This is a genomic window from Chlorobium phaeovibrioides (assembly GCF_003968655.1).
In the GTDB taxonomy this organism is placed as follows: domain Bacteria; phylum Bacteroidota; class Chlorobiia; order Chlorobiales; family Chlorobiaceae; genus Chlorobium; species Chlorobium phaeovibrioides.
The window spans coordinates 1-57,671 of sequence record NZ_RXYK01000003.1 but is presented as its reverse complement, the minus strand read 5'-3'; the positions used below and the strand labels follow the sequence as shown (position 1 = coordinate 57,671).

Below are 57,671 nucleotides of genomic sequence, written 5' to 3'. Positions count from 1 at the left end.
AGAAGATTTCGGTCAATCAGGTGGATAAGAAGGCCCGCTATACCCGTCGGAACATAGGGAAGACCAATACGGAGCATATCGCGGAGCTGGGGAAACGAAAACGACAGACGAAGCTGGCGGAGCACAGGAGTGAGCATGAGAAGGCTCAAAGCGGAACCAAGTATATTTGCCAGAAAGGCCCCCGAAAGACCGGCCTTGAACGGGCCAAGAAGAATGAATGCGCTCAGCACAACCGCCACCACACCCGCAATGCGCGCTACGGCAAACTGTACAGCCTTTCGTTTGAGACGCAGTTCAGCAAACGGAATCACCAGAAGGGTGTCAATCCAGAGAATGACTGCGGCGTAACGGATAAAAGGCTGCTCGGCAGGAGTCAGCCCGATAAGAGAAGAGACTCCCGGAGCAAAAAAGAAGAGAATGGCGGTAAAAAGCGTAGCCGTCGTCAGCAGGGAGAAAAAAGCAGTCGAAAAAAATCCACCCCCATCCCGCTCCTCATGCAGGGCATCGGAAGCACACTTCAGATAGGAGGTTTCAAGGCCATAGGAAAACAGCACATTGGCGATGGCGATGTTTGCATACACCAGCGTCTGAATACCATTGTCGAATGTGGTCAGCTGGTTGGCATAGAGCGGCACCAGCAGATAGTTCAGGCTTCGGGCCAGTATGGTGCTGGTCCCGTAGATCACCGTATCCTTGAAGAGGAGCTTGAGTTTTGAAAAAAGCATGGAAAAGAAGAATAGTCAGAATGCCATTGCGGCCTAAGCGCCATCATCCCTGACCGACCCGTCAGCAGCCTGCTCCTCACGGCGCTTCTTGAGCTGCTCATCGTCAATCTGGAACCGGCCGTCTTTCTTGACAACGGGAAGTTTGGCGATAACCTCCTTCAGATGATCCTGAGCCTCTTTCTGCCGGTTCTTGAGCTTCTGCAGTTCATCACCCGAAAGTCCGATCGGATTGTCGCGATCGATAAGGGTTTCCTGCAGCGACTCAATGTGGAGGTTCTGCTCCTTTTTCATATATCCCACAAAACGGGTAAACAGAAAAACAAACAGCACAAAAATAAGCAGCGAAAAAATCATTATGGGAATCCAGCTCATGAACTGCGGCTTTAATATTGACAATCAAAATAGTTATTATAATGTATGCCATATTACGGTTTTAAAAAAACGAGAACCCCGATAACCCGAAGCCCCCTCATCAAGAAAACTACTCATGGACAGCAGCACCATCATTGAAAAAGGCAGAACGGTCCTCCTGAAGGAAGCAGCAGCAATCAGCCGGATGGCAGAACGGCTTGACGGAAACTTCGCTGAAGCGGTTGCCGCACTCGGCGCATGCAAAGGCAAAGTCATTATTTCCGGTATGGGGAAATCAGGTATCGTCGGCCAGAAAATGGCGGCAACAATGTCGTCCACCGGCACCACAGCAGTCTTCCTCCACCCGGCAGAAGCAGCCCATGGCGACCTTGGCATGGTACAGCAAAACGATGTTGTCATCGGCCTCTCCAAAAGCGGCACCACCGAAGAGCTCAACTTCATCATTCCCCCGCTCCGCCAGATAGGGGTAACAATCATCGCCATGACCGGCAGCGTCCGCTCCTATCTGGGAGAAAACGCCGACATCACACTCGACACAGGCATAGAGCAGGAGGCCTGTCCCTATGACCTGGCGCCAACCACCTCCACAACAGCCATGCTTGCCATGGGAGATGCTCTTTCCATAGCCCTCATGGAAGAAAAATCCTTCACCCAGCGAGACTTTGCCCTCAGCCACCCCAAAGGGGCGCTTGGCCGGAGACTCACTATCAAACTCAAAGAAATCATGGCCACAGGGGAAGCAGTCCCCATAGTCCGCGAAAGCGACTCCATGTCCGAGATGATTCTTGAAATGACCTCAAAACGATACGGCGTCAGCGCTGTCGTCGACAGCGCAGGGCGGCTCACCGGCATTTTCACTGACGGAGACCTTCGCCGTCTGGTACAGCAGGGAGAGGAGTTCCTCTCACTCACAGCCGGCGAAGTGATGACCCCGAACCCCAAAACCGCCGATGACGACATGTTGGCAAAAGAGTGCCTCGACACCCTTGAAACATACCGCATCACCCAGCTCATGGTTTGTAACAACCAGCACCAACCAGTAGGGCTCATACACCTGCACGACCTTCTCGCCCTCGGACTGTAAACACAAAACCCCCGTCAGGCAACGGGGGTTTGAGCGCATCCACGAAAAGTCTTTCTCAGCTGCGCCCAAGCGCTTTCATCATTGCCTCGCCGATATCGGCAGGACTCTCAACAACATGGATGCCGGCAGCCTCCATCGCCTTGATTTTCTCCTCAGCAGTTCCTTTGCCTCCCGACACAATTGCACCGGCATGGCCCATCCGGCGGCCCGGAGGCGCTGTACGGCCTGCAATAAAGCCGACAACGGGCTTTTTGAAATGCTTTTTGATATACTCGGCAGCCTCTTCCTCAGCGCTTCCGCCGATTTCACCGATCATCACCAGCCCTTCTGTTTCATCATCCTTTGCAAACATCTTCACAGCATCAAGAAAACGGGTACCGATAACCGGATCACCACCAATACCAATGCAGGTTGACTGGCCAAGCCCAACATGGGTCAGCTGATGCACTGCCTCATAGGTCAGGGTGCCGCTTCGTGAAACAACACCGATTGAACCCTTCTTATGGATGAAGCCCGGCATGATGCCGATTTTCGCCTCACCGGGGGTAATGACGCCCGGACAGTTCGGCCCTACAAGCACCGCGCCTTTCGACTTCACAAACGCATAGGCTTTCATCATATCGTTGACAGGAATTCCCTCGGTAATGCAGATGATCACCTTCAGCCCCGCATCTGCGGCCTCCATGATCGCATCAGCCGCAAAAGCTGCAGGAACAAAAATGACTGTCGTATTGGCTTCCGCTTTCTCCACAGCCTCCTTGACGGTATTGAACACCGGCACCGGACGGCAGAAACTGTCGCGATCATTGCCGTTATAGAGCACTCCGCCCTTACCCGGCGTCACGCCAGCAACCACATTGGTGCCGTACTCAAGAATCTGCGAAGTATGAAAGGTACCCTCTCCGCCCGTAATGCCCTGCACGCACAGGCGGGTATCCTTGTTGACCAAAACACTCATAATGACAATGATTTAATGGTTGCTATAGAGCTGGATTCAATCGGGAAACCGGGCGCTGCATGTGGCGTGCAATGCCAAGCAGTTTCCCCTCTTCAAAGAAATTGCAGATAAGGTGCATGCCGACCGGCAGGTTCTCCCCATCGTAGCCGACAGGCACGGAGAGAGCCGGCATTCCCACAATGCTTGCCGGCACCGTAAAGACATCGGCAAGATACATTTCCAGCGGATCGGCCGTCTTTGCACCAATACCGAAAGGAGGAAACGGCGAAGTCGGACCGGCAATGACATCAACCTTGGAAAGCGCCTCGCGGTAGCGGTCCTGAAACACCCGGCGGACCTGCTGCGCCTTCTTGTAATAGGTATCATAGTAACCGCTTGAGAGTACATAGGTTCCAAGCATGATTCTGCGCTTCACCTCAGGACCAAACCCCTCTGTGCGCGACTCCACATACATGGAGGAAAGATCGGTAGCCCCCGCGGAACGATAACCGTAACGGGCGCCGTCATAACGGGCAAGATTCGAAGAGGCCTCGGCCGTCACCAGAACATAATAAGCCGCAATGGCATGATCGCTTTTGGGCAGGGTAATATCAACCAGCTCCGCCCCCTGCAGCCGAAGCTCCTCAAGCCTGGCCAGCACAACGCGTGAAACATCCGGATTGAGCCCCTCATTGAAAAACTCTTTTGGAACACCTATTTTCAGCCCCTTCACTGACACCCCGGAAACCTCGGAACAATAATCGCTCACAGCGTGTGAAGACGAAGTTGCGTCATGAGGATCACTGCCCGCCATAACCCCCAGCACAAGGGCAGCATCCATGGATGAGTGCGAGAGCACGCCAATCTGGTCAAACGAAGAGGCAAATGCCACCAGACCATAACGGGAAATACGGCCATAGGTCGGTTTAAGCCCTACAACATCGCAGAACCCGGCCGGCTGACGGACTGAACCTCCCGTATCCGAACCAAGCGCCACCATGCAGAGACCTGCCGCAACCGCAGCGGCCGAACCACCAGAGCTTCCACCCGGAACGCGCGATGGGTCAAAAGGGTTCTGTACCGGCCCGAAAGCAGAGTTTTCATTCGAGCTGCCCATGGCGAACTCGTCCATATTCGTTTTGCCAAGGAAAATCGCATCCTCATCAAAAAGCCGGCGGATAACTGTAGCGTCGTAGACGCTCCGATACCCCTCAAGCATTTTCGAGGCACAGGTAAGCGGAGCCCCGTCCATTGAAATATTGTCCTTAATTGCCATAGGCAAGCCAAAAAGCCGGCCCGGTTCGCCGCCTTCACGAAGCTTCCGGTCCAGCGCCGCTGCACGCTCGATCGCCTCATCACGAAACACCGTGAGATAAATATTGTCATCACCATGGCGCTCTATGCGCTCAAGATACACACGCACCACCTCTTCGCACGACACCTCTCCAGCCAGCAGCCGGGGGCGCAGATCTTCATAACTACTGAATTGCACGGTCTCTATCAGAATTATTTTAGGGAAACCCGCCTATACGGAACACCAGGAAACGATTCCGGACGGAAAAAAACAGCAATCCCGCAGGATTGCCTTCCACTGTAAGGTTTGTATAATAAGAAATAACTGTCTATAATTCAATTTACACCGGAATTGGGCCACGACAATTGCGAGCGCATCCATACCCGACAGCAACAACAATGGCAATGAGTAAAACCGACCTATGGCCCTGATACAAAAACCGGACCTGACAGCAACAAAGAAAGGCCACTGGTTCTCATCAGGCGGGCGCAGCAACGACAGCCTGCTGCAGGCCGAGCTCAAAGCCTCATGCGAACTCCCCTCACATATCGCCATCATCATGGATGGCAACGGCAGATGGGCACGCCTGAAAGGCAAGACCCGCGTTGAAGGACATGCGGCCGGAGTCAACTCCGTCAGAGATATTGTGGAAGCCTCTGCCGAGCTTGGCATAGAGCATCTCACACTCTTCACATTCTCCACGGAAAACTGGAAGCGACCGGAAAAAGAGGTAGCCGCCCTCATGCAGCTGATTGTCAGGATCCTCGGCCGGGAAACCCGCGCACTGCAAGACAACAACATCCGGCTCCAAGTCATCGGAAACAGGGAGCTTCTCCCCCTGAAAGTCCGCGAAACACTTGAAAATACAATTGAGCTCACCAAGAACAACAGCAGCCTCACCCTGACGATTGCGCTCAGCTACAGTGGCAAATGGGACATTGTTCAGGCCTGCCGCACGGTAGCCGAAGCTGTCGAGGCTGGACGCATCACGGCTGACGAAGTCAACGAACAACTGATTGAAAGCCATCTCTCAACTGCCGGAATACCAGACCCTGAGCTCATCATCCGGACCAGCGGAGAGTTCAGGATCAGCAACTTCATGATCTGGCAGAGCGCCTATTCGGAAATCTACTTCACCAACACCTACTGGCCCGATTTCCGCCGCGCGAACCTCTACGAAGCAATCCGCGACTTTCAGGGCCGTGAACGCCGTTTTGGCAAGACCAGCGACCAGATACAATCCACAGCATCATCACTCACGAAATAACACGACCGACCTCGAAGTGCAATGAAAAGAACCGAGAAACACATCATACCCTTCCTTCTTGCCGCCGTAATAGCAATAGGTGGAACAGTTCCCGCTCCCCGGGCGACAGCCTCTGCCGCCCCGGTGGCACAGTCACCCGAAGCTGGAACCACAACGGTTGTCTCCATTTCGATAAAGGGCCTGCAAACCCTTGACCAGGGAGAGCTGAAAGCAAGTCTGCCGATCAAAGAGGGGGACACTGTCCGCATACCTGGACCGGAACTCTCCGGCACCATGCAATACCTGTGGAATCTCGGCCATTTCAGCGACATCTCACTGGACACAGCCCGTCCCGGAGCAAATCGCACATCCCTCACCTTCACGGTAGTCGAGCTCCCGATTCTGGACAACATAACCTTCAAGGGAAACAAGAAAGTCAAGGTCGCCGAACTTGAAAAAACCGCAGCCCTCATCACGGGAAAAACACTCACCCAGCAGGAATTGGTCACTGCCGCAAACAAAATCGAAAAACTCTATGCCACAAAAGGCTACCTGACTGCCGGAGCTGAATTCAAACTCCAGAAAACCTCCCGCACGAACCACTATCAGGCCATCTTTACCATCAGTGAAGGGCCGAAAGTCTCCATTGATAAAATCACCTTTCACGGCAACACAGCCTTTGATCAGGGTAAACTGCGCGGAGTCCTCAAGGAAACCTCCCAGAACTCATGGTGGAGAAGCATTTTCGGTTCGCCAAAACTCGACCGCGACAAACTCGCCGAAGACAAAAACCTTCTGGTGGAATTCTATAGAAACAACGGCTACCGTGACGCACGGGTACTGCGCGATGAAGTAAGCTACACCAAAAACAAAAAAGGGCTCTATCTGGACATCTACCTCAGCGAGGGACCAAAATACTCCATCAGAACCGTCACATGGATTGGCAACACCAAAGATTTTGCCACTACAGAGACTCTCAACACCACCTTTGCCATTCAAAAAGGGGACCTCTACAACGCAAAGAAAATTGAAGAGAGGCTGAACTACTCACAGGACAACACCGATGTCAGCTCACTTTACCTCGATCGCGGCTACCTCTCCTTCCGGGCCAAACTTGAAGAGCGGGTCGTCAAGCCCGACTCGGTTGACCTGACTGTCTACCTGACGGAAGGAGAACAGTACCAGCTCAACTCCATCAATATCAAAGGCAACACCAAAACCAAAGACCATGTCATCCGCCGTGAACTCCACACCGTTCCGGGCGACATGTTCAGCCGGAAAAATGTAGTCCGCAGCATCCGTGAGCTCAACATGCTCAACTACTTCAACCCGGAAACCCTGACCCCGGATGTCAACCCGAACGAAAAAGACAATACGGTTGACCTCACCTATAATGTTGAAGAAAAACAGACCGACACCTTCAACGCATCGGTCGGATACAGCGGCATCGGCTTTACCGGTGCGCTCGGTGTCACATTCAACAACTTCTCACTCAAAGACATATTCAAATCGGAAGCCTACAAACCGATTCCCCACGGAGACGGTCAGAAACTCTCCTTCCAGTGGCAGTTCGGCGACGATGACTACAGCACACTTGCGGTCTCCGTCACTGAACCATGGGCGTTCGGCACTCCAACTTCAGTTGGCTTCTCGGCATTCACCTCCCACCGCTCATACGACTACACCGATGACGGCAACGACAACCCCGACACCATTGACCAGTATGGAGCCACCCTTTCAGTCGGGAAACGGCTGACCTGGCCCGACGACTACTTCTCCATCAACTGGAAGCTCAAGTTCCTACACAGCGAAGGCGGCTTCCTCAGTTTTGTTGACGATACCAACGCCCCGGAACAGGCCGATGAGATTTCCATCACCCAGACCATCAGCCGGAACAGTATAGACAACCCTATCTACCCCCGGCGTGGAAGCAACAACTCCATATCAGCCCAGCTCGCAGGCGGCGTACTTCCCGGCACCGTGGACTTCTACAAATTCACAGGAAGCTCCAGCTGGTTCATCCCCGTCACAAAAAAATTCGTCTGGAACCTTTCCACACAGCACGGCTACATGTCAACCTTCAACGATGACGATTATGTCCCCTACACCGAATATTTCTACATGGGAGGCAGCGGCATGTCGTCACTGCAGACAGTTCCGCTAAGGGGTTACGACGACCGCAGCCTTGGAACTCAGATAGGCTCAGACGAAACTTCCGAACTCTACGGCGGTACCGTCTATTCGAAATTCACAACCGAACTCCGCTACCCGCTGACCCTTTCATCATCAGCCAGCGTCTATGCCCTCACCTTCCTGGAAGCAGGAGGACTCTGGGAAAACTCCAGTGATGTCAACTTCTCCGACCTGAAAAAATCAGCCGGCGTCGGCATGCGGCTCTACCTCCCCATCATCGGTCAGGTAGGAATTGATTACGGCTACGGATTTGACGCCATTGCAAAAGAGCCGGAAAAGAGCAAACAGGGATGGGTCTTTCTCTTCAGCTTCGGCACAAGCTTCTACTGATCCACAACAGGGCGCTTTGAGACTACCGCACTTCGCGGAACAGCACGAAAGAAACCGGCACATTCAGCCGGTTTTTTTCGTTTAAACCGCCATTGAAAAAAAAGTTGCCACTAACTCAAAAAACATATACATTTTATATATAGTAGCAGTTAAGAGCGTGCATATTTATATACACGGACGACCCGAAGACAACACACAACGATTAAACGATTACTGCCATGAAAAAGAAACTTGCACTTTTGACAGCCGGTCTCGCACTTGCAGGATTCAGTGCAGCACCGGCATCAGCCGCAGATCATTATGTAAGCGGCAATGCTGGAATCACCTGGATGAATGATGTTGATTATGCCGGCCACAAAGCCGAAATGGATGCAGGATTCGCTCTCTTCGGAGCGATTGGATGCGATTACGGCGATACGCGGCTTGAGGGCGAACTGGGGTATATGCAGAACGATGTTGACAAGGTTGATGGGGCCAGCGCAAGCGGTGACATTTCAGTGATTTCGCTGATGGCAAACGGCTACTACGACATCGACACCGGAGGCGGCATTGAGCCCTATATCACTGCAGGCGTAGGATTCGCCCAGGGACATGCTGAAGATGTCACAAATTTCGGCACATGGAACGAAACAACTTTGGCATGGCAGGTAGGAGCCGGAGTGGCCGTACCAGTGGGAAACAATGTCATGGTTGACCTTCGTTACCGCTACTTCGACACCACAGACATGCTTGACGACACCAACATCGGCAGCAACAATCTGCTGGTCGGCATGCGGGTAGGGTTCTGAAGCAGACACACTTGTCATTCAATCAATAAAAAAGGAGGCCTTTGGCCTCCTTTTTTATTGAAACAAAACTCATTGAACGAATCATGAACTGCTCTTGAGCCGGGAAATTTCATCTCGCAGACGGGCCGCCTCCTCATAGTTTTCACTCTGGACAGCCTCGGAAAGAGCAGCCTGCAAAGACTCAAACCGGTTCTCAGCACCTTTCGGCTTTTCCTCCGCCCCTGCTGCACCGGCACTCTCTCCTATCGCAGGAACCGACGGTTCAGCTCCCTCTTCCTCCTTCTGCTCCTCCCGGATACCCGCCTCCGCCATAATATCCTCGCTCACAAATACAGGGGCGCCGAAACGCACAGCAATGGCAATGGCGTCGCTCGGCCGGGCATCAATCTCATGAATTTCGCCATTCACCTCACACACCACCTTCGCATAAAAGGTTTCGCTATGCAACTCATCAATGACAATCTCATTGACATGAAGACTGAAAGCATCTGCAATATTCTTGAAAAGATCATGTGTGAACGGCCGGGGAGGCTTGATGTTCTCAAGCTTCAGCGCTATTGCCTGAGCCTCAAACCCACCGATAATGATAGGAAGCCTTCTGTCTCCCTCAAGTTCGTAAAGAATGAGAGCATAGGCCCCATTAGCATGGGGGCTGGTTGAAAGCCCCAGAATGTCAACCTGAACTTTGTGCATAGGTCTCACGAATGTTTCATTTCCATAGCCAACAGCAAAGTACCCTTAATCATTGCATCTTCAAAAATTCCTTGAGAGCCGCAACAAACTCCGGAAGCACTTCACCCACATCTCCCACCAGCCCGAAATCAGCAACCTCAAAAATTGGAGCATGACTATCGCGATTGATGGCAACAACCGTTCCAGCGCCGCTGATACCCGAAAGATGCTGCACCGCCCCCGAAATACCGCAGGCAATATAGAGCCGTGGAGCTATTGACTTACCTGTCTGCCCTATCTGCTCCCCATGCGGCCTCCACCCTTCGTCAACAACTGTTCGGCTTGCGCCGACTGCCCCGCCAAAGAGAGACGCAAGCTCCTCAAGAAGAGCAAACCCTTCCGCACTACCCATGCCCCGCCCACCGGCAACAACAACCCCGGCCTCAGCAACATCAACCATGCCCTCCCGCCTCACCACCTGCCTGACTATTGAAGGAAGATCATCATGCGCTGCCGCAGGAACGGCAAGCGGCAGTATATCCGGCAGGAATTCCGTGGCCGGCTGAAGAAGAATTGAGGAAGGGGAAACGGTAACTATGGCACGGGGAGAGGAGGCCACGAAGGTTCCCTCCGCCGCACCCGAATAGAGCCGGCGATGGCACCGCCCGGCCTCGGGCAGTGCACTGCACCGGCTGAGCAGCGAAGCCCCAAGGCGTACAGAAAGAGCAGGAGCAAGATCGCGGGAAAGAGCTGTATCGGCAAACAACAGCTCGCTGAAACCACCCTCCTCAAACAACTCACCGATTATGCGCCGATACAGACGGGGATCATAGCGCCTCAGCCGCTCGTCACAAGCATGATGAATCACCCCCGGTCCCGAAAGCTGCAGGGAAGGATTCTCTTTATCAACCGGCCCCAAAAGCACGGCAGAAAGCCCGGACCCCTTACACTGCATCTGCATACGATGCCAGAGATCAACCGAGGTGCTCTTCAACACCCCTTCGCGCTGCTCAAGAACAATCAGCCGGCGGCTGCACCCTTGCCCTTCAGCCCCATGAGTATTGTTGCTCATTGCAGCAGCCCCCTTTCATGAAGCATGCCGGCCAGCGCTCTGGCATCAGACGCAAAGTGACAGTTTTTTTTGTTTGAAACCGGCAGAAGTGCACCAAGGCCGACACGCGCACACTCAACCGGTGAACCCTCAACTATCTCCACAGGCTTTTTCCGCCCCTCCATCACCCCCCTCATGCTTGTTTTTCGGGGAACATTCAGCCCCTTTTCCGCACTGATTACAACAGGAACTGAAACCTCCAGCACCTCAGCGCCTCCCTCAATTTCCCGTTCAAGACGAAACACGCCATCCTCCCCGCCCTCAAGCGAACTCACAGCACATACCGAAGGCAGGCCAAGCCGTTCAGCCAGCATTCCCGGCACCTCGGCGCTTCCGAAATCAGTGGACTGACGACCGCAGAGAATCACTTCCGGCAATGCAGCAGAATACCATGAAGTAAGTGTATGAGCCAGAATGGAAGCAGTTTGCCATGAATCGGAACCCTCGCCCTCAGCAATAACCACCCGATCGGCACCCATGGCAAGGGTCTTGCGAAGTGCCTCTGAGCCCGAACGGGGCGCATGACTAAAGACAGTGACCTCACCACCGCCAAACTGCTCTTTCAGCTGCAAGGCAGCCTCAAGGGCATATTCATCATAGGGATTGATTACTTCGGTAATCCTTGAGCGATCAAGGGTTCCATCCGAAAACCCGAACACCGAGGCGGTATCGGGCACCAGGCAGACACAGACAGCAATGTGCATCATAGGCGGGTTCTCCTCTTTCGTTCTGACAACAAAAAAGCCGCTTGACAGCGGCTTTTTCATCAGTATAAGTGCCCGAGAGGAGATTCGAACTCCTACACCTTGCGGCGCTACCCCCTCAAGATAGTGTGTCTACCAATTCCACCACTCGGGCCTTACTTCACAATCCAACAATCTGCAATGAACAGAGTGAGAATAGAAGGGCTCGAACCTTCGACCCTCTGCTTAAAAGGCAGATGCTCTACCAACTGAGCTATATTCTCAACCAATCCGCATGACTGGAAACCAACACAAAGCAAGCTGACGATACCTCACCAAAGGTGAGAATCACTTACTTGTTCTGGTAACGCAGACGCTTCTTATGACGATTCTTCCGACGCATTTTTTTGCGTTTGTGAACCGCCATCTTATGTCTTTTTCTCTTTTTTCCGCAGGGCATGTTTTCTGTGTCCTTACTCTTGTTTTAAAGGCAGATAATATAGGAAAAGTTTCTAAAAGCGCAAATCTATCCATTCATGTATTTGAAAAACTCTTTATTGTCTTTTGTATCGGCAAGCTTTTCGCGCATAAACTCCATGCACTCAACAGGGTTCTTCTCGGCAAGATACTTCCGAAGAAGCCAGGTCCGCGACAACTCCTCCTGACTGAACAGCAGCTCCTCCTTCCTTGTGCCTGAGCGAAGGATATCAATGGCAGGGAAGATTCTCCTTTCGGAAAGCCTGCGATCAAGCAGCAGCTCCATATTACCCGTTCCCTTGAACTCTTCAAAAATAACATCATCCATCCGAGATCCGGTATCAACCAGCGCGGTGGCGATAATGGTCAAACTGCCCCCCTCCTCAATATTTCGTGCCGCACCAAAAAAGCGCTTCGGCTTGGTCAGCGCGTTAGCGTCAATACCGCCAGAAAGAATCTTACCTGAATGAGGGATAATGGTATTGTGGGCACGGGCCAAACGGGTAATGGAGTCAAGCAGCACCACCACATCGCGACCAACTTCAACAAGCCTCTTGGCCTTCTCCATCACCATGTCGGCAACCTGAACATGGCGCTCGGGATCCTCATCAAAAGTCGAACTCACCACTTCAGCCTTCACACTGCGGGCCATATCAGTCACCTCTTCAGGCCGCTCATCAATCAGCAGCACAATCAGATAGACCTCAGGGTGATTCTGGATGATGGCATTTGCCACCATCTGCAGCAGCATGGTTTTACCGGTTTTCGGCTGTGCGACAATAAGTCCGCGCTGTCCTTTACCAATCGGGGTAAAAATATCCATAATCCGGCCGCAATGCTCATTCGTCTTCGTTTCAAGGCGAAGCCGCTCATGAGGAAACAGCGGAGTCAGATTCTCAAAAAACGGCCGTTCGCGGGTGATTTCAGGTTCAGCCCCGTCAATCGTATCAATCTTCAGGAGTGCGAAAAACCGCTCACCCTCTTTAGGTGCACGCACCTGTCCCGAAACCGTATCACCGGTCCGCATACTGAACCGCTTGATCTGGGAAGGGGAGACATAAATGTCATCGGGAGAGGACAGATAGTTATAGTTGGCAGAACGAAGAAAGCCGTACCCTTCAGGAATAACCTGGAGAACGCCGGTATTCACCATCACTGCGCCACCCTCCTCGCCGCTGTTCTTCTGCGACTGGGCCTCGATAATCTTAAAAATCAGCTCTTCCTTGCGAAGACCTGCGGAAAGCACGCCAAGCTCTCTGGCCATGGCATTCAGCTCAAAAACCTTTTTTGTCTGGAGCAAATTGATGTCCAGACCTTTTGACGCGGGAGTTTTCGACATTGTACTTGTATTCAGCGCTTGTTAATGAAAAAACGGAAGGGAAACGCCCTGCAACGGGCGAAATGGAAGCAGCTCAACCCTGGTCATGGCCTCCGGTAAAGGAAAGGATAGTACCCGACACGGCGGAAGGAAAGCCATTGAAAAAATCCGGGAAGTGGTATGGGTAGGGAAAAGTGTCTTGATGACAAAGGAAATTGGTAGTAGAAAAGATGGCGCTGTAGAGCGGAGAATCCTTTGAATGAATATAAACTTTTTCCATAAAAAAATCACGCTCCTTCACCAATCCGTCAAATGTTCCACTAACGCCCCTGCAAGATAAAACGAACCGGTTGCTAGCACCAGCGATGTGGGGGAACTCTCCTGAAGCAGCCTGTCCATCCCCTCACCCACAGAATTCGCCACAGAAACCTCACCACCCTCACGGCGGCACAGCTCCAGAAGCTCTTCAGCAGGCACGCTTCTCCCGGAAGGAATATCAACCACCACAAATCGGCACCCAAGGCGAAGCAGCTCACGAATAATGGAGGGCGCATCCTTGTCGGAAGCAAGCCCAAGCAGAACAGAAATCCTGTCGTAGCTACCAATAAAAGGCAGAAGTGCATCAACCGTAGCCCTCACCCCATCCGCATTGTGCGACACATCAAGCAGAACGGCGGGAGTGCTGCCAATCAACTCCAGCCTGCCACGGTAACCAGTGTCACGCAGCCCAAGAAGCCCGCTTCGCACTGCCGCTTCGCTGAGCCCTCTATCAACTGCCACCATGACGGCAAGAGCCATATTCGAGGAATGGAACCCGCCTGTCAAGGGAGCCTCAAGCCCCGCAAAACGCTTTGAACCAATCTGAAGGTCAACCACCAGCCGCCCAATCGCCGATTCAACAACCCTGACTCTGCTCTCTCTTCCCACCAGGTGCAGCGGGGCATCACACTCTTCAGCTGCCCGCCGAATCGGAGCGAGGCTCTCTTCGCCCGAAACCGACGAAAACACCCGTGAGCAGGGCTTGATGATGGCCGCCTTCTCCCCGGCAATAGCGCCGAGGGTCGTACCAAGCCAATCAGTATGATCAAAGCCTATACCGGTAATGACTGCGTAGTTGGATTGAACCACATTGGTTGCATCCAGCCGCCCCCCCATTCCGGTTTCAATCACCGACACATCAACCCCCTCATCAGCAAACCAGGCAAAAGCAATAGCTGTCGCAACCTCAAAAAAAGTAGCGCTTTTCTCCAAAACAGGCTCTTTCAAAAGGGAAGCATAGTACGCTACCCGCTCTTCGGGAATAGGGAGGCCATCAAGACGCATCCGCTCGGTAAAATCAACAAGATGCGGCGAAGTATAGAGCGCCGTTTTGAGCCCCGCCGCACGGAACATTGCCGCAATGAGCGATGCCACAGTCCCCTTGCCGTTGGTCCCGGCCACATGCACCACAATGCCGAGACGCTTCTCAGGAGAACCAACTACCTGCAGGAGCTCGCGCACCCTCTCAAGGCCGGGCTTTATGCCGAACCGGTGCAGGGGATAAAGAAAATCAAGAGTTTCCTGATAGGTCACAAGAGTAAAGGCTACCTGTTATGCATGGTGGCAAGCGCCCGTTTGATGACAACCTCCAAAGAGGCGTCCGGATCCGGCTCCAGCGCGCATCCCACAGCTTGATTGGCCACAGGACGGGGGAAACCGAGCGTCATGAGAGCGTTGACCGCATCCTCCCTGAACCCTCCCCTGTCCGCAGCCACTGAAGCTACAGCACTACCCACAGGAGCAAGCTTGAGAATTTTGTCGCGAAGTTCAAGAATGATACGCGCAGCAGTCTTTCGTCCAACACCGGTAATGCCGAAAAGCCGTTCCGGTGCATTGGCTAAAATGGCCTCATGCACCTCTGGCACAGCCATGCCGGAAAGTACCGCCAGGGCGAGCTTTGGCCCAACGCCGGAAGTAAGGAGAAGAAGACGGAAGAGCTGTTTCTCCTCTTCGGTCGCAAAACCGTAGAGCTGAAGAGCATCCTCACGGACAGAAAGATGGGTATAAAGAATGGTTTCAGTTCCAACCTCAGGCAGCTGCCGGGCAGTACCTGCGGAAACAAGGAACCGGTAGGCTATACCGGAAACCTCGAGAACCGCCTCTTCAGGCAGGCACGAGACGAGCCTGCCGCGAAAATATGCATACATGAAAAGAAATGGTAAGAGGTCCAGCCCTTACTCAGCCTTGCCGTACTCGTTCAGGATGCGGGCAAGCTGCGACTTCTTTCGCGAAGCTTTGTTGGCATGGATGTAGTTCTTGACGCCAAGACGGTCAAGTTTCTGAACCGCTGAACGGTATGCAACCTCAACCTCGGGCTTGGGAGCACCAGCGTCAACAAGCTTCTGCATGTTCTTTACCAGAACCTTCAGCTCCTTTTTGCGGGCCCTGTTACGAGCATTTTTTCTGTCGGACTGCCGAAGTCGTTTTTCGGCGGATTTGTGTAAAGGCATAAACGATAGCTCTTTATGGGAATTGAATCAACGAAAACCCCGATTTTCAATAAGAAAAGGCATGTAATATAGCAGAAGGAACCAGAAATTCAAAAAGCCCTCCCCTCTTTTTTCTTATATTGGACCAAAACAAAAAAGAACACCTGTATGAGCCTGATGATCAGCGTTTCCGGCATCCGGGGCATTGTCGGAGAAAGCCTTACCCCAACCAACCTCACCGCATTTGCCACTGCCTTCGCATCCTGGGCAGAAACCAGAAAAAAAGAGCGGGAACCCGGAGCCATCAGCCAGAAGCCACATATCATCATTGGCCGCGACACCCGGCCCACCGGAGAGGCAATCACCGGACTGGTCCAGAGTGCTCTTGTGCTCTCGGGCTGCAATGTTACCGACATAGGCATTGCCACCACTCCCACCGTTGAATTGGCCGTCACAGAAGAAAAAGCCGACGGCGGACTCATCATCACCGCATCGCACAACCCCGTCCAGTGGAACGCACTGAAAATGCTCAACCACCGCGGAGAATTTCTCGACAAAGAGGATGTTGACGAGTTGACGCGCATTGCATCTGCTCCCAACCCCAAAAGCGCCCGATGGGACAACATCGGAACCGCGACCAAAACAAGCCGGCACGACGCGCTCCACATTGAAAAAATTCTCGCACTCCCCTTCATCCATACTGAAGAGATCAAAAAAGCAAAGTTCCGCGTTCTCGTCGACTGTGTAGAAGGGGCAGGCTACGCAATAGTCCCCGACCTCTGCCGCGAACTCGGCATTGCCGAAGTCATCCCGTTCGCCTGCGGCGGCACCGGCATATTCCCGCGGACCCCTGAACCCATTGAAGAGAACCTCCAGGACACCATCGCCGCCCTCAAAAAATCAGGAGCTGACTTCGCCCTTGTCGTCGACCCCGATGTTGACCGCCTCGCCCTTATCTCGGAAGACGGCAGCCTTTTCGGCGAAGAGTACACTCTTGTGGCGTGCGCCGACTATTATCTCAAAGTGAGGCCCGGCACCGTAGCCAACAACCTTTCCAGCAGCCGGGCGCTCAAAGACATTGCCAGCCGTTACGGTCAGGAGTGTTTCAGCGCGGAAGTCGGCGAAGCCAATGTCACCCGGCTCATGAAAAAGCACCATGCCGTCATTGGCGGAGAAGGCAACGGCGGAGTCATTCTCCCCGAACTCCACTACGGCCGAGACGCACTTGCAGCCATAGCCATGGCGGTGCAGGCGTTTGCATACTGGCAGAAATCGCACCCCGAAGAGCCGCTCTCCCGGTTCCGCCTCGAGTTCCCCAACTATGAAATGTCGAAACAGAAAATCGACCTGACACCCGAAGGCAAAGAGCGCCTCCCGGAAATCTTTGAAGCAATCGCCCGAAGCTACCCCGCAGCACAGAGCGACACGCGTGACGGACTGAAGCTTGACTTCCCGGAGAGCTGGGTGCACCTGCGCCCCTCGAACACAGAACCAATCGTGCGCATTTACTCCGAAGCCCAAACACGGGAAAAGGCCGAAACGCTTGCTGACGACATCCGTCAGGCAATTGAACAGCACGCAACCGGAGCATAGCAACACCCCATGGGCAACACCAAAGGAAGCTTCAGAACCCAGCAGGACGACACCCTCCGCAACAAGAAAAAAGGCTCGGTAGACCGCTACATTGTCTCCCGCCTTCTCAGCTATGTCAAGCCCCTCAAAGGACTGGTAGCCACAGCCGTCGCCATCACCATTGCAGGATCCTTCCTCGGTCCCCTTCGCCCCTGGCTCACTAAAGTTGCAATAGACGACTATATCGCAGCCCATGATCTCCACGGCCTCGCCATTGTCAGCCTGATTCTTGCCGCCGTCATCCTGCTCGACGGCATAAAACAGTTCATCACCACCTGGCTCACCCAGGTCATCGGCCAGAAAGCTGTCTTCAACATCCGCATGGATGTGTTCCGACACCTCCAGAAACTCCCCGCCCGCTTTTTCGACCGCAACCCTATAGGCCGGCTTATCACCCGGGCCACCAACGATATTGAATCACTCAACGAGATGCTCTCCAGCGGCATCATCACCATACTGGGCGACATTCTCCAGCTCCTCTTCATTGTCGTCCTCATGTTTCTCATCGACTGGCAGCTCACCCTCATTGTCCTCGCCGTCCTTCCCCTCATGCTCTACGCCACAGTTTTCTTCAAGAACCGCGTCCGCATAGCATTCCAGGATGTACGAACCCATCTTGCCCGCCTCAACACCTTCTTCCAGGAACACATCACAGGCATGTCGATAGTACAGCTCTTCAACCGCGAAGAGCGCGAAGCCCATCACTACGCCACCATCAACCGCGACCACCGCGACGCCAACATCCGCACAGTATTCTACTTCTCCATCTACTTCCCCATCATTGAAATTCTCAGTGCCACCGCCGCCGGCCTTGTTATCTGGTACAGTGGAGTGCGGGTCCTCAAGGCCGACCTCACCATCGGCATTGTCATCTCCTTCGTCCAGTACATCTGGCTCTTCTTCCGCCCGCTCCAGCACCTCTCCGACCGGTTCAACACCATACAGACAGCAATAGCAGGATCCGACCGCATTTTCCGCCTGCTCGACGAAGAACCTGGAATTGAAACCCGGGAAGGCCCTTCCCCGCTCACCACATTCAGGGAAACAATTGAATTCCGAAATGTCTGGTTCGCCTACGACGACGAAAACTGGGTACTCAAAGACATCTCCTTCACCATCCGCCACGGAGAAAAAATTGCCATCGTTGGCGCCACCGGAAGCGGGAAAACCACAATCATCAACATTCTCTCGCGCCTCTATCCCTACACCAAAGGGCAGGTTCTCATCGACGGAATACCGCTTGAAACAATCCCCGCCGCCTCCCTCCGCAGAATTGTAGGCGTTGTCATGCAAGATGTATTCCTCTTCTCCGGCACCATCCACGAAAACCTCGCCTTCGGCAACCCCGAAGCCACCCTTGAAGAAATCAGCACCGCAGCCCGCAAAGTAGGTGCCGACCGGTTCATTGACCGCCTCCCCGGACAATACGACTACCGCGTCCTTGAAAACGGCACAGGCCTCTCCAGCGGCCAGAAACAGCTCATCGCCTTCGTCCGCGCCCTCCTCTACAACCCCGAAATTCTCATACTCGACGAAGCAACCAGCTCCGTAGACACCACCACAGAAACCCTCATAGACCAAGCGACCGCAAAACTCACAACCGGCCGCACATCAATCATCATAGCCCACCGCCTCTCCAGCGTCCAGAAAGCCGACCGCATCATCGTCATCCATAAAGGGGTCATCCACGAAACCGGTACCCACCAGCAGCTCCTCAAAGAGCGTGGCCTCTACTACAAACTCTACCTCCTCCAGGGCAAAAATAACCCGTAAGAGCAGCTCTGCACTTTGCACAGCAATAGTGCCTGCAAAGCGTACGGAAATGCGTACCTTATTTCTCTCGTCAGGACTGAAACCCAAGGCACAGAAGTTGCCGGCTCTACCGGGAAAAGATCCGTTTAAAAAAACCGCCACCATTTGAACAGCTGGCAGGAGACCTTGCCGGCGTTTACTCCCGAAGAATCAACATACAGCATAGACTGGTCTATAAGGTTGATGACGAGAAACGCACAGTACAAGTCATTCGCCTCTGGACCCACTACGAGTAGCCCCCGGCTCTTACCTCTACAGCAAACCATCTCCTACAGGCTGCTGTCGCGAAGTACCTGAACAGGATCGAGCTTTGCTGCCCTTGCTGAAGGAAAGTAGGCCGCAAAAGTGCTGATGAACACCGTCGTGCCGATGACATAGAAGAAATAGAGCGGATTGGTCGACATGCTGAACCCGCTTTTAGTAAGCGGCCCCTGCGAGCTCTCAATGGGAATGCTTGCAAAAATATGGATACTGCCGATAGCCAGAAGACCTCCCAAAAGAGCGCCGATAAGCCCCACAATAAACCCCTCAAGCACAAACATGGCAACAAGCTGGGAAGCAGAAAAGCCGAACGACTTCATAATTGCAATGTCGCGGCTCTTCTCAAACACCGTCGTCACCAGAATATTTGCCACACCAAACCCCGACACCACCCCAACAAAAGCCACCAGCGAAAACACAATGGTGCCAATTCGCCTGAACAGCGACAGCACTCCCGCATTCTCCTCCTGCCAGGTCACGCACCGATAACCTGTCACCTCCTGCAGTTCACGATTAAGATCACCATTTTCAAGCGGATAACGCACTTTGAGCGCAATGCCGCTCACCCTGTCGGCTGCCATTCCCTCCACAATCTGGCCAAGTTTCAAGGAAGCATAAACACTATTGTCAATAGCATTGACCCCCGAAAAGAAAATCCCCGACACCTTACACTGCCGGCTCTTTCCCGAAGCGGGAATAAGGGTAACCTCATCGTTCAGCTGCAGGTTCATCTCGCGAGCCACCGTTCGGCCCACCAGAAGCCCGTTGGCCGTTTTGGCAAACAGCCCAACATCGCCAGAAGTCAACTTCCCGCTGATACCGGTAATCACATTCTCCCGATCAATATCAACCCCCTTAAGAAGAATCGGCTCATTGCGGTTCCCCTTCACGGCCATCACCTGCGAAGCCACAAAAGGCGAAGCGGCAAGAACCTCACCCTTATAGACAGGAGACGCAAGCAGCGAAAGCACCTGGCGATAGTTGCGCACCTCCTCCCGCTCCAGTTTTTCAATATTATCCACTACAAACGAAGCCGTCTCAGGCTGCGAAAGGGCAAGCACATTAACCGGCACAGGGTCGGTCTTCTCCCCCTTCAGCGTACTATGGGGAGCCACATTGACAATGGTTTCAATAAACGAATCAAGCAGACCGCGCGTCAGCGAAATAGTAGTAATGAGCACCATTGTACTGACAGCAACACCGATAACGGTTGTCAGCGTCTGGCGACGGCGGCCGATCAGATGGCGACGGGCAATGGTGAACAATGTTTGCAGCATGGCGGCCTACCGGATGAGGGAGCGGAAAAGTTGTGGTATATTTTATTAAGTTATATTTTTCAAGGCAAGTTATAAAAAACAACAGCGGCAGGCGAGACTCAATCCGGGCGGCATGAGCACCACAATCACCAACAGCACCGCAGAGCGGAAACACAGCCATGTCGACATCTGCCTGAGGGGAGATGTCGCCTTCAGCACCATCACTACCGGACTGGAACGCTACAGGCTGCGCCACAACGCCCTTCCTGAACTCAACTACGACAACTTAAGTACAGAAACCGACTTTCTCGGAAAGAGAATCGGAGCCCCTCTCATGATCTCCTCCATGACCGGAGGATACAGCGAAGCCGCCGAGCTCAACGGGAAACTCGCAGAAGCCGCCGAGCGGTTCCAACTGCCACTCGGAGTTGGCAGCATGCGCCAGGCGCTCGAAGAGAGTTCTCACCGCGATAGCTTCGCCGTCGTACGCCGCCACGCCCCTACAACCCAGATATTCGCCAACATCGGCGCCCCTGAAATTGCAAAAGGTCTCTCAAGCGATGACCTTCAAACCATGATTGAGATGATACGGGCCGACGGCCTCATCATTCATCTCAACGCCGCCCAGGAGCTCTTCCAGCCGGAAGGGGGAACAGACTTCAGGCGAGTGCTCGACGAAGTGGCCGCCATCACAGCAAAACTTTCCGTACCTGTCATCGCAAAAGAGGTTGGGTGCGGCATCTCCGCCCCGGTTGCCCGCCAGCTCCTCAACGCGGGAGTGAGGGTAATTGATGTTGCCGGAGCAGGCGGCATCAGCTGGCAGAAAGTAGAAGAGGCCCGCTACACCCGAAGGTTCGGCACTGACGACCGCTTCAGTACACGGGGGCTTGAAGAGCTCCTGAACTGGGGAACCCCCACAGCAGAATGCCTTGTTGCAGTCAACGCCCTCAGAGAGAACCCAACCCCGCCCTTTTCCCTCATCGCCTCTGGAGGCATCCAGAGCGGCATTGACATTGCAAAATCAATCGCCCTCGGAGCCGATCTGGCCGCCTCGGCCGGAGCCCTCCTCAGATCTCTCCATTCAGGGACTCTCGAAGAAACCCTGACCACATGGATGAACGACCTCCGGGCAGCCATGTTTCTCACCGGATCAGCCACCATAGCGGAACTGCAGAATAACAGACCCATCAGCAAACAATGACCCAGAAAGCCATGACCGTAACACAGGAGCTCGTAGAAAAAAAATACAGGGAATACCACACCAGAATCAACGACGCTCTCGGCCAGTGCTTCAGCGCCACAACCCCTGAAACCCTCTACGCCCCGGCCCGCTACATTCTTGAAGGCAAAGGCAAACGCATCCGTCCTTTCCTCACCCTGCTGGCCTCAGAAGCGGTCTCGGGATCATCAGACAATACCATGAAAGTTGCGCTTGCCGTTGAGGTCCTGCACAACTTCACCCTCATGCACGACGACATCATGGACGAGGCCGACCTCCGCCACAACCGCCCGACCGTCCACCGGAAATGGGACGACAATGTAGCCATCCTCTCCGGCGACATGATGATAGCGTACTCATACGAACTCGCCCTCCAGGCAGAAAGTCACCGCCACTGCGAGCTGATCCACATTCTCAACCACGCAAACATCACCATCTGCGAAGGCCAGGCGCTCGACATGGAGCTTGAAGACAAAACCGACGCCACCATAGCCGATTACCTCGACATGATCTCCAAAAAAACCGGACGGCTCATCTCCGCAGCACTTGAAGCCGGCGGTGTGGCCGCTGACGCCACCAAAGAGCAGTTGATGAGCCTGGTCACCTTCGGTGAAAAAATCGGCAGAGCATTCCAGATTCAGGACGACTACCTCGACATTATGGCCGAAAACGGGAAATCAGGCAAAATGACGGGCGGAGATGTCATCAACGGAAAGAAAACCTACCTCCTGCTCCGCTCACTCGAACTGACCAGTGGCGAAGATCACGACCTCCTGCATTCCATTTACATGAACAAAGGAATTGAGAAAGAACGGGTTCCTGAAATCAAAGCCATCTTCGAGCGCTGCGGTGTACTTGAAGAAACCGCCCGCCTCATCAATACCGATACCGAAGAGGCCCTCTCCGTACTTGAGAACCTCCCCCACCCGGAAGGGCGCGACTACCTCAGGGGCTTTGCCAACATTCTGATGAAAAGGGACTTCTGAAAGAACCCCTGCCACATAACGGGAACACACTCCTGCTCGCCCTCACCCTCATCCCCGGGGTCGGCTCTGCCCGCCTCAAAACCCTTGCCGAAGCCCACCCCGACCTCCCCTCAATTCTCCACCAAGCGCCCTCAAGTCTGGCACGCCTGCCGGGTATAGGAGAAAAGCTTGCCACCATCGTCCACAGATTTCTTCATCAGGCAAACTCACTTCAGGCAGCAATAGAGAAGGCCGAACAGCAGCTCACCCTGCTCCACCGTCTTGGGGGAACAATGGTGACCATTCTTGACCCCCTCTACCCGCCTCTGCTCCGGGAAATCTACGATCCACCATCATGCCTCTTCATCCGCGGCACCCTACCCCCTCCCGAAGCGTTGGGGCTTGCCGTCGTAGGCACCCGCTACGCATCCCAATACGGGAAAAAATGCGCCGACCTTTTCTGTAAAGCTTTCGCCCAAAGAGGAATAGCCGTTTACAGCGGCCTCGCCTATGGCATTGACACAGCAGCTCACAGCGCCACACTGCAGCACGGAGGGCAAACCATCGCAGTCCTTGCCGGAGGCGTTGACTCCGCCTACACCGACCCGCAAGGAAAACTCTGGCCCCAAATCATTGAAAACGGTGCGCTGATTTCAGAAGAGTGGATAGGATCGGAACTCACCCCGGCAAAGTTCCCCAAACGAAACCGCATTATCTCCGGCATCACAAGCGGCACCCTTGTCATTGAATCCGACATCAAAGGAGGCTCTCTCATCACTGCCCGCAGCGCGCTTGAGCAGAACCGCGAGGTCTTCGCCGTCCCCGGCCCCATCTTCTCCCGTGGCTCGCGCGGAACAAACAGCCTCATTGCAGAAGGAGCTGCAAAAGCCGTTACCAGCGTGGAAGAACTCATCAACGAACTCGGTCCCCGCTTCACCCTCACAAGACCGGGCGCCACAGCCGAAACCCGTCGCCCTGCAGCCCCGTTCTCAGCAGAAGAGAGCGCTCTACTCAAAGCCATGGGTGAAGAACCGATCCATATCGACGAACTCGCCCAAAAGAGCGGCATTGACTACGCCGGACTTCTCCTCCTGCTCTTTGACCTTGAAATGAAATCCGCCATAGAACAGCAACCCGGTCAATTCTTTCAGAGAACAGCCCGCTTTTGAATCCTTTCAAGCATCCTCTTTACAGAATCTTTCACATCACAAGCAGGCAGCGCATCAATCCGCGGCCCGGGCGACACAACCATATCGCTCTGGGGGCTGAGCGGCGGAAACCGGCTCATGCTCTCCCGATCATTACGGAAAAGCGCCACCACAGGCACATCATAACAAGCCGCAATATGAACCAGCGATGTGTCAAGAGTTACCAGCAGCTTGAGACGCCGGATAATCTCCCCGGCCTCAAACACATTCCCCGTTACAGGAGTAGCTGCCACATTCGAATGAGCAGCCTCAAGTACATTTTTTTTATTTCGGTCTTTCGGATCTGCAAGCACAACAAACCGCTCCCCTCTGAACGCCTCCAGCAACTCCCCCCACTTCTCCTGCTGCCAGAACCGTTCAGCCATGGATGCACTGATATTGATGCCAATCAGGCCGCCGCACTCCATTCCCCCCAGAAAATTCCTCATCATTTCCGAGACCGGCATCGGCGGCAGATACGGTCGGCACTCAGTACCGGGCACATGGAGCACATCAAGCAACGCACAGTTCCTCTCCACCACCGGACTGAAATACTCCATAGCAATCAAGTGGTCAAACAACCCCTCATGATTGGGATGGGCATGGCCTACCTTGAAACCAGCATGAATGAGTGAAGAGTGAAGCAGAAAATTGAACGACGGCGCATCCTTCGGATTAAACAGCACATCGAACCGACGAAGGAGAACATCACGGGCGTATACAAGGTAATCCCCCTTCGCAAAATGCACCCTGGTAATATTGCTATCCTCAGTAAGAAACCGTACGATATGGCGTTTGAACGCTACTGCATGGATCTCGAGATCAGGAAAGGCCAACTTCAAACGCCTGAAGACAGGCGTCAGAAGAATCACATCACCATAGCGTTCCGACACAAGGAACACAATGGAACGAAGCGGTCCCCGAAAATTCTTTCCGGACTTTCTTTTCCAGACAAATTTCCGTAAAAGGTGCACCGACAACTGCCGGTAATATTTCTTCTTCTCTTCTTTATTCACTGTTTACAGGGGAAATAGGAATGGGAAAAACAAGCAAATCAATATAAAGCCATCATGAGAATTACTTATCCCCTTCGTTCCCTGGATATAGTTTTTAATGGCGGAATTATTACCTTTGAAAAGATATTTGCCAATGGCATGCAACAGCCATTTCACAACATTCAAACATAACAACGACCACGATGAATCACTTCAGCGCCATGATGCACAAATCTCGCCATATTCTTATGGCAACAGTACTCACCATCCTTTTCGCCGTTCCCTCACTGCAGGCTGCTCCTGGTGCCGCAGGCAGAACCGGCGTCGTTGACTTCGCCAGAATCCTCCAGCAGATGCCCGAAGCAAAAAAGGCAGAATCAACCCTTAACGCAACAGCCGAACCATTCAAAAAGGAACTGCAGCGCATGAACCAGGATCTGCAGAAATCCCTGGAAGCATACAGTCAGGCACGGGCCGGCATGAGTCAACAGGCTCGTGAGCTCAAGGAAAAAGATTTGAACCTCAAGGCGCAGGGCATGAAGAAATACGAGCAGGAAAAATTCGGGCGCGGCGGCATCGTTCAGAAAAAAGAGCAGGAGCTGATAACCCCAATCCGACAGAAACTGCTGACCGCCATACAGTCGGTTGCCCAGAAAGAAGGGTTCAGTCTGGTGCTTGACAAACAGGCAATGGTATACGGCGCAGCCGATACGGACATCACATTCAAGGTCATGAACCAGCTCAACATCAAATAACACCGCCCCCAAGCAGAACAGCAAGAGAAAAAAGGCAATGGGCATCCCCCTCCTCCACTTTGAAAAGAATATCAGGCGTAATGCCCTTGCCGCTCTTATACTCTACGCCCTCCTGCTCATCCCCCAAGGCTGCACCCCGCCACAGCCACCAGCTCAAGACTCAGACATGCCCAAAATAACTGCCGATACCCCCGTGCAGGAAAGCTGGGAGATTTCTTTTCTTGTTACAGAAGAAGGGCAGCACAAATCAGAAATCAAAGCCGGGCATGTAGCAGAATACCGCACAAAAGGCAAAACCGAACAGCACCTCGACAAGGATGTGAGCGTCGTATTTTTTGACGAAACAGGAGCCGTCTCCTCAAGCATCTCCGCCGAAAAGGCCATCATGTACGAAAACAAAGATATTGAAGCCATCGGCAATGTGGTCATCACCACCAGCAATGGCACCATCATCAAAACTGAATACGCAAAACGCTCCGGCGTAGACCGTAAAATCCGCTCCAACCGCTTCGTCACCATCGACCGCCCAAACCAGACAGTAAGCGGATATGGATTTGAAAGCGACCAGGAGCTTAAACATTATCGTATATTCCGGGCCACCGGAAAAGGCAATCTCAAACAATAACTACCGCAAGTCCGCAATTCACATGAAACTCCACCTACTGAAATCTAAAATCCACAACGCAATTGTCACCAGTGGCGACCTCGAATACGAAGGAAGCATCACCGTCGACAGTGAACTGCTCAAGAAAGCGGACATGATTCCCAACGAAAAAGTCCTCGTCGTGAACAACAACAATGGGGAGCGCTTTGAAACCTACATCATCAAAGGCGATCACGGTTCACGCGTCATCCAGCTCAACGGAGCAGCTGCCCGCTGTGCCCTTCCCGGTGACGAAATCATCATCATGACTTTCTGTGAAATTGAAGCTGAAGAGGCCCCCGATTTCAAACCAATGGTTCTTATTGTCGACAAAAACAACAACCCCAAACGGCGCCACCGCATAGGGGAAGAAGACGAACAGCTCGGCTGACAATAACCACTCAACACGCTACCACATGCCGCTCGCAATTGTCATCATGGCCGGAGGGAAAGGAACGCGGATGCAGTCCGACCTCCCAAAAGTGCTTCACAAAGCCGCTGGCCGTGCGCTTATTGAACATGTCATTGATAAATCACAAGCCCTCGACCCCGAAAAAATCATACTTATCGTAGGTCATCAGGCGGAACTGGTAAAAGACTCCGTAAAGCACTACCCGGTCGCATGCGCCCTGCAGGAACCCCAGCTTGGCACAGGTCACGCGGTCATGCAGGCAGAAGAGCCACTACAAAACTTCCAGGGCGAAGTACTGATCCTCTCCGGCGACGCCCCTCTCTTCACCCTTGAATCGCTGCAGAACCTCATAAGGTTCCACAGAGAAAGCGATGCCCAGGCAACAGTCCTCACCGCCGAAATGGAAAACCCCACCGGCTACGGCCGCGTTATCCGAAAACCCGGCACAGACAGCGTAGAAAAGATTGTTGAACAAAAAGACGCAACAGAAGAAGAAAAAACCGTCAAAGAAATCAACTCCGGCGTCTATGTCTTCAACGCCGAAACCCTCTTCAGCTCCCTCAAGGAAATCACCACAAACAACGCCCAGAACGAATACTACCTCACCGATGTCTTTGGAGTCTGCTTCCGCAAAGGCAGCCGGGTTGCAGCCTGGAAAACCCCCAACCCAGACGAAATCCACGGCATCAACACCCCCCAGCAACTCGCACACGCAGAACGCCTCCTCAAAAAGTAGGGGACACTCATGACTGAGTGTACTTACGCACAAAGAAACACCCCGGGAATAGGGGCGCATGCTCACGATTCGTAAACAAACGCCAGTTAATACACTCAGTCATGAGTGTCCCCAAGATTACTTGCGGGAGCGGCGGGGCTTTTCTTCTTTTGAGAGCGAGGGGAGAGTTGCGTCAGGGGAAGCGGTGTCGAGGCCTGTGGCCTCTTTCTGAATGCCACCGTCCTGCATGGAGTAGAATTCAACGAGGTTGCCGTCGGGGTCCATCACAAAGAAAGCGCGGCCTTCACGGCGATTCGAGGGACGGGTCACAATGTGGACACCGCAATCATCAAGATAAGCAGCTGCTTCATCAACATCCCTGTCTGAAGGGAGCCTGAAACCGAAGTGGTCAACGCGGATATCGCGAGCCTCGCGGGTTCCGGCTGTTTCAGCTTTTACCAGCACCAGCATATCTGAGTTGATTCGCAGATATGTAATATTAGCCCCCACCCTGTGATCGAGGCCAAGTCCGAGAATATTGATGTAGAATGCCTCTGCGTCAGCAAGGTCGTTGACGCGAAGCGTAATCTGGTTAATTCCCGTCAGCTTCATCATCTGTTCCAGCTTTGGCAGCCTTTGGCTCAGCCGCTTTTTCAAGAATGTAGTCGTACTTGTGGTCGAAAAACTCTGCTACAGCTCGGTGAGAAGCCTTTTCGCGGGTCTCATACTCAAGACTGATGGCAATCTGCTCGGGAAACACCCTGTCAGATTCCGACTCACTGCTTGGATTACGGATCATCTCCTTATAGGGAAGAAGCTTCTCTTCAAGCTCAACCCTCTCTTCCTCGTGGATTCTTTTTGCCTTTTTTGAAATAGCGACCACAGTTTCGTAGAGATTGCTATGGGCACTTCTCAGTTTGTTCAGATCTATGGGTTTAACAGGCATCGCTCTGGTAATTTACTTGTTTGAAAGAAAACTTCTGATGGCGTCAGTGACGGCCTCAACCGTCTCATCAAGTAAGTCATTGACAAAAACAACATCGAACCGGTCAGCATATTCAAGCTCAAGGGCCGCACGCTCCAGGCGCAGCTTCAGGCCTGCCTCGTCTTCGCTCCCCCTTCCCTGTAAGCGCTCTTTGAGAACCTCCATGCTCGGAGGACGAATAAATACAAGCAGCGAGTTCGCAGGGAAAAGCTTTTTCAGGTTCAGCGCCCCCTTCACATCAAGATCAAGCAGAAGATGGCGTCCATCTCTTACAGCCTCACTGGTTTTCTCCAGAAGAGTTCCGTAATGGTTGCCGAAAAAGAACTCGTGTTCAATAAAACCACCATTACTCACCAGCCCGTCAAAAGCCTCGGAGGAAAGAAAATGGTAATTCACCCCATCCACCTCTCCGGGCCGCATACTGCGGGTTGTAGCTGAAACGGAAAACTGCAGTTCGGGCAGCTTCCGCATCACATGCCGGGCTATGGTGGACTTCCCTGTTCCTGAAGGAGCTGAAAAAACCACCAGCTTTCCCTGCTGTTTCTGCTCTTCAGTCATAACGATTCTACTCTATATTCTGTAGCTGCTCCCGTATCTTCTCAAGCTCTTCCTTGATATGGACGACCTTCTGGGAGATTTCAGCACTCTGTGATTTTGATGCAATCGTATTGGCCTCGCGAAGCTGCTCCTGCAGGAGAAAGTTCAGTTTTCTTCCAGTCCCGCTCTCCTCATTATGCATCTCCTCAAGAAAAAACTTGTTATGGCTGGCGAACCGGGTCATCTCCTCGGTAATATCAAGCCGCTCTGCAGCCATCACCAGTTCCATTTCAAGCCGATCTCTGCTGTAGGCAATGTCTTTTCCGGCAACAGCCTCAACTTTGGATGTGAGTTTTTTGCGTACAACTTCAAAATTGTCGCCAGCAAGTGAGCGAATCAGCGCAAGCGTCTTCTCTATCTCGGCAAGGCGCGTCGCAAAATCCTGAAGGAGCTCCTCACCCTCACGCCGGCGCATCTGCTTGAGTTGTTCAACCGCTTCAAGCGCAACGGCTTTCACCTGGTCCCAAAGCTCCGAAGCATGTTCAAGAGCGCTGGAGCCACTGTCGAAAACATCGGAAAAACGGAGGAGATTGTCGAGAGTCAACGGGGCCTCAATGCCGGCAGCATCACGAAGCTGGTTAAGAAGATCACGATAGGCCGCAGTCTTTTCAGCATTGAGTGTTGTTGTAATGGGCTGCTCATCATCAGCCTGCAGCTGGACAAATGCAGATATTTTCCCGCGCTGGAACCGCGAACGGATCAGCTCACGGACCTCAATCTCATAGGGAAGCAGCTGGCGGGGAAGCTTGACGCTGATTTCAGCAAACCGGTTGTTCACCGAGCGTAGCTCCACCAGAATTTTCACCCCCGAGGCCACCGATTCGGCACTGCCATATCCTGTCATACTTTCCAACATAGTCGCACCCTGCTCGTTTCGTTTGTATTGCAACGGCTGCAGACCACAAGGGCCGGCAAGTTTCCGGCATCAACCGGTAAGCCGCCTTACTTGCGAAGGTCGAGATCGGCAATTACCTGACGGTAACGGTCGATGGCAACATTCTGGAGGTATTTCAGGGCTTTTTTACGCTTACTCACAAGCATCAGCAGACCACGGCGGGAGTGCTTGTCTTTCGGGTGCTTCTGAAGGTGCCCGGTAAGATCGGAAATCCTGTTGCTGAACAGAGCGACCTGAACTTCGGCCTTGCCGGTGTTCTTGTCGGTACCCCCGAACTTTGTGATGATCTCCTCTTTAAACTCTTTTGAAAGGCTCATGTTCTCTCAGTGTTGTTAATGGTAAAACGGTTGACCTGCAATATAATATTCTTAGCCTTACAACTCCACCCCTTTTTTATCTTTTTCAATCTGCTCCCGCAAAGCATCCAGAGAGTCGAATTTTTTCTCATCCCGGAGAAACCTCAAGAGACTGAACCGCAGCTCCCTGCCGTACAGACTCCCCGACCATCCAAGAATATGAGCTTCAACCGTTGTCACCCCAAGTGACGAAACAGTCGGTCGAACGCCAACATTCATCATAGCCCTATAGGCATTGCCATCAATAACCGTTGTGGCAGCGTAAACTCCGGCCTTGGGCAGCAGCTTATGCGGATCAGGCGGAAGGATGTTGGCGGTCGGAAAGCCGATTTTCCTACCGTTCCCCTCGCCCTCAACAACGGTTCCGCTGATCATGTAGGGGGCACCAAGAAAACTGTTTGCCTCCTCCATCCGCCCTTCTGCAAGCAGGGAACGGATGCGCGTACTGGAAAAATGCTCGTGTTCTATACGAACCTCGTCCACTTCCACCACATCAAACCCCAACTCATTACCCAGCTGGCGAAGTTCATCCCCGCCTCCGCTCCTGTTTCTGCCGAATCCATGATCATAACCTACCACCACACACTCTGCGCCAATCTCCCCCACAAGGAGGGAACGAATGAAGTTGTCAGAACTCCGGACAGCAAATTCAGGTGTAAACCGCACAACACAGAGCATATCCACCAACTCCGCCTGGAGCAGCTCCACCTTTTCATCAAGCGTCGTAAGCAGCCCCAGCGGCCCGCTCACCCCACCCTTCAGCACCCTGCGCGGATGCGGTTCAAAAGTTACGACCACGCTTCTCAACCCCCGTTGACGCGCAATCGAGACCATACGGGAAATGATTTTACGGTGGCCACGATGCACCCCGTCAAACGAACCGACCGTCACCGCTGATGGCTCTCTGGGGAACCGGGCTTGGCCATCATACTCAACAATGCGCATACTTCCTTTCCGCTTTGTTCATGGTCAATTACTGGTCGGTTACCTGCATCTGCCCGAGAACCCTCGCAACCGCATCCTCCACCCTCATCGCCGACTCTACCTGGTAAGAACCGATGGCAATGCGCCTGAGGCCAGCAAGATAACCCCCAACACCGAGCGCCTCGCCAAGCTCATCGGCCAGTACGCGGATATATGCACCCTTTGAAACATGAATCCGGCAGTATACCAACGGCAGTTCCACACGAAGAACATCAAAACTGTGAACCACAATTTCCTTGCTCTTCCGATCCGTCACCACCGTACCCTTTCGGGCCAGCTCATACAGCCGCTTTCCCTTATGCCATGTTGCAGAATGCATCGGAGCCTGCTGCATTCGCTTTCCCTCCAGCTCCGAGGCGGCACGCTTCACCGCCCCCTCATCCAGATGAGTTACATCCCTCAAACCGTACTCCTCCGACTCACTGTCGTGACTGAGGGTGCGGGCACCAAGGCGAATGACTGCATCGTACACCTTGTCAAGCCCCTCCAGAGTTGAAAGTTCGCGTGTTTTTTTTCCTGTAGCGAGAATAAGCAGACCCGTAGCCTTCGGGTCAAGCGTGCCGGAGTGGCCCACCTTTCGCTTCAGTCCACCCCGTTTGTAGGCGTTGCGAACCTTGGCCACAACATCAAACGAGGTCCAGTCAAGCGGCTTGTCAAGCAGCAGAAACTCCCCATCCTCCGGAAGCCCAGCCCCTTCGTGCATCTCAACCATAACTATCCCCATGCCCGGACGGGCTATTCGTTTTCTCCTGACTCTTTCCTTACGCCACGCAGAAGTTCCTCAATCCGGCTTGCTTTTTCATACAGCAGATCCTCACGGAATTCAAGTTCAGGAATACGGCGGAACTGATGACGGATTTTTGAGGAAAGGATTCTCCGGATGTTCTTTGTTTCATCATTCAGAAACTCCATGGTCTCCGCCCGCTCCTCCTCGTTTCCAATAATGGAAACAAAGGCACGGGCAAGACCCAGATCAGCAGTAATTTTAACCTCCACAACTGTCAGCAACGGACCGCCGCGAGGATACTCTTTTTCAAGAATCGCCCCGAGCTCCTGCTGCAGGAGCGAAGCAACTTTCTCCATTCGTCTCGACATAACTCAAGCTGGCGTTCAGAGTTTGCGTTTCGTTTCAACAATGCGGTAAGCCTCCACCACATCGCCAACCTTTATATCATCATAGTTCTTCAGCCCCACGCCGCACTCATAGCCGGCATCGACCTCCTTCACATCATCCTTGAAGCGTCGCAGGGTAACAAGCATCCCGTCATAAATCTGCACACCATCTCTCAGCAGGCGAACCTTTGCATCGCGCAGAATCTTGCCATCAAGCACATAGCAGCCACCAACATTCCCGATTTTGGGGACCTTGAACACCTGGCGGATTTCCAGCGAACCAAGGCTCTCCTCGTGGAGTTCAGGCGAAAGCATACCCTCAAGCGCTTTTTCAACATCCTCAAGCACATGGTAAATGACGCTGTAGAAACGGACATCAAGATCCTCCTTCTCAGCAAGGCGTTTGGCGTTCACATTCGGCCGTACCCGGAACCCGATAATAATGGCGTCGGACGCAGCCGCAAGCAACACATCGGTTTCAGTAATCTGACCCACGCCCTGGTGGATGATCTGCACCTTGACCTCATCGTTCTGAATCTTCATCAAGCCATCAGCAAGCGCCTGGATTGAACCATCAGTATCGGCCTTGATAATAACGCTCAACTCTTTCATCAGCCCCTCCTTGATCTGGCGGGAAATGCTGTCGAGCTTGACACGGGTACTGCGGCGGAACTCATGCTCACGACGGATAACCTGTCGCTTCTGCGCAAGATCGCGAGCTTCACGATCGGAAGCCATAACCGTAAGCACATCTCCCGACTGCGGAAGGTCCTCAAAACCAAGCACCGACACCGGCCGCGAAGGCCCTGCCGACTGTATTCTCTTTCCTCTCTCGTCCATAATGGCGCGAACCTTGCCCATTGTATTGCCGGCAACAAACGGGTCGCCAACCTTCAGGAAACCGCGCTGCACAAGTACCGTAGAAATAACCCCCTTGCCCTTGTCGAGCTCCGATTCCACAATAACGCCACTGGCCAGTACCTCTTTTGAATAGTTGCCCTTCAGCTCGCGAACCTCGGCCTCAGTCAGCACCTTCTCCATCAGCTCGACAATACCGGTACCCTTCTTTGCCGAAATCTCCTGGCACTGGTTCTCACCACCCCACTCTTCAACAAGCACGCCAGCCTCAGAAAGCTGGGTCTTGATTTTCTCGGGATTGGCCTCAGGCTTGTCAATTTTATTGATTGCAACAACAATCGGCACACCAGCAGCTTTAGCATGGTTGATTGCCTCAATTGTCTGCGGCATTACGCTGTCATCGGCCGCCACCACAAGAATAACAATATCAGTAACCTGTGCGCCACGGGCACGCATGGCCGTAAAGGCTTCATGGCCTGGTGTATCAAGAAAAGTGATCTTCCGGCCATTCGAACCGGTAACCTCATACGCAGCAACATGCTGCGTAATACCGCCCGACTCGCCCCCCGCCACATTGCTGTTGCGCATATAATCAAGCAGAGAGGTCTTTCCATGGTCTACATGACCCATGATTGTCACCACAGGCGGACGGGTATCCATATCCTCCTCATTGTCAACCTCGGCAACAACTTCGGTAGCCTCAACCTCCGACACAAACTCGGCCTCATAACCAAACTCAAGAGCAATCAACTCAATGCTCTCTTTGTCAAGCCGCTGGTTGATGGTCACAAATTTTCCGAGAGTAAAACACTTCTGGATAATATCCTTGGCCGTAACGCTCATCAGCTCAGCAAGCTCATGCGGTGAAGCGTACTCGGTCACACGAACAACCTGCTGCTGCATCTCGCGGAACGCATCGGCCTCCTCCTGCTCATGCTCCCGTTCCATCTTCCGCTGCTTGCGGAACTTCGAACGCGATCCCGAGCCAGCACCAACATCCATCCCGCTTATGGTGCTGCGGATATTTGCAGAAATCACCTTCTCGTCAACCTCAAGCTTCTTTTTCTTCTTCCCTTTTTTCTTTCCCATGCCAAGGTCGCTGCCAAGAGCAGACGAGCCGGGCTTCTTTTTCGGTTTCCCGTCATCATCAAGCTCAACCGAGCCCGTCGTATCGAACTCATCTTTCAAGGCATCGGCCGACTCCTTGAAATTCTTCTTCTTCCCACGACGCTTCCTGTCCGACTCGCTTTCCATATCCAGCGTTCCGAGCACCGTCAACCCGCCGATATTCTTCGGGGCATCGTAGGAAACAATCTGGTCATTCGCCTGTGCTTCAACAGGAGCAGCCTCTTCAGCCTCAAGAGAAGGGGGCGCCACTTCAGGCTGAGCCTCTACGGCTGCCTCTGCCATAAGAGGAGCCTCGGGAGGCGCAGGAGGAACAGCTTCAACTGGAGCAACTGGAGCAACTGGAGCATCCGGCACAACCGGAGCGGCAACAGGCGCCTCAATCGGAGCGGGCACCGGCACTTCAACCCTCCCGGGAACGGGCGATGGCTGAAGAGTGTCACGGAGCTGATCTTCCTTTTCCACAGTCTTGCGCGACTGCTCTTCAAGACGATTCAGCCGCTGCTTTTTCTCCGCCCTGATCTTGCGGGTCTCGTCCACCATCTTCTTTTCATCGCTGAACTGACCTAAAATCAGACCATGCATTTCCGTATCCACCATGGAGGATGTAGAGGCAACTCTGGCCCCCTCCTGCTTCACAAACCGCAAAACCTCCTGCGGGCTGACCTGCAGCTCTCTTGCTATATCACTGATCCGGTACTTCTTGTCCATGTCCTCAAGGGCCATTACATCCTCCTCTGGATTAAAAAACTCTTTACTCGTTCTCCTCCTTCACCGCAGGAACCTTTCGGCAGCTCATGCCTCCGTTTCAGGCCCGTCCGGATCGGGAGCCGCTGGCGCCTCTTCAGCGTCCTCTACGGCATCAACCTCAGGAACCACACTCTCCGGAGTCTCCGGTGCCACCAATGCCTCGTCTTCTTCAGCATCAAGCTCAACTTCGGGAGCCACATACTCTTCATACAGGTCCTCAAGATCCTCATCGGAGAACTGCTCGCGCACCGTCTTATACATGCTGTCGGCAATCTTGTGCCAATAGCGCCTTTCCTCATCGGTAATCTTGCGCTCTCTGGGGCGAACCGGCGGGCGGATGCCCTTACCGAAGACCGTCACTTCCTCCTGGTGCTGCGGCCCAAGAAGAGCCAGCTCAATCTCATCCACACCAGCCTTCAGAACCCGCTTGGCAGTATCAAGCCCGGCATCAAGCAGCTGGTAGATCATATCATCGCCAAACTCCTCGCGGAACTCAATGATATCGATATCCGTCGGATCCTCCATCGACTTGTCAATCACATCACGGTAGACCTCAATCTCATATCCGGTCAGCTTCTCGGCGAGATGGATGTTGTTGCCGTTCTTGCCAATTGCATACTTGATCTGATCAGGCTTCAGCATCACACGCGCCTTGCGGGTTTTCATATCGGCATGCACCGTCAGCGGATCAATTTTAGCGGGCTGCAGCGCACGGGAAATGTAGACCTGCGGCTCATCGTTATAATAGATGACATCAATGTTTTCATTATTCAGCTCCTTCACAATGCTCTGGATCCGCTTGCCGCGGTACCCAACGGTTGCGCCAACAGGGTCTATGCGTGCGCTGGTTGACTCAACGGCAACCTTCGCCCTCTCGCCCGGCACCCGCGCAATCCCCTTGATGACAATGAGTCCATCAAGAATTTCAGGCACCTCCTGTTCAAACAACTTGTAGAGGAAGCGATCATCCACGCGCGACACAATGACCTTCATGCCGCCATCCGCTTTTTCCTTCTCCTCTATTGTTCCATCCTCAAGACGGATCTTTACGCGCTCCCGCTCAATATTCTTCACATACAGCTTCATGCGCGGCGTACGGCGCGGGTTATCTTTTTTCATCATCTCCGACTTAGGCAGCACCAACTCAACACGGTGGTCCTTTGTCGTGTTATAGGTAAAAATCACCTCATTCGAGCGAACCTGATAGACCTCTGCCGCAACAACCTCGCCCACCTTCTCCAGGCACTCTTCATACACAACCATGCGCTCAAGGTCACGAACCTTCTTCTGCACCGACTGCTTGATGATCTGTATCGACTTTCTGGTCAGATATTCGTCAAGCTTGATGGGACCCTCTTCATAAAAATCGCCCACTTCAAGCGACTCATCAATCTTGCGAATCTCCTCAAGACTTATTTCAATAGGAGCAATGTCAACTTCTTCAACAATCTTCTTCAGAATGTAGACCTCGAAATCTCCCCTCTCCGGGTTGATGAAGATATTGGCCTCAACCTCCGGATCATAATCCTTGCGGAGCTGCTTCTGGATGATATCCTTCAGAAGATCGGCAATGTCCATTTTCACCGCAGCGCTCTCAACACGCTTGTCGAGGAAAATCTTAGACTGCTCAATTTCACCGAACGCGCTCGCTATCTGCGCCTTCCGATCTACCCCATCCTCTTTTACCTTCTTTCTGGCCATCTCATTCTATGATTGTGCATTGAAAAAAAAAGACAAACCTATATTTCCGCCTCCGGAACCGCACGCAAAACCGCCCCGAGTTCCAGCGTTATATTTTCCAACTCTTCCCCCTTCCCCTTCTTCTTCTCCACGCGGGGTTTCAACATAATGGAACCAGCACCCTCAGCCAGCGACACCTCCAGCAGGTGACCGGTGAGCTCATACTCAACTCCTTCAAGGTCGCTATAGGAGACCCGAAGCAGCCGGCCGACATGCCGACCATACTGCCGATCGAGAATAATCGGCTCGCCAAGCCCCGGAGAGCCCACAACAAGGTCAAAATTATCACCCAGGATTCCAATCATCTCCTCATCCTCTTCAAGCCGCTCACGCAGCCTCCGGGAGAGAAACGCACACTGGTCAATCCGAACACCGGAATCCGCATCCACAACCACATCAATCTTCCTGTGCACAACCGAACCCTTCACTGTCATACCAATAAAATACACGCCCTCCGCCTTCGTACCCGCAGTGGCCGACAAAACCTCATGCACACATTTCAACAACGCTTCCTGCATAGCTCTATAGCCCTTTCAACCCGTTTTAAGGAAACAAAAAAAGCGGGGGGGACCCCACTTTCAGAGAAAATACATATTCCTCTCCCCCATTCACCCTCTACTACAGCGACCCCTTCACATACTGTGTGCCAATGTAACAAAAAAACACAAACCAGTCAAACACTCTTCGGGCGCTCCTCATCCTTATCAGCAAGCCGGCTGTCAAGCACCTCGAAATCCGCCTCCTCAACCCCATCCGGCGGCTTCCTGCCCCCAAGAGGCCCGCGCCCTTCCGAGGTCCCCTGCAGAAAAGAGACAAACGCCCCGCGAAGCACCCGCATAAGCAGGCGGCCCAAGAGCCAGAGCACAACCAGAAACAGAAAAAATTTAACCATACACTTACTATACAAAAACTTCAAGAAAAAGTCAGGAAACTTGGGAGCACTTGCAACAGAGTGCTTCTGTTTAACCGAAACAGCCCGGAAACCAATGTCACCAACTCTTCAAGAGAGAATGAAACGCATTTTGCTGTGGAGCATTTACAGAAAAATATGCATTATACAGTACAGTAGTTTTTGAATTGATGATAACGATGAAGAGCCAAGTAAGCTATGCTTGATTACCGGAAAAAAGTGATGGAACGGATGGATGCGCTTGACACAGTGAAGGAATGGCAGCGTCAGGGGAAACGCGTGGTGTTTACGAATGGCTGTTTCGATATTCTGCATGCGGGGCATGTGGGATATTTGGCAGAAGCACGACGGCTGGGCGACCGGCTGATTGTGGGGCTGAACAGCGATGCTTCGGTGCGCCGGCTGAAGGGGCCTCTACGCCCTGTGTGCAGCGAGGCTGACCGTGCCGCGGTACTCTCTTCGCTTGAGGCGGTCAGTGCGGTAACTGTGTTTGATGAAGATACCCCTGAGGAACTCATAGGCCTTCTCTTGCCAGACATTCTGGTGAAGGGCGCCGACTGGCCTGTGGAGAAAATTGCCGGAGCGAAGGCAGTGCTGGAGCATGGCGGCAGTGTGCTGAATGTACCACTCCTTGAAGGCCGTTCGACGAGCGGCATCATAGAAAAGGTGATTGAAGCATACGGCGGGAGGCCGTGCTGTGGAACACCTTAAAAAACACACACTACAGGTTCTTGCCGTTCTCTTGGGGGTACTTCTCGTGCTCTCCATTTCGGCAGCGCTGGTTCTCAACAGCGGGCTGATTGACCGATGGGCAAAACAGCAGGCGGTGGAGCTTTTCAACAATGAGCTCATGGGGCGGCTTGAGCTTGACCGGGTGGAACTGAAGTTCCCGAACAGGATCAGCATCACTGAACCCAGAATCTATGAAGAGGGATCGGCGGAACCAGCGCTTGCGGCGCGGAGAATCTCCGCGAAACTCAACTTTCTTTCGCTTCTGCAGCCCGGCGGACTGCGCAGACTCCACTTCACCGGGCTTTGGGCGGACTCACTCAAAGTAAGGGCCATAGAGCGCCAGAGCGGCAAACTGAACCTTACGCTTATCTTCACCTCCCGCAACCCCGACTCCACAAAAAGCGGTATTGAGGCGTTTTCGTGCAATCGGCTGGCGCTACGCCGGAGCGCCGTGTCGTATACCACGCTGGATGGGAAACAACTTGCGGCAGAGGGGCTGAAAATACAGCTCTCGTCATTCTCGATAAAAAAGAATCTTCTGAAAGGCAGCGTTGAAAAGCTCTCATTTTCCATGCCGGATGAAGATTTTGCCCTGAAAGAGGGAACTGGCACAGTGTTCATTACCGACCGTCGGGCCGAGGTCATCAACATGAAGGCAGCAAGCGGAAGAAGCCGGGCTGCTCTGTCGGTATCGCTTGATGGGATCAACCTGTTTGCGATGGACGGCACAAAGGCACTTACCACGGGAACATCGTTCGTAAACATTGAGGAGGTGGCGCTCGACCGGGCCGAACTCGTGAAACTGATGCCCTCCATCTCACTGCCCGAAGGGCTCTATTCACTGCGGGGAAACCTGAAAGGGAACCTTGAGAAGGCAGAGGTGCTTGATCTTCGCCTCTGGCAGAACGGCAGCCACATTGCAGCAAAGGGCGAACTGCTGAACCTCGGCGATACGGATGCACTTGCCTACCGGCTAAAGATTGACAGTTCACTGGTGAGTACCGCATTTCTTGAGACTCTCGGGGGGGAGATTGCCGGAAGGAGTGGCGGCGTGAAGTTCACCGGATCGGTTGAGGGAAGCCTGAAGGGCGTGAAAGTGGCTCTTGGATTGAAGACTGAAGTCGGCACAGGATCCCTTCAGGCAACTGCTGCCACAGCGCAAAAAAGCAGCCTCACTTACAGCGGAACTCTGGATTTTCAGGATTTCATGGCTGAAAAGCTGCTCGGGATGGCCGATGTTCAGAGCAGATTGCAGGGAACGGCATCGTTTGAAGGTCTCGGAGGAGAAGGGGCAGCAAAACTGAAGGCTGCGGTAAGGCTGAAGGAGTCGCGCTGGATGCAGCAGCCTATAGAGAGCGGAACAGTGACGCTGGAACAGGAAGGAAAACTGCTGAAGGTTGCCGCAGCAATGACCGGAGAGGGTCGGGAGCTCGTTGTTGAAGGGAATGTTGATACCGGTGGAAAAGAGCCCCGCTACAGTGGCAATGCAAGAATGCAGGGAATTGACATGGCGAGGCTCATGGCGGCAAGCCCCTACCCCACAAACCTGAACGGTAAGATTACACTTGAGGGAGCGGGCTTTGAGCCCGGCACCTTGAACGCCAAACTGAATATGCAGTTCACCCCCTCCTCCATCAACGGGGTACAGCTGAAAGACGGCTCGCAACTTAAAGCAGAGCTTACTCAGTCGGCCGGCTCATCATCCATTACAATAGAAAGTGATATAGCCGACCTTTCGCTCAAAGGAAACTACTCGGTAGAGCAGCTGGCAGCTCTCGGCGCCTATGCCGCCCGCGGTGTTGAAAGGGAAGTGGCGCGGGAGAACATCTGGGAGAAAAACACCCCGGCCATTATGCAAACCGACCCGCTCCTGAAGCATTCTTTCACCGTCAGTTACAGGCTTGCAGTGAAGGAGAGCGCACCGCTGGCCCTTGTGCTGCCAATCGGCGAAACCCGCTTCCGCGGAACCGCTGCAGGGCGTGCTGTATCGGAGGAGAGGGTCTGCTCCGTCACCTCGTTCGTGACACTCTCCTCACTTACCACACCTGAAAGTAAAGGCGGCATCGTAATAAAGAACCTTGAGGCAGAGGGTTCACTCAAATGCACCGGTTCAGGGATTTCCGGGGTGAACCTTAAAGGCCGGGCAGAGGGCATTCAGGGCATAGGACGAAACACAGGACCAGGAACATTTGCTGCCCGCTACACCCCCTCATCGCTCGGTGTTTCCCTGGACTTTGCTGTAGCTGAACCACAGGGGAGCATCGCATTGGAGGTTGAGGCGCTCCGAAGAGGTGCAAGCTACGCCTTGACCCTCAACCGGCTCGCCCTTGCCGACAGCTCCGGCAGCTGGCAGGCAGAGGGAACTCCGCGCGTCAGGGTTGAAAAAACACGCGCCAGCTTCAACCAGTTCGCGATTGCCAAGGGGCCGCAGAAACTGACGCTCCAAGGAGAGCTCGGCAACAGCACCCCCGGCTCGTTCACCCTTGCCCTCAAGTCATTCCAGCTTTCAGAACTGCAGCGTCTGCTCCTTGACCCCTCACTTTCCGTCCTCTCCGGCACCCTCAACGCCTCACTGAATGTCAGCGGCCCCCCCTCATCCAAAACCAGCACTCTGCAACTCAACGGCTCGGGCGTTCAATACGACAAGTTCAAGGCAGGCACCCTCAACGCCACCGCCCGCCACCGCGGCAGCACACTATCGTTCTCAATGCGAAGCCGCGCCAGTGCTGACGAAAAAGGGTCCGCAGAGCTGAACACCATCACGGGAGAGGGCAGTGTACCTCTCTTGCTGAACTACTTCCCGCTGAAGGCTGAAGTTCCCCGCAACCAGCGCATCAATGCGCAGTTCCGTTCAAACAATCTCTCCGCACAGGTGCTGGAGTTCGCACTCCCCTTTTTCGCCTCGGCTGAAGGACAGGTACCCACAACGCTGCGCATTGAGGGACGCACCCCCTCGCCCGACATCTACCTCACAAGTTCCCTGCGGAACACAAAAATCCGTGTAGCGCCAACAGAAGTAGCCTACACACTCAACGGCGAAGTCGTCATCACCCCCCGGCAGCTCGAGCTCCGCGGCTTGCAGCTGCGCGACAGCCTCAACGGCACCGGCACCCTCAGCGGACTGCTCAAGCTCAAAAACCTGCAGCCCGGAGAGCTCTCGATTGACGCACGGGTCAACCGCCTGCTTCTCTACAACAAAAAAGACAACAAAGACGAAACCTCCTTCGGCACCATTACAGGCAGCAGCAATGGCATGCGCCTCCGCGGTACCCTGGAAGCCCCAGTGCTGGAAGGCGAACTGCGGGTCAACTCCGCAAGCTTCTCCCTCTACCGATCCGGCTCGAATGAAAGCGCCAAATACATAGGGGCGGAAAAGTTCATCACCTTTGTACCCCGCTACCCTCAGCCAGTGACCGCCGGAGAAGACAAGAAAGTAGTGCAGCCAAAAGACGCAAAGTTCTACTACTCCCTTATCGACATTCTCCAGATCAGGGATTTCAAGCTGAGCGGCAACGAACCGATGCGCTACACCATGATTTTTGACCGTATGCGCGGCGAACAGCTTGAAACCACCGTCAACAACCTCTCGCTCGTGGTCAACAAGCACAACCGGAACTACCGGCTCTTCGGCTCAGTGAACATTGTAGAGGGCAAGTACCGCTTCTCCAACTCCAACTTTGACCTTGAGGATGGCGGGCGCATCAACTGGAACAGCACGGAAATTCGCGACGGTGCCATTACGAACCTCTACGGCTCCAAATTCGTCAGCGCCCTCTATCAACCCACAGCAGAGCGCGACAATGTCAAGCTGCAACTCGCAATCACCGGCACAATCAACGAGCCGAGGGTTGCCATGGGCTACTACCTCAACGAACAATCGCAACCCTACGCAGCCTCAACCATGCTCGGTACCCAGTCCGCACAAGTTGACCCCAACGCAGAACTCAATGTCATCTCCATGCTGCTCTCCAAACAATGGTACATCCGGCCCGGCAGCAACGGCACCAGCAGCAACGGAGGCGGCATTGCCGCGTCAAGTGTAGGAATCTCAGCCGGCACCGGACTTCTATCCGCACAGGTCTCCAACGCCATCCGCAACCTCGCAGGACTTGAAAGCTTCAACCTCAATGTAGGCTCAGGGCGCGACGGAGCCCTCACCGGCCTTGACCTCTACTTCGCCCTCAATGTCCCCGGCACCGGAGGAAAAGTCCGCTTCATAGGTACTGGAAGCTCCACCGACCTCTCCCAATCATCTCTCTTCGGCGAGTACGGCACATCACAGAAACTAGAATACCGCGTCACCCCCAAGATATCCGCCGAAGCCTACCGCTCATACGGCCAGAACAGCAGCGAACTCATCAGCACCAACCTCCAGAAACCCACCGAAACCTGGGGCGTCAGCGTCTCCTACAAAGAACGGTTCCACACCTGGGACCAATTCTGGAACCGCCTCACCGGCAAATCCAAGCCCAAACCCCCTCAAAAATAACAACTAAAAGTTGGGGACACTCATGACTGAGTGTACTTACGCACAACAAAAGGCGCGGAACAGCTAATCCTACAGCAGGAAACTAAAGCCCATTTTTACCTACAACACCACAGCACTCAAGAGGCAATGGTCACAGCATGCTATAAATTCCTATTATTACCCACCACTCTACTGGCGGAACAACCGCCACAAACATCACAAACTCATACCTAATCCTACTATTACCTACAGATGCCAGCCAGATTGAAGCCTGAACGAAAACAACACACAATCCCATCAAAGCAGACATTGACCCACAAGATCCTATAGAGGGAAACAGGCCGAAACCTGAAGCATTCTCGGCGTAACCATTTTTTCGGCATGATTTATTCACCCTTGAAACCCGCCTCAGCCGCCATGACCTGAAACGCCGCCGACCACAGAACCACATATCTTCCTACTTAATCCCATAATTACCCACACAAACAATCCCACAAAAAACCAGTTGAAGACCTCTTATGATTCCGCAATTTTTTCGCTATACTTGAATTAAACAGTCATTGGAAGGTCCCCCACCCTAAACCATTACTGCCATGCCACGAGGAGCGCGACTTGACACGCCGGGAACCCTGCATCATGTGATGGCAAGGGGCACCGAGAAACGGGTAATTGTTGTAGATGACGATGACCGCGAGTTTTTTGTTGAACGGCTTGGCGCGATTGCGCGGGCAACGGAGACAAAAATCTACGCGTGGGTTTTAATGGGAAACCATATTCACCTACTTCTGAAAAGTTCAGAAGACGGCCTGTCAACCTTCATGAGCCGTCTACTCGGCAGCCACGCCAGCAACTTCAATAAGCGCTACCAAAGGAGCGGGAGGCTCTTCGAGAACCGCTTCAAGTCTATAGTATGCGAGGAGGAGAGGTATTTCCTGAAGCTCATCGCCTATATTCACCTGAATCCACTGCGGGCCGGGCTGGTGAAGAGCCTTGAGGAACTCGCCAGCTACCCATGGTGTGGTCATGCGTCATTGCTTGGCCTGGAACACCATCACTGGCAGGAGCATCATGCGGTACTTGAATTATTCGGATCAACAGAGTCAGAGGCGCAACAAGGGTATCTTGATTTTGTTGCGAGTGAATTGATGCTGGGAGAACAACCAACGCTCCTTGGCGGCGGGATGCTCCGTTCCGCCGGGGGGTGGGCGGAAGTGCTATCAAAGCGGCAGCGCAGCAAACAGCAGTTCAGCGATGAACGCATTCTGGGAAGTAGCGAGTTTGCCGCAAGGGTTATTGACGAAGCGGCAGAAGGGGCGAAAAGTCAACTCCCAACGCAGGAAAACAGAAAAGAGACCCAGGAGATACTGAAGTCCATGTGCGACAGGGAGGGTGTGTCCATGGGGGCATTGATGGGGGGTTGCCGACGAAAGGAATGCTCAGGTATACGCAAAACGCTGGCCCTTCAGTTCATTATGGAAATGGGCATTTCCTATGCAGACGCTGCCAGAATGCTTGGAATATCAGCATCGGCGGTGAACCAGATTGTTCGACGGGAGAGACAACTGCGTCAGGGCTGACAGGAGCCCACTCATAGGTTTTAATAGTATATGGTAGGATAAAATAAGGAAACCACTCGCAGGCAAAAAGTACACTCTATCATGAGTATCCCCAATTTTCTGGCAGAGAAAATAGGATTTCGTGGCTTTAAGTATGCGAAAATAAGCCATCGACCTGTAGGTCGATAAGTACACTCAGTCATGAGTGTCCCCAACTATTTCGGTTATTTTGCGTTTCGGAGCAAGGTGATGATATGGTTGGGTGGGTATTGGTGGGTATTAGTAGGGAACGCTGGTGCGAGGGTTTTGAACAAATATAGGCAGTCAAGGGTGGGCCCAACTTTTGAGGGGGAATTTTGTACATTAAGGCTATATGGTTTTTGCATTAAACGAAAATGTATGCTGAAGGGTAAACGGATTGTTCTGGGGGTGTGCGGCGGGATTGCTGCGTATAAAACACCGCATCTTGTGCGGCTTCTGAAGAAGGCGGGGGCGGAGGTTCGGGTAGCGTTGACGGAGGCGGGGGGAAGGTTCGTGAGCGAGCTTTCGCTGGCTACTGTGTCGGGGGAGCCGGTTCTTGGGAACATGTTCCCGGCTACGGACACACCCGGAGTTGATTTTACGACGCATATTTCGCTGGGCGAGTGGGCTGATGCACTGGTGATTGCGCCGGCTACGGCCAATACTCTGGCGAAGCTCTCGGCGGGGCTTTGCGACAATATGCTGACGGCTTGTTTCATTACCCTTCGCCCGAACCGGCCGGTGCTGATTTTTCCGGCAATGGATGGCCAGATGTTCCTCTCGGCCTCGGTGCAGCGCAATGTTTTGACACTCTCGGAACAGGGTTGCCATGTATTCTCCCCTGAAAGCGGCGAACTGGCTTCGGGACTGTGCGGCTTAGGCAGAATGGCTGAGCCGGAGGAAATTTCAGCACAGCTTCATTGTGCGTTTGCGTCTACTCCTCATAGCTCTTCCTTTTCTGGCCTTCGGGTTGTGGTTACGGCAGGGCCAACCAGGGAGAAGATTGACGGGGTCCGGTTTATTTCAAATTATTCGTCGGGAAAGATGGGCTTCGCAGTTGCCCGTGAAGCTGCCGATAGAGGAGCGAAGGTGACGCTGATTACAGGGCCTGTGAGCCTTGAGGCTCCTCCAGGCGTTCGGCGCATCGATGTACAGAGCGCACGGGAGATGAATGAGGCGGCTGAGAGCCTGTTTCCAGAGACCGATATTTTCATTGGGGCGGCGGCTGTTGCCGATTACCGTCCGGCCGAACCTATTGAAGGCAAGGTTAAAAAAGGGGACTCTGAGATGGAGATGCGGTTGGTGCAAAACCCCGATATTCTTGCCGGGTTCGGAGCACAGAAGTCAGCGCGGCAGCTGGCCATTGGCTTTGCTCTTGAGGAGGCGGGCGGCATTGAGCATGCACGAACAAAGCTGGAAGCAAAAAATCTTGACCTGATTGCCTTCAATACCTTCAACGGGACCGATTCGGGTTTTGAGGTGGATACAAATATCCTTACTCTGATAGGAAGAGGGGACGAAACAGTGGCCCTTACAAAACTGACGAAAGAGGCTGCGGCAGGAAAGCTCCTTGATGCAGTGGAACGGCTTCTGCCGCGAAAGGCAAAGCAGGCATGAATTCTTCATCGTTGGAAGCCCTTGCCAAAGAGGCGGACAAATGCCGGAAGTGCCGTCTGGCAGATACCCGGCATTCGGTAGTGTTCGGTGAGGGAAACCCGGAGGCCGGGCTCATGGTGATAGGAGAGGCTCCGGGAGCTGACGAGGATGCAAGCGGAAGGCCGTTTATTGGCCGTTCAGGGCAGCTGCTCACCAAAATCCTGCAGGCAGTGGAGTTCAGCCGTGATGAGGTATTCATTGCCAATATCGTCAAATGCCGCCCGCCGGAGAACCGAAACCCGCTGCAGGATGAAATTGCCTGCTGCACGCCATGGCTGGAGAAACAGCTGGAAATTATCCGTCCAAAGGTCATTCTTCTTCTCGGCAAAGTTGCCGCCAACACAATACTCGTCAACCAGACGGCGCTGGGAACAATGAGAGGCAAGGTGCTGGAATGGAAGGGTACAGACTGTTTCGTGACATACCATCCTGCGGCACTCTTACGAAATCCGAATTGGAAACGGGGATGCCGGGAGGATGTGCAGCTGATGCGACGCCATTATGACAACCTTATGAAGAAGAGCCGGGCATGAGAAAGCAGGACAGGAACATTATAGATTTTGAACAGGACATCGACTTCTCGAAAGAGAGCCGCATCCCCCCATACTCCACCGATATAGAGCAGGAGGTACTGGCCTGCGTGCTGCTTGACGACGACCCGATTGAGCAGGTGATACAGATTTTCGGTGAGAGCGGAGGCGATGTATTCTATGAGCGGCGTCACCAGATCATCTTCAAGGCGATGATGCAGCTCTACACAAAGCGCCAGGCGATTGATCTTATTACGGTGAGTGAGGAGCTGGTCAAACTCGGAGAGCTCGACAACATCGGCGGACGCCACTACCTTGCGGAACTATCAGGCAAGGTTATCAGCGCAGCCAATGTGGAGTACTATGCGCGGCTGGCAAAAGAGAAATACCTCTACCGGCGAATGATATCAATCTCCACAAAGATTTCGGAGAGCTCGTACAGCTCGTCCATGGACATTTTTGACCTTGTGGAGCATGCCTCACAGCAGTTTTTCAACATCTCCCAGGCAGGAATCAAAAAGAAGGCCACGCCAATAAAGGATCTGGTCAAAAATGGCATCCGCATGCTCGAAACCCTTCGTGCATCGCAGTCATCAATAACAGGTATAGGGTCAGGGTTCTCGGAGGTCGACCAGATGACTGCGGGGTTCCAGCAGTCCGACATGATCATCATCGCCGCCCGCCCTTCAGCAGGAAAAACGGCGTTCGCTCTTGCTCTTGCCCGCAATGCTGCTGTTGATTTTGAGACCCCCGTTCTTTTCTTCAGCCTTGAAATGGCTGAAGTGCAGCTGGCCATAAGGCTGATGTGTGCAGAGGCTTCGGTGGAGTCGCAGCTGGTAAGAACCGGCCGCATTTCGCAGGAGATGATGGGACGCATCATCAACAACATGGACAAGCTGAACGAGGCAAAACTCTTTATTGACGATACACCCGGCATCTCCATCATGGAGCTGACAGCCAAAGCGCGACGGCTGAAGCAGGAGCACAACATCGGTATGGTGGTGGTTGACTACCTGCAGCTGGTAAGCCCCGTGCGCGATGGGAAGAGCAACCGTGAGCAGGAGATTGCCCAGATATCAAGGTCGCTCAAGGCGCTGGCCAAGGAGCTGAACATTCCAGTCATCGCCCTCGCCCAGCTCAACCGGTCGGTAGAGCAGCGTTCAGGAGACCGTCGGCCACAGCTGTCGGATCTTAGAGAGTCGGGCTCAATTGAGCAGGACGCTGATGTGGTAATGTTTCTCTCACGGCCTGAAATGTACGGGAAACAGACTTTTGAAGATGGCTCATCCACCAAGGATGTGGTTGAAATCGTCATCGGCAAGCAGCGCAACGGCCCTATCGGCGACATCCGCCTGCTCTTCCTGAAGAACTACGGGCGGTTCCAGTCGATGGCAAACGCCTATGTCACCGCCGGTGTCGCAGACGACAGCTACGGCAATCCGGATGGCTACCCTCCACAGGCTGCAGAATTTTCCTCAGAAGGCGACATGCCTTTTGTAAACCCAGATGAATCCCCTTTTTAATCCTTTATCCACCATGCAGGAAAAAACCTCTGAAGATCCTCACTCAACCGGCAGCGCTATGGGCCCATCCAGCCTGAAGATCGGGCTTCCTTCGGGAGCTCCTGCAGAAGACAGGTATACAGGTATTGCCGCCTCACGGGGCATCGCCATCGGAGAGTGCTACTCCTTTGAAAAGGAGATGGACGAACCACAGCCGGAAGTGATTGAAGAGGGACGGATTGAAGAGGAGGTAGAGCGGTTTACGGCGGCACTCGGGCGTTCTGAAAAGGAACTCCGTAAAATCGAGAGGGTCACCATCAAGAAACTCGGGAAGGGGTATTCGAACCTCTTTCAGGCGCAGATCATGATTCTCCAGGACCCCGTGCTGACGGATGCCATTTCCAACCGCATCCGCACGGAGCGTCGGCCGGCCAATCTGGTAATTGAGGAGGAATTCAACCGCCACCTTGAGCATTTCCGGAACTCGGATGACCCGCTGTTTCAGGAACGCGCCGACGACTTGACCGATATCAAGGACCGCATTATCCGGAACCTGCAGGTCCGAAAACTCCATTCATGGATTCCCGAAGGAGTGATTGTTGCCTCCGACCATCTTTCTCCGGCCGACATCATCCTCCTCAGCCGCAGCAATGTGAAAGGGTTCGTCACCGACACGGGAGGAAAAACCTCGCATATCTCGCTTATCTGCAAGTCGCTGAAACTCCCCATGGTGGTCGGGCTCGGCAAATTCTCGCAGAAGGTTTCCACCGGACGGAAAATGATTATCGACGGCCGAACGGGAACAGTTGTCACCGATCCGACGGACGAGACTGTTGCTGAATACATGAAGCGCCAGGAGGAGGAACTGCGAAGTGAAGAAGACGCATCGCGCAGCGCAGTCTTTCCTGCCACAACAAAATGCGGGGTGAGAATCGGGTTCTACGCCAACATTGATTTCAGGGAGGAGCTCGACACTCTCTGCGAAGAGGGGGCCGAAGGGGTCGGGCTGTTCCGGAGTGAAAACCTATTCACCGACGCCTCCAAAGTACCCACAGAAGCAGAGCAGGAGAACTACTACTTCCAGATGGCTGACGCCATTGCCCCAATGCCGCTCGACATCCGCCTGTTCGACATCGGTGGAGACAAGCTGATGTACTCACCCGTCAAGGAACCAAACCCGAACCTCGGCTGGCGCGGCATCCGCATTCTTCTTGACCTTCCGGAAATTCTTGAAGCACAGATAACAGCCATCCTGAAAGCCAACTCACACGGCAATATCGACATTCTGGTGCCGATGATCATGTCACTCGATGAAATTGCCCAGGTACGCGCAATTGTTGACCGGGCCTTTCTGGAACTGACCAATTCAGGATTACACCACATTGAAAAACCCGGAATCGGTGCGATGATAGAGGTGCCTGCCGCTGTGGAGCTGATTGATGAAATCACCCGGGCAGTCGACTTCATCAGCATCGGGACCAACGACCTCACCCAGTACACCCTTGCCGTCGACCGCAACAATGTGATTGTGCAGGACCTTTTCGAGAAATTCCATCCAGCGCTCATCCGCCAGCTCTACCGCATTATCAGCACCGCACAGAAAAACCGACGAAAAGCTGTCATCTGTGGAGACATGGGTTCCGACCCGCTTGCTCTACCCTTTCTCCTCGGCTGCGGACTGCGCCACTTCAGCGTTGTCAGCTCCGACATCGCCAAACTCAAATCCCTTGTCGGATGCTTCACCCTTGAAGAGACCGAAGCACTCGCCCGTGACTGCCTGCAGCTCACTTCCCCGAACGCCATCAAGGAAAGGCTGGAAGCGTTCGGAAAAGGGTAAGGCGATGAAATCCCCTCAACCTGCACATCAAAGATGCCCGGAGGGTTATGTATGCTTGCAAGAAGCTCCGCTCAGGGCCTCAAATCTTCAATCTTCGCCTGCTTGCGAAGAGCACTGAAGTAAGCCGAGAAGAGCTGTTCCTGCTTGAGGCCAAGCACCTGCGGTGCTATGCCGGCTTTTTCCGTCTTGATGTCAAGTCCTTCCGGGAGAGCCCGACTGGAAACCTCACAAACCGCGTATCCACTCTGGATCTGTACCGGCTCTGAAAGCCTGGCAAGCGGCATGCCGGCCATGGCTTCCACCAAAGGACGATCGACGCCGTAACCCGGAATAAAACCGTCGCTCCAGCGGATGTCGCTGGCGCTGAACATGCTGAAGCTGCTGTCAGCGGCAGCAATTGCGGCAAGCGTGGCTCCTGGAGAGGCTGCAAGCGAGGCAAGACGGTTCTTGATGAACTCGCCCTTCTTCTCTTTGATGATTTCAGTGGTAATGCCGGCTTTGAGGTCATCATCAAGCTTGCGGTACCCGCTGTCGTTTTTGCCGGTCAGGCGCATGACATAGAAGCCTTTTGGGGTTTCAATGACATCCGAAAGATCACCCTCGCTGGAGCGGAAAGCAAAATCATCAATTTTGTCGTTGTAGCCTATGGCGGCTATAGGCATGTGACGGCCAAATTGGCCTGTGGTTTCAAGGGGCAGTTTATCGGCCGAGGCACTTTCGTCCATTCCTTTCTCTTTGGCATCCATCTGAAACACCATGGCACGGCGGCGTATGCCCTCGGCAGTTTCGCTTGAGGGCCGGATGGTGCGAACAATTTCAGAGGCAACAACAGCCTTGCGGTCAAACCCGGCAACTTTAATGATGTGAAGGCCGAACTCTGTCTGCACAGGCCCTACAATGGCTCCGGGTTTTGAGGCGAACACAGCATCAGCAAACTCCGGCACCATGCGATCGCTACGGAACCAGCCAAGATCGCCTCCCCTTGCTGCGCTGCCGGGATCGGCCGAGTATCGCCGGGCGAGTTCAGCAAAATTTCCTCCAGCCTTCAATTCCCGTAGAATCATGTCGGAAAGAGCGCGGCCTTTCTGGATGTCGGCACGGCTGTTGGGGTTGAAACGGATCAGAATGTGGGATGCCCGGGCAACGGGCTTCCGGGCCGTCGTCACTGATTTTATTTTCAGGAGACGGTAGGTGCCGCTGTCGGCAATGGGACCTATGATCGATCCTGCCCTGAGGCTGGAGGAACCGAAAAGAGCGGCTCCGGCAACAGGCGAAAAATCCGAACGGTCAAGTGTTTCGTTGATGGAAGAGGAGCGGTCGCTCTGCATCCTCACAAAATCTGTGTCGTTGCGGGTTGTGGCAAACCCTGCGCGAATTGATGCAAACTCCTGCTGTGCGGCAAGGCTGTCTTGTGCGGAAGGTGTGAGAGGGAAAAAAACATAGTCAGAAGAGCGGGATGGAGCTTCGGCGAAAAGTTCGCGGTGCTCGCCGTAGTACCTTTTAATCTCATCCTCCTTGACAGGGTATTTGCTGTCATCTCCGGCAAAACTGAACGGAACGGGGATAAACGATGCCGCCATGCGGGTATACTGCTGGCGCACCAGAGTTTCAAGCTCAAGATCGGTTACATGCTCCATGGTCCGAAGCGCCCGAATCAGCTTATCAATCTTGAGTTCACGGCGGATGATCTCCTCCACCTGCACCCACATCTCGCTGTTCTGCGGGTCACGACGGGCAGCGTCAAGCTTCTGACGGTCAATCTGAGCAGTTGCAGGATCAGTAAAATTGCCTGCTATCACCTGCGGCGGGTCGGGGCGATTGATGGCGGCAAGAATCTCGCCATCCTGCACCGTGATACCGAATTTCTGGAACTGCTGTTCGAGCAGCATCTGGTCAACCACAGTGTTCCATGCCTGCTCCTGAATGCGGAGTTCAATTTCTGGCGACATGTCGGCACCCGGGTTGCTGCGACGATAGTTTTCGCTGAACTGGCGGTAGAGCTGGTCGTACTGACTGTAAGAAATCGACACACCGTTCACACTGCCGGCGTTCTGCCCCCTTCCACCGCGTCCGCCGAATCCGGCAAAATCCATACCCCATTCAAAGACGATCAGCCCCAGAAAAGACGCAAGAAGGATATAGAGAATGATATGCGTTTTATCGCGCAGGTTTGACATGAGCGCCATAGAGTCCTCAGCTGATAGGTATTAGTATAAAAGTGTGTTTTTATCATCCCAACCCTCCCTGCCGACAAGCGGCACGAAGGCAAAATTCTGGTACTGCTCCCTCTCAAAGCGGGCACCCTTCCTGGTGACGAGGGTCATCACCTGCATACCGCGGTTGCCGACGGGAATTACCATACTGCCGTTTTCGGCAAGCTGCTCCTTCAGCGCTTTCGGTTCTGATGGAGCTCCGGCACTCACAAGGATGCCGTCAAAAGGCGCCTCTTCAGGCCACCCGAGGGTACCGTCTCCCAGACGGCAGGTAATCGGAAGACCGAATCGGTGAAACTTCGCCTTCGCCTGATGGTACAGAACAGGCAACCGTTCTACCGAGAAAACACTGTAACCTATCGCTTCCAGAATGGCCGCCTGATATCCCGAGCCGGTACCAATTTCCAGCACTCTGCCAAAGGGTCTGCCACTGCCTCCGGGCACATGGTCTGCCAGCAGGCTCGTCATATAGGCAACCGTAAAGGGTTGCGATATCGTCTGCCCGTAACCTATCGGCCATGCTGCATCGTCGTAGGCGTGAGCCCGCCCCTCTTCGGGGACAAACAGATGCCGGCGAACCTCCTGAAAGGCTTCAAGAACCCATGGATTCTGAATGCCATTTCTTCGGAGAGAATCCACCATCTCCCTGCGCTGGCGGTCAAATTGCGTTTCCGTCCATTCCATACCTGAAATCTCTTTATCTTTCAGGCGGAAACGCCGGGGACCGCTCCGCTTTTGAATATTGTATCTAAAATATGAAAAAACAACCGTTCAACCCTCTCTCAACACCAAAGTTTACCATTTTCGGCGACAACTGCCGCATGGGGAGCTATATCCTGTTCATCCGGGTCGAAAAAAAACTGAATATTTCCTTTGGCCGGTTCCAGAAGGGTACGCCGGTTCTGGTTGAGGCGGGAGAGTATCTTTATCTGGGCTCAGCCCTCGGCAACCGCCCTTCCGCCGCCCCTCTTGCAGCCCGCCTTCTCCGCCACGCCTCGCGCTCCGGAATGCTTCGGGCACACCGCATCCGCAGACCAATGGCAAAGCGATTCAAAGAAGCCGGACTGGTTGACGCTGTTCCTCGCAAGATACCCTCAAAACATATTCACTGGCACGCAGACTGCCTGCTCGACCGGCTTGAAGCAGAAATAACAGGGGTTGTTGCTATCCGCAGCCCTCTCCGCCTTGAAGAAGCTCTTTCCCTGGCGCTTGGCCTTCATCCCGGAACCCGGCCCCTCGCTCCGCGCCTCGGCGCCCAGGATGCCAAAAGCGGTACCCACCTGCTCCGCCTTACCGACAGGGCGGCTGTTGAAACAATGCTGATGGAGAAAATCACCGATCTCTCAGCCCTTCTCCCGACCTAACAGCGCCCCCACAAATCGGCTGCGGTCAAAGAGCTGCAGGTCGTCAATTTTTTCACCCACCCCAATGTACTTCACCGGCAGTTTCAGCTCGCGCGATATGGAGAGAACAATCCCCCCTTTCGCCGTACCGTCGAGCTTGGTTACCACAATGCCGGTTACATGGACAAATTTCATGAACTCGCGCGCCTGCTGCACAGCGTTCTGGCCCGTTGTGCCGTCGAGCACCAGAAGCACCTCGTGCGGGGCTTCCGGGATTTTCTTTTTCGCCACCCGCATAATTTTTGCCAGTTCCTCCATCAGATGGCTCTTGTTATGCAGACGGCCAGCCGTATCAACCAGCACCACATCAGCGTTACGCGCAACAGCGGCACTGACGGCATCAAACACCACCGAAGCGGGATCAGCCCCCTGCCCCTGCCCGATAAGCGGAACCCCCGCCCGTTCAGCCCATACCTGAAGCTGCTCATAGGCCGCAGCGCGGAAGGTGTCGGCAGCGGCAATCATCACCTTTTTGCCAGCCTTTTCGTAGTTGGAGGCAAGTTTGGCAACACTCGTTGTCTTGCCGGCCCCGTTCACACCCACAATGAGTATCACATAGGGTTTTGCGGGAAGCGGAGCGTCAAATTCAACAGGATGCTCCTCTCCGCTCTCCATGAGCATCTTGCCTATTTCATCCATCAGCATCCCATTGAGCTCATCCTCCGAACGGTAGCTTTCAGTGCCGGCCCGTTCAGTAATGGCGTCAACAATTGCCAGTGTTGTTTCAACGCCAACATCGGCCGACACAAGAATATTCTCAAGTTCCTCGAGGAACTCGTCATCTATTTCCGTTCTGCCCTTTGTCACCACGGCCAGCTTTTCGCGAAGGGTCTCCCTTGTCTTTCCAAGGCCTTCGGTTAAACGCGATAATTTGAACTTGTCAAAAAAACCCATATAAAAGAGATATTGTCCTATGTTTACCAAGTACCGACACACGCGGACTCTGCCGCAGGAAATGTTGAACCAATTTACGCAAAATAATGGCATATAAAGCTACATCGGAAACAGGAGAGTTCGGTCTGATAGAACGCATCAAGAGCATTGTCCAGCCAACCCTGGAAAGTGCTCCGGAACTGGTACTGGGAATCGGTGACGACTGCGCCGTCTGGCAACCATCCACAGAACTGCTGCAGGTGAGCTCAACCGACCTGCTGGTAGAACAGGTACACTTCGACCTGCTCACCACGCCGGCAAAACATCTCGGAAGCAAGGCAATCAGCGTCAACGCCTCCGACATCTGCGCAATGAACGCTATTCCCCGCTACGCCCTCGTCTCCATTGCCGTCCCCCCCTCAATGCCGGTGGAGATGGTTGAAGAACTCTACCGCGGCATGGAAAGCGCCGCACGGGAGTACGGCATAGCCATAGCTGGCGGCGACACATCCCGCTCCCGCTCCGGACTGGTGATTTCAGTAACGGTGACAGGAGAAGTTCCTGAAAAGATGATAGCCTACCGTAACGGAGCGAAAGAGGGCGACATTGTCTGCGTTACCGGTACGCTCGGCGGTTCAGCAGCGGGGCTGAGGGTGCTGACCCGCGAAAAGCTGATCATGATGGAGCACATAGAAAACAACGAGACCTACAACCGCAACCTCATGGCCGACCTTCAGGAGTACACCGGCGCCATCCAACAGCATCTGCTCCCACTCGCCAGGCTCGACACCGTCCGGTTCCTGCACGAACGCCAGGTCACGCCCTCGTCAATGATCGACATATCAGACGGACTCGGCCAGGACCTCGGCCACATATGCAACGCCTCCGCCGTCGGAGCCCTTCTTCAGGAGAACCGCATCCCCGTCAACTCCACCGCCCGCCTCATTGCCGACGAACTCCAGGACGACGCCCTCGGCTGGGCCATCAGCGGAGGAGAAGACTACCAGCTCCTCTTCACCATCTCAAAAGAAGAACACAAAAAAATAGCCGACAACCGCGATATCGCAGTCATAGGAGAAATCACCCCCAAAGAGTCCGGCCTCCTCCTCAAAGACATCTACGGCATCACAATAGACCTCACATCCCTCCCCGGCTTCGACCATTTCAAATAGCCGGATAGTTGGGGACACTCATGACTGAGTGTACTAATTAGTACACTCAGTCATGAGTGTCCCCAACTTTTTTGTCCCCAAGTTTTGGTTGTTTGCTTGGGGAAAGGCGGGGAAGAATTGTAAATTGTGCGGCACTGGCCGAAGTGGCGGAACTGGTAGACGCCCGGGACTTAAAATCCCGTGTTCAGCAATGAGCGTACGGGTTCGATCCCCGTCTTCGGCACCATCCATCATATGCTTACATAAGCAATAGCTCTGAAACCCTTTTGAAATAAAGGGTTTCTTTTTTTCTCCTTCGGCTAATACTGCCATCATCGGCTTGAACTGCCAACTTTTTGGGGTATCTTTAGGGGTACTTTCCGGATCCAGCTTCGCTCACGGATAAAAATACCCCTACGATGCCACGCCAAACCGCCCCACTCTCTGCAAGGCGCGTCGACACAGTCAAACCCGGCGACAAGCCAACCAAGCTCTTTGATGGGGGGGGACTTTTCCTGCTGGTGACGCCTCCTGGGGGAAAACTCTGGCGCCTGAAATACCTTTTTGACGGTAAAGAGAAAACCCTCGCCCTCGGGAAATACCCCTATGTCACTCTTGAGATGGCCCGAAAAGGGCGCCAGGATGCCCGCGAACACCTCGCACAGGGCATCGACCCTTCCACACTGAAAGAGAAGGCCGGGAGGGCTGCAATCGTCACCGTTGAGAGTGTGGCGCACGACTGGATCAAGGTCGCTGCCGCCAATTGGACCGAAGGCCACACTCAGACGGTCCGCTCTCGCATGAACATGTATGTGATTCCCCCTCTCGGGAACCGCCACATCACCGAAATCACAGCCCGAGACATTATGGAGGTACTTCGCCAGATTGAAGCATCCGGCCTTTACGATACAGCCCACCGCATCCGTTCCCTGTTCGAGCAGATATTCACCTATGCGATGATTACGGGAGTGGAAGGCGTAACCGGCAACCCCGCTTCAGGCCTCAGCCGAGCTCTGATGAACCCGCCCACAAAGCATATGTCAGCGATACTCGACCCCAAAGAACTCAGCCGGCTTCTCCTTGACATAGACGGCTACTCGGGATCTTTCACGGTCAGGTGTGCCCTTAAACTTGCCCCGATGCTCTTTGTCCGCCCCGGCGAACTCCGGAAGATGCAGTGGGAGCACATTGACATAGAGGCCGCTCTCTGGACCATTCCCGCAGAAGAAATGAAGATGAGGAAACCCCACATTGTGCCGCTTCCAAAGCAAGCCCTTGCTGTTCTTGGGGAACTCCGACAACACACAATGGAACGGAAGTATGTGTTCTCAGGGCGACAACGCACCAGACCTATGAGTGAAAATACCGTCAACATGGCCTTACGGACAATGGGATGGGGACCAGAGAAAGTGACAGGACACGGATTCCGCGCAACAGCCAGAACCATGCTCCACGAAACCCTCAACTTCTCACCCGACGCCATTGAAGCCCAGCTTGCCCACGCCGTACTGGACAGACTCGGCTCCGCCTACAACCGGGCACAGCACCTTGAAGAACGCACAAGGATGATGCAGACATGGGCCGATTACCTTGACGGACTCAAAGCCTAACCGCTCAATATTACAAAGCAACCCCGCACCCCAACTCCCACCTGAAGTATCTTCTTTGGGATAAAAATAAAACATAAACCCTCAACCCCTTATATAAGAACAAGCTGCACAGTATACATTTCGGCATGGGACGACAGCGGGCCGGACTCCTTCGCTTCACTGAAATCATAACCGGAACAGCAACACCTACCAGAGGAACACCCTCCTCATTTATTTCGCATCGGACAGGTATTGTCCGTCGTCTCCCCCTACATTT

The 57,671-nt window shown here is 53.6% G+C and carries 52 protein-coding genes and 3 tRNA genes (1 of these 55 running past the window's edge); 25 read left to right on the top strand and 30 right to left on the bottom strand.

The annotated features are described in order from the left end of the window. Positions 1 to 725, bottom strand: partial view of a lipopolysaccharide biosynthesis protein gene (locus EKD02_RS02975; protein ID WP_126341937.1) — the beginning only. Its footprint begins 757 nt before the window's first position; 725 of the gene's 1,482 nt are visible here — the first part of the coding sequence; the start codon lies at positions 723 to 725; its stop codon lies off the left edge, out of view. A 33-nt stretch (positions 726 to 758) separates the two neighbouring features. Further along, positions 759 to 1,097 carry a hypothetical protein gene (locus tag EKD02_RS02970; RefSeq protein ID WP_011890761.1) on the bottom strand — a complete coding sequence of 113 codons (339 nt, stop codon included), beginning with the start codon at positions 1,095 to 1,097 and terminating at the stop codon, positions 759 to 761. 115 nt (positions 1,098 to 1,212) lie between these two features. Here EKD02_RS02970 and EKD02_RS02965 point away from each other — a divergent pair, with 115 nt between their 5' ends. Then, positions 1,213 to 2,181, top strand: coding sequence for a KpsF/GutQ family sugar-phosphate isomerase (locus tag EKD02_RS02965; RefSeq protein WP_011890762.1), 969 nt, complete (start codon positions 1,213 to 1,215; stop codon positions 2,179 to 2,181). Positions 2,182 to 2,236: 55 nt separating this feature from the next. On the opposite strand, the gene sucD is transcribed toward EKD02_RS02965, so the two are convergent. Both sucD and gatA read right to left on the bottom strand, forming a co-directional pair. Then, positions 2,237 to 3,139 (bottom strand): succinate--CoA ligase subunit alpha, encoded by a 903-nt coding sequence (gene sucD / locus EKD02_RS02960; protein WP_011890763.1) that lies wholly within the window; start codon positions 3,137 to 3,139, stop codon positions 2,237 to 2,239. Positions 3,140 to 3,161: 22 nt separating this feature from the next. Next, entirely contained in the window at positions 3,162 to 4,610 is a 1,449-nt protein-coding gene (gene gatA / locus EKD02_RS02955) for an Asp-tRNA(Asn)/Glu-tRNA(Gln) amidotransferase subunit GatA (RefSeq protein ID WP_126383735.1), read from the bottom strand. Between the two features lie 223 nt (positions 4,611 to 4,833). Between gatA and uppS the strand changes: the two genes are divergently transcribed. From uppS to EKD02_RS02940, 3 genes are all read left to right on the top strand, one after another. Beyond that, the gene (gene uppS, locus EKD02_RS02950; protein WP_011890765.1) at positions 4,834 to 5,679 is read left to right on the top strand and encodes an undecaprenyl pyrophosphate synthase; all 846 of its coding nucleotides are present in this window, start codon (positions 4,834 to 4,836) and stop codon (positions 5,677 to 5,679) included. A gap of 21 nt (positions 5,680 to 5,700) precedes the next feature. After that, positions 5,701 to 8,181 carry an outer membrane protein assembly factor BamA gene (gene bamA, locus EKD02_RS02945; RefSeq protein WP_126383733.1) on the top strand — a complete coding sequence of 827 codons (2,481 nt, stop codon included), beginning with the start codon at positions 5,701 to 5,703 and terminating at the stop codon, positions 8,179 to 8,181. 218 nt (positions 8,182 to 8,399) lie between these two features. Beyond that, positions 8,400 to 8,969 carry an outer membrane protein gene (locus tag EKD02_RS02940; protein ID WP_011890767.1) on the top strand — a complete coding sequence of 190 codons (570 nt, stop codon included), beginning with the start codon at positions 8,400 to 8,402 and terminating at the stop codon, positions 8,967 to 8,969. A gap of 81 nt (positions 8,970 to 9,050) precedes the next feature. On the opposite strand, the gene EKD02_RS02935 is transcribed toward EKD02_RS02940, so the two are convergent. From EKD02_RS02935 to rpsT, 9 genes are all read right to left on the bottom strand, one after another. After that, positions 9,051 to 9,662, bottom strand: coding sequence for a bifunctional nuclease family protein (locus EKD02_RS02935; RefSeq protein WP_011890768.1), 612 nt, complete (start codon positions 9,660 to 9,662; stop codon positions 9,051 to 9,053). Positions 9,663 to 9,711: 49 nt separating this feature from the next. Then, positions 9,712 to 10,713 carry an electron transfer flavoprotein subunit alpha/FixB family protein gene (locus tag EKD02_RS02930; protein ID WP_126383731.1) on the bottom strand — a complete coding sequence of 334 codons (1,002 nt, stop codon included), beginning with the start codon at positions 10,711 to 10,713 and terminating at the stop codon, positions 9,712 to 9,714. Continuing rightward, positions 10,710 to 11,519, bottom strand: a complete 810-nt coding sequence (locus EKD02_RS02925; protein ID WP_244924388.1) for an electron transfer flavoprotein subunit beta/FixA family protein — start codon at positions 11,517 to 11,519, stop codon at positions 10,710 to 10,712. The genes EKD02_RS02930 and EKD02_RS02925 overlap by 4 nt, the downstream gene beginning before the upstream one ends. A 9-nt stretch (positions 11,520 to 11,528) precedes the next feature. Then, a tRNA-Leu gene (locus EKD02_RS02920) sits at positions 11,529 to 11,610 on the bottom strand. Positions 11,611 to 11,646: 36 nt separating this feature from the next. Continuing rightward, positions 11,647 to 11,719 (bottom strand) — tRNA-Lys (locus EKD02_RS02915). A 242-nt stretch (positions 11,720 to 11,961) separates the two neighbouring features. Beyond that, positions 11,962 to 13,251, bottom strand: coding sequence for a transcription termination factor Rho (rho, locus tag EKD02_RS02910; protein ID WP_011890771.1), 1,290 nt, complete (start codon positions 13,249 to 13,251; stop codon positions 11,962 to 11,964). Between the two features lie 276 nt (positions 13,252 to 13,527). Continuing rightward, positions 13,528 to 14,802: a bifunctional folylpolyglutamate synthase/dihydrofolate synthase gene (locus tag EKD02_RS02905; RefSeq protein ID WP_126383727.1), complete on the bottom strand. Its 1,275-nt coding sequence runs from the start codon at positions 14,800 to 14,802 to the stop codon at positions 13,528 to 13,530. Positions 14,803 to 14,813: 11 nt separating this feature from the next. Further along, positions 14,814 to 15,416: a Holliday junction branch migration protein RuvA gene (gene ruvA / locus EKD02_RS02900; protein ID WP_126383725.1), complete on the bottom strand. Its 603-nt coding sequence runs from the start codon at positions 15,414 to 15,416 to the stop codon at positions 14,814 to 14,816. A 27-nt stretch (positions 15,417 to 15,443) separates the two neighbouring features. Further along, entirely contained in the window at positions 15,444 to 15,719 is a 276-nt protein-coding gene (gene rpsT, locus EKD02_RS02895; protein WP_011890774.1) for a 30S ribosomal protein S20, read from the bottom strand. Positions 15,720 to 15,866: 147 nt separating this feature from the next. On the opposite strand from rpsT, the gene glmM reads away from it, so the two are divergent. The 3 genes from glmM (at position 15,867) to EKD02_RS10230 (ending at position 19,378) form a co-directional block, all read left to right on the top strand. Beyond that, positions 15,867 to 17,291: a phosphoglucosamine mutase gene (gene glmM / locus EKD02_RS02890; RefSeq protein ID WP_126383723.1), complete on the top strand. Its 1,425-nt coding sequence runs from the start codon at positions 15,867 to 15,869 to the stop codon at positions 17,289 to 17,291. Positions 17,292 to 17,300: 9 nt separating this feature from the next. Next, positions 17,301 to 19,103, top strand: coding sequence for an ABC transporter ATP-binding protein (locus tag EKD02_RS02885; RefSeq protein ID WP_011890776.1), 1,803 nt, complete (start codon positions 17,301 to 17,303; stop codon positions 19,101 to 19,103). 119 nt (positions 19,104 to 19,222) lie between these two features. Next, positions 19,223 to 19,378 carry a Txe/YoeB family addiction module toxin gene (locus EKD02_RS10230; RefSeq protein ID WP_223267102.1) on the top strand — a complete coding sequence of 52 codons (156 nt, stop codon included), beginning with the start codon at positions 19,223 to 19,225 and terminating at the stop codon, positions 19,376 to 19,378. A 33-nt stretch (positions 19,379 to 19,411) separates the two neighbouring features. Here EKD02_RS10230 and EKD02_RS02875 read toward each other — a convergent pair whose 3' ends face one another. Then, positions 19,412 to 20,680 (bottom strand): ABC transporter permease, encoded by a 1,269-nt coding sequence (locus tag EKD02_RS02875; RefSeq protein ID WP_011890777.1) that lies wholly within the window; start codon positions 20,678 to 20,680, stop codon positions 19,412 to 19,414. Positions 20,681 to 20,792: 112 nt separating this feature from the next. On the opposite strand from EKD02_RS02875, the gene fni reads away from it, so the two are divergent. From fni to dprA, 3 genes are read left to right on the top strand one after another with little or no spacing between them, the layout of a single operon-like run. Next, positions 20,793 to 21,860 (top strand): type 2 isopentenyl-diphosphate Delta-isomerase, encoded by a 1,068-nt coding sequence (gene fni, locus EKD02_RS02870; RefSeq protein ID WP_011890778.1) that lies wholly within the window; start codon positions 20,793 to 20,795, stop codon positions 21,858 to 21,860. After that, positions 21,857 to 22,864: a polyprenyl synthetase family protein gene (locus EKD02_RS02865; RefSeq protein ID WP_011890779.1), complete on the top strand. Its 1,008-nt coding sequence runs from the start codon at positions 21,857 to 21,859 to the stop codon at positions 22,862 to 22,864. Before fni ends, EKD02_RS02865 begins: the two co-directional genes overlap by 4 nt. Then, entirely contained in the window at positions 22,861 to 24,012 is a 1,152-nt protein-coding gene (dprA, locus tag EKD02_RS02860) for a DNA-processing protein DprA (protein ID WP_049752441.1), read from the top strand. Before EKD02_RS02865 ends, dprA begins: the two co-directional genes overlap by 4 nt. On the opposite strand, the gene EKD02_RS02855 is transcribed toward dprA, so the two are convergent. Beyond that, the gene (locus EKD02_RS02855; protein ID WP_011890781.1) at positions 23,991 to 25,046 is read right to left on the bottom strand and encodes a glycosyltransferase family 9 protein; all 1,056 of its coding nucleotides are present in this window, start codon (positions 25,044 to 25,046) and stop codon (positions 23,991 to 23,993) included. The two genes, dprA and EKD02_RS02855, sit on opposite strands and share 22 nt — an antisense overlap. Positions 25,047 to 25,228: 182 nt before the next feature. On the opposite strand from EKD02_RS02855, the gene EKD02_RS02850 reads away from it, so the two are divergent. Genes EKD02_RS02850 through EKD02_RS02835 form a run of 4 tightly spaced genes read left to right on the top strand, consistent with a single transcriptional unit; the run spans position 25,229 to position 27,571 of the window. Next, the gene (locus tag EKD02_RS02850; RefSeq protein ID WP_011890782.1) at positions 25,229 to 25,780 is read left to right on the top strand and encodes an OmpH/Skp family outer membrane protein; all 552 of its coding nucleotides are present in this window, start codon (positions 25,229 to 25,231) and stop codon (positions 25,778 to 25,780) included. Positions 25,781 to 25,817: 37 nt separating this feature from the next. Then, positions 25,818 to 26,405 carry an LPS export ABC transporter periplasmic protein LptC gene (gene lptC, locus EKD02_RS02845; protein ID WP_011890783.1) on the top strand — a complete coding sequence of 196 codons (588 nt, stop codon included), beginning with the start codon at positions 25,818 to 25,820 and terminating at the stop codon, positions 26,403 to 26,405. Positions 26,406 to 26,427: 22 nt separating this feature from the next. Next, entirely contained in the window at positions 26,428 to 26,814 is a 387-nt protein-coding gene (gene panD / locus EKD02_RS02840; RefSeq protein WP_011890784.1) for an aspartate 1-decarboxylase, read from the top strand. Positions 26,815 to 26,839: 25 nt separating this feature from the next. Then, positions 26,840 to 27,571 (top strand): sugar phosphate nucleotidyltransferase, encoded by a 732-nt coding sequence (locus tag EKD02_RS02835; protein WP_011890785.1) that lies wholly within the window; start codon positions 26,840 to 26,842, stop codon positions 27,569 to 27,571. A 117-nt stretch (positions 27,572 to 27,688) separates the two neighbouring features. On the opposite strand, the gene EKD02_RS02830 is transcribed toward EKD02_RS02835, so the two are convergent. The 12 genes from EKD02_RS02830 to EKD02_RS02775 all read right to left on the bottom strand — a co-directional run bounded on the left by EKD02_RS02830 (position 27,689) and on the right by EKD02_RS02775 (position 37,845). Next, the gene (locus EKD02_RS02830; RefSeq protein ID WP_011890786.1) at positions 27,689 to 28,165 is read right to left on the bottom strand and encodes a VOC family protein; all 477 of its coding nucleotides are present in this window, start codon (positions 28,163 to 28,165) and stop codon (positions 27,689 to 27,691) included. Further along, the gene (locus EKD02_RS02825; RefSeq protein ID WP_011890787.1) at positions 28,143 to 28,496 is read right to left on the bottom strand and encodes a hypothetical protein; all 354 of its coding nucleotides are present in this window, start codon (positions 28,494 to 28,496) and stop codon (positions 28,143 to 28,145) included. The genes EKD02_RS02830 and EKD02_RS02825 overlap by 23 nt, the downstream gene beginning before the upstream one ends. A 12-nt stretch (positions 28,497 to 28,508) precedes the next feature. Next, complete coding sequence (gene gmk / locus EKD02_RS02820) at positions 28,509 to 29,093, bottom strand: guanylate kinase (protein WP_126383721.1); 585 nt, start codon at positions 29,091 to 29,093, stop codon at positions 28,509 to 28,511. 7 nt (positions 29,094 to 29,100) lie between these two features. Next, positions 29,101 to 29,988: a YicC/YloC family endoribonuclease gene (locus tag EKD02_RS02815; protein WP_126383719.1), complete on the bottom strand. Its 888-nt coding sequence runs from the start codon at positions 29,986 to 29,988 to the stop codon at positions 29,101 to 29,103. Between the two features lie 86 nt (positions 29,989 to 30,074). Then, positions 30,075 to 30,344 carry a 30S ribosomal protein S15 gene (gene rpsO / locus EKD02_RS02810; RefSeq protein WP_011890790.1) on the bottom strand — a complete coding sequence of 90 codons (270 nt, stop codon included), beginning with the start codon at positions 30,342 to 30,344 and terminating at the stop codon, positions 30,075 to 30,077. A 57-nt stretch (positions 30,345 to 30,401) separates the two neighbouring features. Then, on the bottom strand, positions 30,402 to 31,328 hold the full coding sequence (locus EKD02_RS02805; RefSeq protein ID WP_126383717.1) for a bifunctional riboflavin kinase/FAD synthetase: 927 nt from the start codon (positions 31,326 to 31,328) through the stop codon (positions 30,402 to 30,404). Positions 31,329 to 31,356: 28 nt separating this feature from the next. Then, positions 31,357 to 32,079, bottom strand: coding sequence for a tRNA pseudouridine(55) synthase TruB (truB, locus tag EKD02_RS02800; protein WP_126342076.1), 723 nt, complete (start codon positions 32,077 to 32,079; stop codon positions 31,357 to 31,359). Positions 32,080 to 32,102: 23 nt separating this feature from the next. Further along, the gene (gene rbfA, locus EKD02_RS02795) at positions 32,103 to 32,462 is read right to left on the bottom strand and encodes a 30S ribosome-binding factor RbfA (RefSeq protein WP_126341910.1); all 360 of its coding nucleotides are present in this window, start codon (positions 32,460 to 32,462) and stop codon (positions 32,103 to 32,105) included. A gap of 15 nt (positions 32,463 to 32,477) precedes the next feature. Next, a complete protein-coding gene (infB, locus tag EKD02_RS02790; RefSeq protein ID WP_126383715.1) occupies positions 32,478 to 35,189 on the bottom strand; it encodes a translation initiation factor IF-2 in 2,712 nt (903 codons plus the stop codon). Between the two features lie 69 nt (positions 35,190 to 35,258). Beyond that, positions 35,259 to 36,914: a transcription termination factor NusA gene (gene nusA, locus EKD02_RS02785; RefSeq protein WP_126383713.1), complete on the bottom strand. Its 1,656-nt coding sequence runs from the start codon at positions 36,912 to 36,914 to the stop codon at positions 35,259 to 35,261. A gap of 38 nt (positions 36,915 to 36,952) precedes the next feature. Beyond that, a complete protein-coding gene (rimP, locus tag EKD02_RS02780) occupies positions 36,953 to 37,471 on the bottom strand; it encodes a ribosome maturation factor RimP (protein WP_126383711.1) in 519 nt (172 codons plus the stop codon). A 155-nt stretch (positions 37,472 to 37,626) separates the two neighbouring features. Next, entirely contained in the window at positions 37,627 to 37,845 is a 219-nt protein-coding gene (locus EKD02_RS02775) for a hypothetical protein (RefSeq protein WP_041469900.1), read from the bottom strand. A 216-nt stretch (positions 37,846 to 38,061) separates the two neighbouring features. On the opposite strand from EKD02_RS02775, the gene rfaE2 reads away from it, so the two are divergent. From rfaE2 to ptsP, 7 genes are all read left to right on the top strand, one after another. Further along, a complete protein-coding gene (rfaE2, locus tag EKD02_RS02770; protein WP_011890798.1) occupies positions 38,062 to 38,574 on the top strand; it encodes a D-glycero-beta-D-manno-heptose 1-phosphate adenylyltransferase in 513 nt (170 codons plus the stop codon). Next, a complete protein-coding gene (locus EKD02_RS02765) occupies positions 38,561 to 43,084 on the top strand; it encodes a translocation/assembly module TamB domain-containing protein (RefSeq protein WP_126383709.1) in 4,524 nt (1,507 codons plus the stop codon). Before rfaE2 ends, EKD02_RS02765 begins: the two co-directional genes overlap by 14 nt. A 572-nt stretch (positions 43,085 to 43,656) precedes the next feature. Beyond that, positions 43,657 to 44,640 carry a transposase gene (locus tag EKD02_RS02760; protein ID WP_011890800.1) on the top strand — a complete coding sequence of 328 codons (984 nt, stop codon included), beginning with the start codon at positions 43,657 to 43,659 and terminating at the stop codon, positions 44,638 to 44,640. Between the two features lie 378 nt (positions 44,641 to 45,018). Beyond that, entirely contained in the window at positions 45,019 to 46,257 is a 1,239-nt protein-coding gene (coaBC, locus tag EKD02_RS02755) for a bifunctional phosphopantothenoylcysteine decarboxylase/phosphopantothenate--cysteine ligase CoaBC (RefSeq protein ID WP_126383707.1), read from the top strand. Next, on the top strand, positions 46,254 to 46,829 hold the full coding sequence (locus tag EKD02_RS02750; RefSeq protein ID WP_011890802.1) for a uracil-DNA glycosylase: 576 nt from the start codon (positions 46,254 to 46,256) through the stop codon (positions 46,827 to 46,829). The genes coaBC and EKD02_RS02750 overlap by 4 nt, the downstream gene beginning before the upstream one ends. Beyond that, positions 46,826 to 48,349 (top strand): replicative DNA helicase, encoded by a 1,524-nt coding sequence (dnaB, locus tag EKD02_RS02745; RefSeq protein ID WP_126343222.1) that lies wholly within the window; start codon positions 46,826 to 46,828, stop codon positions 48,347 to 48,349. Before EKD02_RS02750 ends, dnaB begins: the two co-directional genes overlap by 4 nt. A gap of 58 nt (positions 48,350 to 48,407) precedes the next feature. Next, entirely contained in the window at positions 48,408 to 50,165 is a 1,758-nt protein-coding gene (ptsP, locus tag EKD02_RS02740; protein WP_244924386.1) for a phosphoenolpyruvate--protein phosphotransferase, read from the top strand. Between the two features lie 71 nt (positions 50,166 to 50,236). Here ptsP and EKD02_RS02735 read toward each other — a convergent pair whose 3' ends face one another. Together EKD02_RS02735 and EKD02_RS02730 are read right to left on the bottom strand one after the other, a co-directional pair. Further along, positions 50,237 to 52,351, bottom strand: a complete 2,115-nt coding sequence (locus EKD02_RS02735; RefSeq protein ID WP_126383705.1) for a peptidylprolyl isomerase — start codon at positions 52,349 to 52,351, stop codon at positions 50,237 to 50,239. Between the two features lie 21 nt (positions 52,352 to 52,372). Continuing rightward, positions 52,373 to 53,062, bottom strand: coding sequence for a protein-L-isoaspartate(D-aspartate) O-methyltransferase (locus EKD02_RS02730; RefSeq protein WP_011890806.1), 690 nt, complete (start codon positions 53,060 to 53,062; stop codon positions 52,373 to 52,375). Positions 53,063 to 53,133: 71 nt separating this feature from the next. Between EKD02_RS02730 and EKD02_RS02725 the strand changes: the two genes are divergently transcribed. Then, a complete protein-coding gene (locus EKD02_RS02725; protein ID WP_126383703.1) occupies positions 53,134 to 53,742 on the top strand; it encodes a GIY-YIG nuclease family protein in 609 nt (202 codons plus the stop codon). Here EKD02_RS02725 and ftsY read toward each other — a convergent pair. After that, a complete protein-coding gene (gene ftsY, locus EKD02_RS02720; RefSeq protein ID WP_011890808.1) occupies positions 53,722 to 54,675 on the bottom strand; it encodes a signal recognition particle-docking protein FtsY in 954 nt (317 codons plus the stop codon). The two genes, EKD02_RS02725 and ftsY, sit on opposite strands and share 21 nt — an antisense overlap. A gap of 86 nt (positions 54,676 to 54,761) precedes the next feature. Here ftsY and thiL point away from each other — a divergent pair, with 86 nt between their 5' ends. The 3 genes from thiL to EKD02_RS02705 all read left to right on the top strand — a co-directional run bounded on the left by thiL (position 54,762) and on the right by EKD02_RS02705 (position 57,415). Then, positions 54,762 to 55,826 (top strand): thiamine-phosphate kinase, encoded by a 1,065-nt coding sequence (gene thiL, locus EKD02_RS02715; protein ID WP_011890809.1) that lies wholly within the window; start codon positions 54,762 to 54,764, stop codon positions 55,824 to 55,826. Positions 55,827 to 55,963: 137 nt separating this feature from the next. Next, positions 55,964 to 56,052 (top strand) — tRNA-Leu (locus EKD02_RS02710). Positions 56,053 to 56,224: 172 nt separating this feature from the next. Next, positions 56,225 to 57,415: a tyrosine-type recombinase/integrase gene (locus tag EKD02_RS02705; RefSeq protein ID WP_126383701.1), complete on the top strand. Its 1,191-nt coding sequence runs from the start codon at positions 56,225 to 56,227 to the stop codon at positions 57,413 to 57,415. Positions 57,416 to 57,671: the final 256 nt, after the last annotated feature.

Excerpts from the sequence above, each read along its gene's own strand:
- glmM (WP_126383723.1), top strand. The coding sequence starts at position 15,867 with ATGAGCCTGATGATCAGCGTTTCCGGCATCCGGGGCATTGTCGGAGAA.
- bamA (WP_126383733.1), top strand. The coding sequence starts at position 5,701 with ATGAAAAGAACCGAGAAACACATCATACCCTTCCTTCTTGCCGCCGTA.
- lptC (WP_011890783.1), top strand. The coding sequence starts at position 25,818 with ATGGGCATCCCCCTCCTCCACTTTGAAAAGAATATCAGGCGTAATGCC.
- uppS (WP_011890765.1), top strand. The coding sequence starts at position 4,834 with ATGGCCCTGATACAAAAACCGGACCTGACAGCAACAAAGAAAGGCCAC.
- rho (WP_011890771.1), bottom strand. The coding sequence starts at position 13,251 with ATGTCGAAAACTCCCGCGTCAAAAGGTCTGGACATCAATTTGCTCCAG.
- rfaE2 (WP_011890798.1), top strand. The coding sequence starts at position 38,062 with ATGCTTGATTACCGGAAAAAAGTGATGGAACGGATGGATGCGCTTGAC.
- EKD02_RS02835 (WP_011890785.1), top strand. The coding sequence starts at position 26,840 with ATGCCGCTCGCAATTGTCATCATGGCCGGAGGGAAAGGAACGCGGATG.
- dnaB (WP_126343222.1), top strand. The coding sequence starts at position 46,826 with ATGAGAAAGCAGGACAGGAACATTATAGATTTTGAACAGGACATCGAC.
- EKD02_RS02830 (WP_011890786.1), bottom strand. The coding sequence starts at position 28,165 with ATGATGAAGCTGACGGGAATTAACCAGATTACGCTTCGCGTCAACGAC.
- EKD02_RS02925 (WP_244924388.1), bottom strand. The coding sequence starts at position 11,519 with ATGAAAAAGCCGCTGTCAAGCGGCTTTTTTGTTGTCAGAACGAAAGAG.
- EKD02_RS02730 (WP_011890806.1), bottom strand. The coding sequence starts at position 53,062 with ATGGAATGGACGGAAACGCAATTTGACCGCCAGCGCAGGGAGATGGTG.
- EKD02_RS02805 (WP_126383717.1), bottom strand. The coding sequence starts at position 31,328 with ATGCGCATTGTTGAGTATGATGGCCAAGCCCGGTTCCCCAGAGAGCCA.
- coaBC (WP_126383707.1), top strand. The coding sequence starts at position 45,019 with ATGCTGAAGGGTAAACGGATTGTTCTGGGGGTGTGCGGCGGGATTGCT.
- EKD02_RS02850 (WP_011890782.1), top strand. The coding sequence starts at position 25,229 with ATGAATCACTTCAGCGCCATGATGCACAAATCTCGCCATATTCTTATG.
- EKD02_RS02735 (WP_126383705.1), bottom strand. The coding sequence starts at position 52,351 with ATGGCGCTCATGTCAAACCTGCGCGATAAAACGCATATCATTCTCTAT.
- rpsO (WP_011890790.1), bottom strand. The coding sequence starts at position 30,344 with ATGAGCCTTTCAAAAGAGTTTAAAGAGGAGATCATCACAAAGTTCGGG.
- EKD02_RS02965 (WP_011890762.1), top strand. The coding sequence starts at position 1,213 with ATGGACAGCAGCACCATCATTGAAAAAGGCAGAACGGTCCTCCTGAAG.
- EKD02_RS02875 (WP_011890777.1), bottom strand. The coding sequence starts at position 20,680 with ATGCTGCAAACATTGTTCACCATTGCCCGTCGCCATCTGATCGGCCGC.
- EKD02_RS02930 (WP_126383731.1), bottom strand. The coding sequence starts at position 10,713 with ATGAGCAACAATACTCATGGGGCTGAAGGGCAAGGGTGCAGCCGCCGG.
- rpsT (WP_011890774.1), bottom strand. The coding sequence starts at position 15,719 with ATGCCTTTACACAAATCCGCCGAAAAACGACTTCGGCAGTCCGACAGA.
- sucD (WP_011890763.1), bottom strand. The coding sequence starts at position 3,139 with ATGAGTGTTTTGGTCAACAAGGATACCCGCCTGTGCGTGCAGGGCATT.
- truB (WP_126342076.1), bottom strand. The coding sequence starts at position 32,079 with ATGGTTGAGATGCACGAAGGGGCTGGGCTTCCGGAGGATGGGGAGTTT.
- EKD02_RS02825 (WP_011890787.1), bottom strand. The coding sequence starts at position 28,496 with ATGCCTGTTAAACCCATAGATCTGAACAAACTGAGAAGTGCCCATAGC.
- rimP (WP_126383711.1), bottom strand. The coding sequence starts at position 37,471 with ATGCAGGAAGCGTTGTTGAAATGTGTGCATGAGGTTTTGTCGGCCACT.
- EKD02_RS02885 (WP_011890776.1), top strand. The coding sequence starts at position 17,301 with ATGGGCAACACCAAAGGAAGCTTCAGAACCCAGCAGGACGACACCCTC.
- EKD02_RS02940 (WP_011890767.1), top strand. The coding sequence starts at position 8,400 with ATGAAAAAGAAACTTGCACTTTTGACAGCCGGTCTCGCACTTGCAGGA.
- EKD02_RS02775 (WP_041469900.1), bottom strand. The coding sequence starts at position 37,845 with ATGGTTAAATTTTTTCTGTTTCTGGTTGTGCTCTGGCTCTTGGGCCGC.
- panD (WP_011890784.1), top strand. The coding sequence starts at position 26,428 with ATGAAACTCCACCTACTGAAATCTAAAATCCACAACGCAATTGTCACC.
- rbfA (WP_126341910.1), bottom strand. The coding sequence starts at position 32,462 with ATGTCGAGACGAATGGAGAAAGTTGCTTCGCTCCTGCAGCAGGAGCTC.
- EKD02_RS02970 (WP_011890761.1), bottom strand. The coding sequence starts at position 1,097 with ATGAGCTGGATTCCCATAATGATTTTTTCGCTGCTTATTTTTGTGCTG.
- EKD02_RS02750 (WP_011890802.1), top strand. The coding sequence starts at position 46,254 with ATGAATTCTTCATCGTTGGAAGCCCTTGCCAAAGAGGCGGACAAATGC.
- nusA (WP_126383713.1), bottom strand. The coding sequence starts at position 36,914 with ATGGCCAGAAAGAAGGTAAAAGAGGATGGGGTAGATCGGAAGGCGCAG.
- EKD02_RS02705 (WP_126383701.1), top strand. The coding sequence starts at position 56,225 with ATGCCACGCCAAACCGCCCCACTCTCTGCAAGGCGCGTCGACACAGTC.
- thiL (WP_011890809.1), top strand. The coding sequence starts at position 54,762 with ATGGCATATAAAGCTACATCGGAAACAGGAGAGTTCGGTCTGATAGAA.
- EKD02_RS02725 (WP_126383703.1), top strand. The coding sequence starts at position 53,134 with ATGAAAAAACAACCGTTCAACCCTCTCTCAACACCAAAGTTTACCATT.
- infB (WP_126383715.1), bottom strand. The coding sequence starts at position 35,189 with ATGGCCCTTGAGGACATGGACAAGAAGTACCGGATCAGTGATATAGCA.
- EKD02_RS02815 (WP_126383719.1), bottom strand. The coding sequence starts at position 29,988 with ATGTTGGAAAGTATGACAGGATATGGCAGTGCCGAATCGGTGGCCTCG.
- ptsP (WP_244924386.1), top strand. The coding sequence starts at position 48,408 with ATGGGCCCATCCAGCCTGAAGATCGGGCTTCCTTCGGGAGCTCCTGCA.
- ruvA (WP_126383725.1), bottom strand. The coding sequence starts at position 15,416 with ATGTATGCATATTTTCGCGGCAGGCTCGTCTCGTGCCTGCCTGAAGAG.
- EKD02_RS02865 (WP_011890779.1), top strand. The coding sequence starts at position 21,857 with ATGACCCAGAAAGCCATGACCGTAACACAGGAGCTCGTAGAAAAAAAA.
- EKD02_RS02935 (WP_011890768.1), bottom strand. The coding sequence starts at position 9,662 with ATGCACAAAGTTCAGGTTGACATTCTGGGGCTTTCAACCAGCCCCCAT.
- ftsY (WP_011890808.1), bottom strand. The coding sequence starts at position 54,675 with ATGGGTTTTTTTGACAAGTTCAAATTATCGCGTTTAACCGAAGGCCTT.
- fni (WP_011890778.1), top strand. The coding sequence starts at position 20,793 with ATGAGCACCACAATCACCAACAGCACCGCAGAGCGGAAACACAGCCAT.
- gmk (WP_126383721.1), bottom strand. The coding sequence starts at position 29,093 with ATGACTGAAGAGCAGAAACAGCAGGGAAAGCTGGTGGTTTTTTCAGCT.
- EKD02_RS02760 (WP_011890800.1), top strand. The coding sequence starts at position 43,657 with ATGCCACGAGGAGCGCGACTTGACACGCCGGGAACCCTGCATCATGTG.